At 65.9% G+C, this 55,358-nt stretch carries 53 protein-coding genes, 1 tRNA gene, 1 pseudogene and 1 riboswitch (1 of these 56 running past the window's edge); of the genes and pseudogenes, 22 read left to right on the top strand and 33 right to left on the bottom strand.

Annotated features, from left to right (window positions below; translation table 11 throughout):
* From DFP89_RS15375 to DFP89_RS15365, 3 genes are all read left to right on the top strand, one after another.
* Nucleotides 1–826, top strand: partial view of a diguanylate cyclase gene (locus DFP89_RS15375; RefSeq protein ID WP_114350275.1) — the 3' portion only. Its footprint begins 569 nt before the window's first position; only the last 826 of its 1,395 coding nucleotides appear in the window; the start codon falls outside the window, past its left edge; its stop codon occupies nt 824–826.
* 125 nt (nt 827–951) lie between these two features.
* Nucleotides 952–1,374, top strand: a complete 423-nt coding sequence (locus DFP89_RS15370) for a DUF983 domain-containing protein (protein WP_114350274.1) — start codon at nt 952–954, stop codon at nt 1,372–1,374.
* Nucleotides 1,371–2,081 carry an NUDIX hydrolase gene (locus DFP89_RS15365; RefSeq protein ID WP_114350273.1) on the top strand — a complete coding sequence of 237 codons (711 nt, stop codon included), beginning with the start codon at nt 1,371–1,373 and terminating at the stop codon, nt 2,079–2,081. The genes DFP89_RS15370 and DFP89_RS15365 overlap by 4 nt, the downstream gene beginning before the upstream one ends.
* Nucleotides 2,082–2,093: 12 nt before the next feature.
* Here the strand turns inward: DFP89_RS15365 and DFP89_RS15360 are convergent, their stop codons facing one another.
* The 8 genes from DFP89_RS15360 to DFP89_RS15325 all read right to left on the bottom strand — a co-directional run bounded on the left by DFP89_RS15360 (nt 2,094) and on the right by DFP89_RS15325 (nt 11,543).
* Nucleotides 2,094–2,864: an enoyl-CoA hydratase-related protein gene (locus tag DFP89_RS15360; protein ID WP_114350272.1), complete on the bottom strand. Its 771-nt coding sequence runs from the start codon at nt 2,862–2,864 to the stop codon at nt 2,094–2,096.
* 81 nt (nt 2,865–2,945) lie between these two features.
* Entirely contained in the window at nt 2,946–3,398 is a 453-nt protein-coding gene (locus DFP89_RS15355) for a cytochrome c-type biogenesis protein (RefSeq protein WP_114350271.1), read from the bottom strand.
* Nucleotides 3,399–3,401: 3 nt separating this feature from the next.
* Nucleotides 3,402–5,363, bottom strand: a complete 1,962-nt coding sequence (locus tag DFP89_RS15350; protein ID WP_114350270.1) for a heme lyase CcmF/NrfE family subunit — start codon at nt 5,361–5,363, stop codon at nt 3,402–3,404.
* Between the two features lie 102 nt (nt 5,364–5,465).
* A complete protein-coding gene (locus tag DFP89_RS15345) occupies nt 5,466–6,023 on the bottom strand; it encodes a holin family protein (RefSeq protein ID WP_114350283.1) in 558 nt (185 codons plus the stop codon).
* Nucleotides 6,023–6,634 carry a holin-associated N-acetylmuramidase gene (locus DFP89_RS15340; RefSeq protein WP_114350269.1) on the bottom strand — a complete coding sequence of 204 codons (612 nt, stop codon included), beginning with the start codon at nt 6,632–6,634 and terminating at the stop codon, nt 6,023–6,025. The genes DFP89_RS15345 and DFP89_RS15340 overlap by 1 nt, the downstream gene beginning before the upstream one ends.
* Before the next feature lie 153 nt (nt 6,635–6,787).
* A complete protein-coding gene (gene ccmE / locus DFP89_RS15335) occupies nt 6,788–7,231 on the bottom strand; it encodes a cytochrome c maturation protein CcmE (RefSeq protein WP_114350268.1) in 444 nt (147 codons plus the stop codon).
* 12 nt (nt 7,232–7,243) lie between these two features.
* Complete coding sequence (locus DFP89_RS15330) at nt 7,244–8,062, bottom strand: glutamate racemase (protein WP_114350267.1); 819 nt, start codon at nt 8,060–8,062, stop codon at nt 7,244–7,246.
* A gap of 79 nt (nt 8,063–8,141) precedes the next feature.
* Complete coding sequence (locus tag DFP89_RS15325) at nt 8,142–11,543, bottom strand: indolepyruvate ferredoxin oxidoreductase family protein (protein WP_114350266.1); 3,402 nt, start codon at nt 11,541–11,543, stop codon at nt 8,142–8,144.
* A gap of 158 nt (nt 11,544–11,701) precedes the next feature.
* Here DFP89_RS15325 and DFP89_RS15320 point away from each other — a divergent pair, with 158 nt between their 5' ends.
* Both DFP89_RS15320 and purL read left to right on the top strand, forming a co-directional pair.
* Complete coding sequence (locus tag DFP89_RS15320) at nt 11,702–12,619, top strand: LysR family transcriptional regulator (protein ID WP_114350265.1); 918 nt, start codon at nt 11,702–11,704, stop codon at nt 12,617–12,619.
* A 306-nt stretch (nt 12,620–12,925) separates the two neighbouring features.
* Complete coding sequence (gene purL, locus DFP89_RS15315; RefSeq protein ID WP_114350264.1) at nt 12,926–15,091, top strand: phosphoribosylformylglycinamidine synthase subunit PurL; 2,166 nt, start codon at nt 12,926–12,928, stop codon at nt 15,089–15,091.
* A gap of 116 nt (nt 15,092–15,207) precedes the next feature.
* Here the strand turns inward: purL and DFP89_RS15310 are convergent.
* Nucleotides 15,208–15,291, bottom strand: a tRNA-Leu gene (locus DFP89_RS15310).
* Nucleotides 15,292–15,441: 150 nt separating this feature from the next.
* Nucleotides 15,442–16,389: a lipoyl synthase gene (gene lipA / locus DFP89_RS15305; protein ID WP_114350263.1), complete on the bottom strand. Its 948-nt coding sequence runs from the start codon at nt 16,387–16,389 to the stop codon at nt 15,442–15,444.
* 145 nt (nt 16,390–16,534) lie between these two features.
* Here lipA and DFP89_RS15300 point away from each other — a divergent pair, with 145 nt between their 5' ends.
* The gene (locus DFP89_RS15300; RefSeq protein WP_114350262.1) at nt 16,535–17,083 is read left to right on the top strand and encodes a peroxiredoxin; all 549 of its coding nucleotides are present in this window, start codon (nt 16,535–16,537) and stop codon (nt 17,081–17,083) included.
* A 77-nt stretch (nt 17,084–17,160) separates the two neighbouring features.
* Here the strand turns inward: DFP89_RS15300 and DFP89_RS15295 are convergent, their stop codons facing one another.
* Complete coding sequence (locus DFP89_RS15295; protein WP_114350261.1) at nt 17,161–18,354, bottom strand: DUF6456 domain-containing protein; 1,194 nt, start codon at nt 18,352–18,354, stop codon at nt 17,161–17,163.
* A gap of 214 nt (nt 18,355–18,568) precedes the next feature.
* Here DFP89_RS15295 and DFP89_RS15290 point away from each other — a divergent pair, with 214 nt between their 5' ends.
* Nucleotides 18,569–18,910, top strand: a complete 342-nt coding sequence (locus DFP89_RS15290) for a DUF6477 family protein (protein WP_114350260.1) — start codon at nt 18,569–18,571, stop codon at nt 18,908–18,910.
* An 18-nt stretch (nt 18,911–18,928) separates the two neighbouring features.
* On the opposite strand, the gene DFP89_RS15285 is transcribed toward DFP89_RS15290, so the two are convergent.
* The gene (locus DFP89_RS15285; RefSeq protein ID WP_114350259.1) at nt 18,929–20,512 is read right to left on the bottom strand and encodes a helicase HerA-like domain-containing protein; all 1,584 of its coding nucleotides are present in this window, start codon (nt 20,510–20,512) and stop codon (nt 18,929–18,931) included.
* A gap of 547 nt (nt 20,513–21,059) precedes the next feature.
* Here DFP89_RS15285 and DFP89_RS15280 point away from each other — a divergent pair.
* The gene (locus DFP89_RS15280; RefSeq protein ID WP_245948794.1) at nt 21,060–21,779 is read left to right on the top strand and encodes an invasion associated locus B family protein; all 720 of its coding nucleotides are present in this window, start codon (nt 21,060–21,062) and stop codon (nt 21,777–21,779) included.
* Between the two features lie 76 nt (nt 21,780–21,855).
* Here the strand turns inward: DFP89_RS15280 and DFP89_RS15275 are convergent, their stop codons facing one another.
* Nucleotides 21,856–23,394 carry a DegQ family serine endoprotease gene (locus DFP89_RS15275; protein WP_114350257.1) on the bottom strand — a complete coding sequence of 513 codons (1,539 nt, stop codon included), beginning with the start codon at nt 23,392–23,394 and terminating at the stop codon, nt 21,856–21,858.
* Between the two features lie 236 nt (nt 23,395–23,630).
* Between DFP89_RS15275 and DFP89_RS15270 the strand changes: the two genes are divergently transcribed.
* Nucleotides 23,631–24,929, top strand: coding sequence for a thioesterase family protein (locus DFP89_RS15270; RefSeq protein WP_114350256.1), 1,299 nt, complete (start codon nt 23,631–23,633; stop codon nt 24,927–24,929).
* Between the two features lie 6 nt (nt 24,930–24,935).
* A complete protein-coding gene (locus DFP89_RS15265) occupies nt 24,936–25,433 on the top strand; it encodes an NUDIX domain-containing protein (protein WP_114350255.1) in 498 nt (165 codons plus the stop codon).
* Here DFP89_RS15265 and DFP89_RS15260 read toward each other — a convergent pair.
* Nucleotides 25,406–26,074, bottom strand: a complete 669-nt coding sequence (locus tag DFP89_RS15260; protein WP_114350254.1) for a TenA family protein — start codon at nt 26,072–26,074, stop codon at nt 25,406–25,408. The two genes, DFP89_RS15265 and DFP89_RS15260, sit on opposite strands and share 28 nt — an antisense overlap.
* Before the next feature lie 67 nt (nt 26,075–26,141).
* Nucleotides 26,142–26,257: riboswitch (TPP riboswitch) on the bottom strand.
* A gap of 139 nt (nt 26,258–26,396) precedes the next feature.
* On the opposite strand from DFP89_RS15260, the pseudogene DFP89_RS15255 reads away from it, so the two are divergent.
* Nucleotides 26,397–27,585 (top strand): annotated as a pseudogene (locus DFP89_RS15255) (AI-2E family transporter); the annotation flags it as partial.
* A gap of 65 nt (nt 27,586–27,650) precedes the next feature.
* On the opposite strand, the gene hflC reads toward DFP89_RS15255, so the two are convergent.
* The 4 genes from hflC to rpiA all read right to left on the bottom strand — a co-directional run bounded on the left by hflC (nt 27,651) and on the right by rpiA (nt 32,143).
* Nucleotides 27,651–28,736: a protease modulator HflC gene (hflC, locus tag DFP89_RS15250; protein WP_114350252.1), complete on the bottom strand. Its 1,086-nt coding sequence runs from the start codon at nt 28,734–28,736 to the stop codon at nt 27,651–27,653.
* Nucleotides 28,736–29,956: an FtsH protease activity modulator HflK gene (gene hflK / locus DFP89_RS15245; RefSeq protein ID WP_114350251.1), complete on the bottom strand. Its 1,221-nt coding sequence runs from the start codon at nt 29,954–29,956 to the stop codon at nt 28,736–28,738. The genes hflC and hflK overlap by 1 nt, the downstream gene beginning before the upstream one ends.
* 61 nt (nt 29,957–30,017) lie before the next feature.
* The gene (gene gorA, locus DFP89_RS15240) at nt 30,018–31,421 is read right to left on the bottom strand and encodes a glutathione-disulfide reductase (protein WP_114350250.1); all 1,404 of its coding nucleotides are present in this window, start codon (nt 31,419–31,421) and stop codon (nt 30,018–30,020) included.
* Nucleotides 31,418–32,143 carry a ribose-5-phosphate isomerase RpiA gene (gene rpiA / locus DFP89_RS15235; protein WP_114350249.1) on the bottom strand — a complete coding sequence of 242 codons (726 nt, stop codon included), beginning with the start codon at nt 32,141–32,143 and terminating at the stop codon, nt 31,418–31,420. Before rpiA ends, gorA begins: the two co-directional genes overlap by 4 nt.
* A gap of 192 nt (nt 32,144–32,335) precedes the next feature.
* On the opposite strand from rpiA, the gene DFP89_RS15230 reads away from it, so the two are divergent.
* The 3 genes from DFP89_RS15230 to DFP89_RS15220 are packed head-to-tail and all read left to right on the top strand — an operon-like array spanning nt 32,336 to nt 34,450.
* Nucleotides 32,336–33,478, top strand: coding sequence for a bifunctional 2-C-methyl-D-erythritol 4-phosphate cytidylyltransferase/2-C-methyl-D-erythritol 2,4-cyclodiphosphate synthase (locus tag DFP89_RS15230; RefSeq protein WP_114350248.1), 1,143 nt, complete (start codon nt 32,336–32,338; stop codon nt 33,476–33,478).
* 10 nt (nt 33,479–33,488) lie between these two features.
* Nucleotides 33,489–33,986: a phosphatidylglycerophosphatase A family protein gene (locus DFP89_RS15225; protein ID WP_114350247.1), complete on the top strand. Its 498-nt coding sequence runs from the start codon at nt 33,489–33,491 to the stop codon at nt 33,984–33,986.
* Nucleotides 33,983–34,450, top strand: a complete 468-nt coding sequence (locus tag DFP89_RS15220; protein WP_114350246.1) for a CinA family protein — start codon at nt 33,983–33,985, stop codon at nt 34,448–34,450. Before DFP89_RS15225 ends, DFP89_RS15220 begins: the two co-directional genes overlap by 4 nt.
* Here the strand turns inward: DFP89_RS15220 and DFP89_RS15215 are convergent.
* The 9 genes from DFP89_RS15215 to DFP89_RS15175 all read right to left on the bottom strand — a co-directional run bounded on the left by DFP89_RS15215 (nt 34,447) and on the right by DFP89_RS15175 (nt 42,275).
* On the bottom strand, nt 34,447–35,490 hold the full coding sequence (locus DFP89_RS15215) for a threonine aldolase family protein (RefSeq protein WP_114350245.1): 1,044 nt from the start codon (nt 35,488–35,490) through the stop codon (nt 34,447–34,449). The two genes, DFP89_RS15220 and DFP89_RS15215, sit on opposite strands and share 4 nt — an antisense overlap.
* On the bottom strand, nt 35,487–35,927 hold the full coding sequence (locus DFP89_RS15210) for a YcgN family cysteine cluster protein (RefSeq protein ID WP_114350244.1): 441 nt from the start codon (nt 35,925–35,927) through the stop codon (nt 35,487–35,489). Before DFP89_RS15210 ends, DFP89_RS15215 begins: the two co-directional genes overlap by 4 nt.
* Nucleotides 35,927–36,859 (bottom strand): bifunctional riboflavin kinase/FAD synthetase, encoded by a 933-nt coding sequence (locus DFP89_RS15205; protein WP_114350282.1) that lies wholly within the window; start codon nt 36,857–36,859, stop codon nt 35,927–35,929. The genes DFP89_RS15210 and DFP89_RS15205 overlap by 1 nt, the downstream gene beginning before the upstream one ends.
* Before the next feature lie 146 nt (nt 36,860–37,005).
* On the bottom strand, nt 37,006–37,875 hold the full coding sequence (locus DFP89_RS15200; protein WP_114350243.1) for a TIGR01459 family HAD-type hydrolase: 870 nt from the start codon (nt 37,873–37,875) through the stop codon (nt 37,006–37,008).
* Between the two features lie 13 nt (nt 37,876–37,888).
* Entirely contained in the window at nt 37,889–38,809 is a 921-nt protein-coding gene (locus tag DFP89_RS15195; RefSeq protein ID WP_114350242.1) for a manganese-dependent inorganic pyrophosphatase, read from the bottom strand.
* Between the two features lie 65 nt (nt 38,810–38,874).
* Nucleotides 38,875–39,516, bottom strand: coding sequence for a DUF1345 domain-containing protein (locus DFP89_RS15190; RefSeq protein WP_114350241.1), 642 nt, complete (start codon nt 39,514–39,516; stop codon nt 38,875–38,877).
* A 33-nt stretch (nt 39,517–39,549) separates the two neighbouring features.
* The gene (locus DFP89_RS15185; RefSeq protein WP_114350240.1) at nt 39,550–39,885 is read right to left on the bottom strand and encodes a nuclear transport factor 2 family protein; all 336 of its coding nucleotides are present in this window, start codon (nt 39,883–39,885) and stop codon (nt 39,550–39,552) included.
* Nucleotides 39,875–40,918 (bottom strand): TraB/GumN family protein, encoded by a 1,044-nt coding sequence (locus tag DFP89_RS15180; protein WP_114350281.1) that lies wholly within the window; start codon nt 40,916–40,918, stop codon nt 39,875–39,877. The genes DFP89_RS15185 and DFP89_RS15180 overlap by 11 nt, the downstream gene beginning before the upstream one ends.
* Before the next feature lie 58 nt (nt 40,919–40,976).
* On the bottom strand, nt 40,977–42,275 hold the full coding sequence (locus DFP89_RS15175; RefSeq protein ID WP_114350239.1) for a glycosyltransferase family 4 protein: 1,299 nt from the start codon (nt 42,273–42,275) through the stop codon (nt 40,977–40,979).
* Between the two features lie 197 nt (nt 42,276–42,472).
* Here DFP89_RS15175 and DFP89_RS15170 point away from each other — a divergent pair, with 197 nt between their 5' ends.
* The 3 genes from DFP89_RS15170 to DFP89_RS15160 all read left to right on the top strand — a co-directional run bounded on the left by DFP89_RS15170 (nt 42,473) and on the right by DFP89_RS15160 (nt 45,297).
* The gene (locus tag DFP89_RS15170) at nt 42,473–42,760 is read left to right on the top strand and encodes a co-chaperone GroES (RefSeq protein ID WP_114350238.1); all 288 of its coding nucleotides are present in this window, start codon (nt 42,473–42,475) and stop codon (nt 42,758–42,760) included.
* A 38-nt stretch (nt 42,761–42,798) separates the two neighbouring features.
* On the top strand, nt 42,799–44,445 hold the full coding sequence (groL, locus tag DFP89_RS15165) for a chaperonin GroEL (protein ID WP_114350237.1): 1,647 nt from the start codon (nt 42,799–42,801) through the stop codon (nt 44,443–44,445).
* A gap of 150 nt (nt 44,446–44,595) precedes the next feature.
* Nucleotides 44,596–45,297, top strand: a complete 702-nt coding sequence (locus DFP89_RS15160) for a class I SAM-dependent methyltransferase (RefSeq protein WP_114350236.1) — start codon at nt 44,596–44,598, stop codon at nt 45,295–45,297.
* A 42-nt stretch (nt 45,298–45,339) separates the two neighbouring features.
* Here DFP89_RS15160 and DFP89_RS15155 read toward each other — a convergent pair whose 3' ends face one another.
* Together DFP89_RS15155 and DFP89_RS15150 are read right to left on the bottom strand one after the other, a co-directional pair.
* Nucleotides 45,340–47,154: an ABC-F family ATP-binding cassette domain-containing protein gene (locus DFP89_RS15155; protein WP_114350235.1), complete on the bottom strand. Its 1,815-nt coding sequence runs from the start codon at nt 47,152–47,154 to the stop codon at nt 45,340–45,342.
* Nucleotides 47,155–47,196: 42 nt separating this feature from the next.
* Nucleotides 47,197–48,186, bottom strand: a complete 990-nt coding sequence (locus tag DFP89_RS15150; protein ID WP_114350234.1) for a serine hydrolase domain-containing protein — start codon at nt 48,184–48,186, stop codon at nt 47,197–47,199.
* 202 nt (nt 48,187–48,388) lie between these two features.
* Here DFP89_RS15150 and DFP89_RS15145 point away from each other — a divergent pair, with 202 nt between their 5' ends.
* The 3 genes from DFP89_RS15145 to recR are packed head-to-tail and all read left to right on the top strand — an operon-like array spanning nt 48,389 to nt 51,134.
* On the top strand, nt 48,389–50,161 hold the full coding sequence (locus DFP89_RS15145) for a DNA polymerase III subunit gamma/tau (protein ID WP_114350233.1): 1,773 nt from the start codon (nt 48,389–48,391) through the stop codon (nt 50,159–50,161).
* Nucleotides 50,162–50,164: 3 nt separating this feature from the next.
* Nucleotides 50,165–50,509: a YbaB/EbfC family nucleoid-associated protein gene (locus DFP89_RS15140; RefSeq protein WP_114350232.1), complete on the top strand. Its 345-nt coding sequence runs from the start codon at nt 50,165–50,167 to the stop codon at nt 50,507–50,509.
* Between the two features lies 1 nt (nt 50,510).
* Nucleotides 50,511–51,134, top strand: a complete 624-nt coding sequence (gene recR / locus DFP89_RS15135; protein WP_114350231.1) for a recombination mediator RecR — start codon at nt 50,511–50,513, stop codon at nt 51,132–51,134.
* Nucleotides 51,135–51,245: 111 nt separating this feature from the next.
* Here recR and DFP89_RS15130 read toward each other — a convergent pair whose 3' ends face one another.
* Nucleotides 51,246–51,692 (bottom strand): Hsp20 family protein, encoded by a 447-nt coding sequence (locus DFP89_RS15130; protein ID WP_114350230.1) that lies wholly within the window; start codon nt 51,690–51,692, stop codon nt 51,246–51,248.
* Between the two features lie 271 nt (nt 51,693–51,963).
* Entirely contained in the window at nt 51,964–52,200 is a 237-nt protein-coding gene (locus tag DFP89_RS15125; RefSeq protein WP_114350229.1) for an HP1242/YdcH family protein, read from the bottom strand.
* Between the two features lie 92 nt (nt 52,201–52,292).
* Between DFP89_RS15125 and DFP89_RS15120 the strand changes: the two genes are divergently transcribed.
* The gene (locus DFP89_RS15120; RefSeq protein ID WP_114350228.1) at nt 52,293–53,042 is read left to right on the top strand and encodes a DUF599 domain-containing protein; all 750 of its coding nucleotides are present in this window, start codon (nt 52,293–52,295) and stop codon (nt 53,040–53,042) included.
* Here DFP89_RS15120 and DFP89_RS15115 read toward each other — a convergent pair.
* Nucleotides 52,950–54,146, bottom strand: coding sequence for an MFS transporter (locus DFP89_RS15115; RefSeq protein WP_114350227.1), 1,197 nt, complete (start codon nt 54,144–54,146; stop codon nt 52,950–52,952). The genes DFP89_RS15120 and DFP89_RS15115 overlap by 93 nt on opposite strands.
* A gap of 665 nt (nt 54,147–54,811) precedes the next feature.
* Between DFP89_RS15115 and DFP89_RS15105 the strand changes: the two genes are divergently transcribed.
* Complete coding sequence (locus tag DFP89_RS15105) at nt 54,812–55,213, top strand: transposase (RefSeq protein WP_114350225.1); 402 nt, start codon at nt 54,812–54,814, stop codon at nt 55,211–55,213.
* A gap of 3 nt (nt 55,214–55,216) precedes the next feature.
* Here DFP89_RS15105 and DFP89_RS15100 read toward each other — a convergent pair.
* A partial coding sequence (locus DFP89_RS15100) for an integrase core domain-containing protein (RefSeq protein ID WP_147273323.1) occupies nt 55,217–55,358 on the bottom strand: 142 nt, incomplete at its 5' end.

Below are 55,358 nucleotides of genomic sequence, written 5' to 3'. Positions count from 1 at the left end.
CGATCTTTACCTGATCGCCGCCGATATCCAGCAATCGGGCGACGGGCTGCGGCTTTTGTCCGAGCTGCGTTCACGCCCCTTCTCGCGCGAGTCGGCCTTTGTCATCGCGCTGCGCCCCGAACGCGCCGACATGATCCCGGTGGCGCTGGATCTGGGTGCGGGCGATGTGCTGCCCTGGAATCTGGCCGCGCCCGCCGCCGCGCCCGAAGCCGCAATCCGGCTGGACGCGCAGCTTGCCCGCAAGCACGAGGCCGACCGCCGCCGGCATGAAACCCAGCGCAATATCCGGCTGGCGATGACCGACCCGCTGACCGGGCTGCACAATCGCCGCTTTGCCCTGCCCCGTCTGGGCGAGCTGACCGCCGAGGCGGCCGAGCTGAACCGCGATCTGGCGGTGATGGTGCTGGATCTGGACCGCTTCAAGCAGGTGAACGACCTGCATGGCCATGCCGCGGGCGATGCCGTCCTGAACGAGATCGCCGCCCGCATGGCCGCGAGCCTGCCCGAGGACGCGCTGCTGGCGCGCATCGGCGGCGAGGAGTTCCTGGCCATCCTGCCCGATTGTCCCGCCCACAGCGCCCTGCGCCTGGCCGAGGACATGCGCCGCGCAGTCGCCATGACCCCGGTGCGGCTGCCGCCGGGCTGCGGCCGGGACGAGTTGAGCGTCACCATCTCGGCCGGACTCGCGGTGATGGCGGGCGGTGCGCCCGGCCTGCGCAGGCCCAATCCCGACGCGCTGCTGGCCAGCGCCGATCACGCGCTGCTGGCGGCGAAATCCTCGGGGCGCAACCGCATCGTCATGGCTCCGCAAAGCGTCGCCGCCTAAGCGTCATCCCTGCACGGGCTGCGTTGCTTTGTCGCAGGCACGCGGGCAGAATGGCTGCGGGTGCGATGCTTTTCATCGCCCCCCGTCTCTCCTAGATGAAAGGCGAACAGAAAAGGAATGCGCGAATGTCCCAGCATCAGGGTGAAACCCTGCCGTCGGAACGGCAGGTCAAGCAGGCTATGTGGCGCGGCGCGCTTGGACGCTGCCCGGCTTGCGGCAAGGGCAAGCTGTTTACCGGCTATCTGACCGTGAACGACCATTGCGCCAATTGCGGCGAGGAACTGCACCATCACCGCGCCGATGACGGCCCGGCCTATATGACCATCCTGCTGGTTTCGCATCTGGGGGCGCCGCTGCTCTTGGCCATCTACATGATGTACCGCCCCTCGGCCATGTCGATGCTTCTGGGCTTCAGCCTGGGCGCGGTGGTGCTGTCGCTGCTTTTGCTGCCGCGCATCAAGGGTGCCTTCATCGGCTTTCAATGGGCGCGCCGCATGCATGGCTTTGGCGATGCGGCCCCGACCCGGACCGGGATCCGCGCCTCGTGAACCAGCCCGCAGCCCCCGCCCCGCATGCCCCGCCGATCCGCGATGCCGCGACCGTGATCGTGCTCGACCGGACGGCGCCGGCGGGTGCCTCGGTCCTGATGGGGCAGCGGGGGGCGGCTGCGGCCTTCATGGCCTCGAAATACGTCTTTCCTGGCGGCGCCGTCGATCCCGAGGACGCCGCCATCCGCCTGTCGCAGCCCCCGGACGCGCTGACCATGACGCGGCTTGCGGCCGAGCCGCGCGCCGGATCGAAGGCCACGCCCGATGCGCTGGCCGCCGCCGCGCTGCGCGAGTTGGCCGAGGAAACGGGGCTGCTGACCGGCTCGCCCGGCCCCGCGCCGCAGGGCTGGGACCATTATGCCGAAGCCGGGCTCGCGCCCGATGCCTCGGCGCTGATCTACATGTTCCGCGCCATCACGCCCCCGGGGCGGACGCGGCGCTTTGATGCACGCTTCCTGCTTCTGGATGCCGAGATGCTGCATGGCGACCGGCATGATTTCTCGAATGCCTGTGACGAGCTTTCGCATCTGCATTGGGTGCCGCTGACCGAGGCCCGGGCGCTGGACCTGCCCTTCATCACCGAGGTGGTGCTGGCGGAACTTGCCGCGCTGATCCGCGCGGCGGGGGACGGGCCGCTGGTGCAGCCCGCCTCGGTGCCGTTTTTCGACAATCGCGACGCCAATCCGCGCTTTGCGCGCATCGACTGACGCGGCGCGGGCCTAGCGGCCCTGAAACTGCGGCGCGCGCTTTTGCAAAAAGGCCGCGACCCCTTCGGCGAAATCGCGGGTCGCGCCCATGCGGCCTTGCAGGCGCGCCTCGACCTGCAATTGCGCGGCCATGTCATTGCCATCTGACGCCCGCAGCGCCTCGCGGATCGCCATGAAGGCGGCGGTCGGCCCCTCGGCCAGCCATTTTGCGCGTGCGCCCACGACGGCCTCGAACTCGGCATCGGGGACGGCTTCCCAGATCAGGCCCCATTCGGCGGCCTTGGCGGCGGGGACGCGGTCGGCGAAGAGCATCATCCCCATGGCGCGGGCCATGCCCACGGCGCGCGGGATGATATGGGTGCCGCCCGCATCCGGGATCAGGCCGATGCGGCTGAAGGCCTGCACGAAACTTGCGCTTTCCGCGGCGATGACCACATCGGCGGCCAGCGCCAGATTGGCCCCCGCCCCCGCCGCGACGCCGTTGACGGCGGCGATGACCGGCACCGGCGCATCATGGATCGCGGCCAGCATCGGCTCATATTCCTCGCGAAGCGTGCGTTCGACATTCAGCCCGGCCCCGGCATCGGTCAGGTCCTGCCCCGAACAGAAGGCCCGCCCGCTCCCGGTCAGCACCACGCAGCGCGTGGTCTGCGGCAGGTCGGTCATCGCCGCCGCGATCTCGGCCCGCATGGCGCTGTTCAGTGCATTCATCACCTCGGGCCGGTTCAGCGCGATGCGCGAAATCCCGTCCTGATGCGACACGTCGATCGTCTGGAAACCCATCCATCCCCCCATTGCTTTGGGTCATCCTGCCCAAGCGCGGGGGGCGGCGAAAGCCCGACCTCGCGTCATTCCGGACTGATTTCAGTCGCGCATGATCCGCTCAAGCCGGGCCTTTTCCTCATCGCTCAGCGCGGCGGGGCGATCCTCGGCCAGATCGCGCGAGCGGATGAAGCGCCAGCCCGCGAACAGCGCCAAAAGCGCCGCCAGCGGCCCGGCCAGATAGAGCAGCCAGTTCGCCCCGCGCGCCGGCGGCTCGAACAGGACATACTCGCCGAAACGCTCGGTCACCGCCTCAACCACCTCGGCATCGCTGTCGCCGGCGACCAGACGCTCGCGCAGGTAAAGCCGCAGGTCGCGGCTGATCGGGGCGTTCGATTCGTCGATGGTCTCGCCCTGACAGACCGGACAGCGCAGGATCTTGGAGATCTCGCGCGCCCGCGTCTCAAGCGCGGGGTCGTCCAGCACCTCATCGGGCTGGACGGCCAGGGCCGGCAGGGCAAGGAACAGCGACAGGATCAGGATCAGGGCGCGCATCGCTTACTCCGCCGGTTGCGGCGCGGCCGCGGTCCGGCGCGCGCCAGCCGCCACGCGATAGCGCCGGTCGGACAGGCTGACGAAACCGCCAAGCGCCATCAGCGCGCAGCCCAGCCAGATCCAGTTGGCGAAAGGCTTGATATAGCTGCGCACCGCCCAGCCGCCATTCTGCTGCTCGTCCCCGATCACCAGATAGATGTCGCGGAAGATGCCATTCTGGATCGCGGCCTCGGTCGTGGGCATGGCCTGCACCGGATAGACCCGCTTTTCGGGGTAAAGCTGGGCGACCTGCTTGCCATTGCGGGCAACCGTCATGGTGGCAAAGATCGAATCGTAGTTCGGGCCGGGCCGTTCCTCGATCCCTTCCAGGGTGATCTGATAGCTGCCGACGGTGAAGCTTTCGCCCAGACGGGCGACGCGGATATCCTCGACCTGCCAGGCCATCAAGAGGCTGATCCCGATAAAGGTCACGCCCAGCCCGCCATGGGCAATCGCCTTGCCCCAATCGGCGCGCGGCAGGCGCAGCAGTCGCGACAGGCCGGATTTCCCGGTGCGCAGCCACAGATCGGTCGCCGCGCCGGCGATCAGCCAGCTGCCCAGCCCGGCGCCAATCACCGCCAGCCCCGACCGCCCGGTCGAGACCGCAAAGACCAGCACCATGACCGCACCGGCAAAGGCCAGCGCGCCCCGCAGCGGCCTCAACGCGCGCATCAGCTTGCCGCGTTTCCAGGGCAGGATCGCGCCCAAGGGCAGGACGATCGCCAGCGCCACCATGAAGGGTGTGAATGCCTTTTCAAAGAACGGCGTGCCGACCGACAGCTTGCGGTCCCAGGCCAGTTCCGCAATCAGCGGCCAGACCGTGCCGATGAAGACGACAAAGGCCGCGACCGCCAAGAGGATATTGTTCAGAACCAACGCGCCTTCGCGCGAGACCGGGGCAAAGACGCCCTTGGCCTGCATCGAGCCGGCACGGAAGGTGAAAAGCAGCAGCGCGCCACCGACAAAAAACGCCAGAATGGCCAGAATGAAGACGCCCCGCTCGGGGTCATTGGCAAAGCTGTGGACCGAGGTGATGATCCCCGAACGCACGATGAAGGTGCCGATCAGCGAGAAACCAAAGGCCATGATCGCCAGCAGGATGGTCCAGCTTTTCAGCACCTCGCGCTTTTCGACGACGATGGCGGAATGCAGCAGGGCGGCGGCGACCAGCCAGGGCATGAAGCTGGCGTTTTCCACCGGGTCCCAGAACCAGAAGCCGCCCCAGCCCAGTTCGTAATAGGCCCACCACGACCCCAGCGCGATGCCGATGGTCAGGAATACCCAGGCCGCCAGCGTCCAGGGCCTGACCCAGCGCGCCCACGCCGCATCCACGCGCCCCTCAATCAGGGCGGCGACGGCAAAGCTGAAGGCCATCGAAAGACCGACATAGCCCAGATACAGGAACGGCGGATGAAAGGCCAAACCGGGGTCCTGCAACAGCGGGTTCAGGTCGCGCCCGTCAAAGGGCGGATTGTCCAGCCGCAGAAACGGGTTCGAGGTGAACAGGATGAAGCCCAGAAACGCCGCCCCGACCGAGGCCTGCACCCCCAGCACCCGCGCCCGCAGGCTGGGCGGCAGGTTCGCGTCAAAGACCGCCGCCGCCGCCCCGAACAGCGCAAGGATCAGCACCCAGAGCAGCATCGAGCCCTCATGGTTGCCCCAGACGCCCGAGATCTTATAGATCAAGGGCTTGGCGGTATGAGAATTCTCATAGACCAGCCGGACCGAGAAATCCGAGCTGACAAAAGCCATGGTCAGCGCCACGAAGGAAATCGCGATCAGTCCGAATTGCGCAAGCGCGGCCGGACGGGCGGAATCGATCCAGCCGCTCCAGCCTTTCTGGGCCCCGATCATGGGCACGACCATCTGAAAAATCGCCACCGCAAAGGCGAGGATCAGGGCAAAATGGCCGATTTCGGCGTTCATGGGCTTCCTCCCAGGGTGGCTGCCCGCAGAATAACGCCGGCGCGGGGTGCGAACCAGCCCCCCGCGCCCGCCATATTGTCACAGCATCGCTATCCGGCCGCCCTAGCCCGCCGCTTGTGCCGCCGCCCAGTCGCGCAAGGCGGCATTGTCGGCAAAACTGTCGCCCTCGGGCGCGGCTTGCGTCAAAGGTGCGGCGACGGCCACCTCGCCCGCCATTCCAGCCGCTGCCTCGACAGCCGTCTGGGCCTTCCTCGGCGCCGCCGGAATGATGGGACGGCTGCGAAAATAATGCGCCTCGCGCGCGCCGAAATAAAAGCTGATGATCGCGCCCAAAAGCCACCAGAGCGGCTCGGGGACAAGGTTCAGGTTCTCCATCCGCAGGCCAAAGCCCTCGGGCTCGACCATGGCATAGACGAAAAGGCCCACCGTCCCCAGCGTCAGCACCGGACGCGGCAGCCGGTTCAGCCCGTTCACCAGCGCGTCGAACCAGCCGCGCGGGCTGGCCGCGAATTCCGCCGAAAGCTGGGCCATGGCGCGGGCATAGGCCTCTTCGTCCAGCTCCATCCGGCGGGTGGTGTTTTCGCGAAACACCTCGGCCACGCCGGTCGCGGCATTGGCGACGCTGGTGACCGCGGCCCCGGCGCCCAGAAAACGATCCATCACCCCCATTTCGCCACCCTCGCCTGATGTTCCGCCAAAGTCAGATGATACTTGGCCGAGATGAACTCCTCGGCCCGGGTGATCCAGCCGCCCTTGGCCCCCGACTGGCTGCGGGCGAATTTGCGGCTGGCGGGCCGGCCATCGGCCAGCGCATAGTAATAGTTGCGCCGCGCAATCCCGTAGGCATCGCCGAAATAGCCCGGCGCCGCCGCATCCGCCTGACGGGCGGCCAGGATCGTGCGCGCGCCCAGCACGCCATCCGCAACCGCCGGAAAGCCCATGCGCGTGACCAGTTTTTGCAAGATCTTCACCGCATTGCTGCCGGCATTGACATACATGTCGAAAACCGACGCCTGAACCGAGGCCGGCAGTTCCGCCAGACGCGGCTTGCGGAAATAATGTTCGACAAAAATGCGCTCGGCATCGGCGCGGGTCAGCCCCCTGACATCGCGGATATCGACCCGCCCGTCACCGGTCTTGTCGATGCCCAGCCGCTGCAGAGTGGCCAGCGTGACGCCGAAATTCGTAGCCCCGCCCGGATCGTCGGGGTCGTTGACGTAGCCCCCCTCACGCGCGACGATCTCGGTCGCGATCTGCTCTACCGTCTTCATCCCAGCCCCCACTGTGAATGGGATAAAGGCTGGACCGATCCGGTTAACCTTTCGTTAACCCATCGCGCGTTGCGCGCGTTGACCCATCGTGCGTTGCACGGCAGGCCCTTTCTTCTTCATCCAAATATCCATGTCGCGGCGGCGAAGTCCGGCTCAGGAGTTCGGATCCTCATAGACCCCTTGTTCCTTCAACGAGTCGATGACCTCGCGCGGCATGTAATTCTCGTCATGCTTGGCCAGGATCTCGGTCGCGACAAAGGTGTCGCCCTCCATGGCGCCGGTGCCGATCATGCCCTGCCCCTCGGCAAAAAGATCCGGCAGCACGCCGGTAAAGCGCACCGGGACCGAGGCGCCGCCATCGGTCACCTTGAAGCTGACGGTCTCGCTGGCGCCGCGCTGCAAGGTGCCGGTCTCGACCAGCCCGCCAAGGCGGAACACCTCGCCAAGGGCCGGGGGATTTTCGGTCATCTGGCTGGGCGAGCGATACAGGTTGATCCCGTCACGGAACCCATAGCCGATCAGCCCCACGGCCAGCACCAGCGCCACGGCAGCGGCAATGATGATCTGGATGCGGCGCTTTTTCTTCAGCGATTTCATTCGGTTTGTCCTTCAGCTCCCCGCGCTTTCAAAGCGGATCGGTTGGCGCAGGAATTGCGTGGCCTTGCCCGAGACGCGGGCGGGATCGCCCGTGGTCAGGAACCGCGTGCCGGTGCCCGTGCCCAGCATCTCGGGGTGGCGTTTAAGGTAATCGTCAAGGCTTTCGGCAACCAGCATCGGCTGGGAATAGACCCTGACCTTTGGCCCCAGCGCCTTCTGGAAGGCGTCCTGAACCAGCGGGTAATGGGTGCAGCCCAGAATGGCGGCCTCGGGATGGGGCATGCGGCGCAAAAGCGCCTCGACATGGCTGGCGACCAGCGCCTCGGCCAGGATCTCGTCGCCCTGCTCGATCGCGTCGACGACGCCGCCGCAGGGCTGCGCCTCGACATCGACGCCGATGGCGCGAAAGGCCAGTTCGCGCTGAAAGGCGCGGCTGGCCACGGTGGCAGGGGTCGCAAACAGCGCCACATGCTTGACCGCAACCTCGCGCGGAGGGGAATTGTCGCCCCAGCGGCGTTCGGTCAGCGCCTCGATCATCGGGACAAAGACGCCCAGCACGCGCTTGTCGGCCGGCAGCCAGGTTTCCTGCATGCGTTTCAGCGCAGCAGCCGAGGCAGTGTTGCAGGCCAGAATGACCAGATCGCAGCCTTCAGCCCAAAGCCGCTCGACACCCGCGCAGGTCAGGTTGAAGATGTCCTCGGCGTCGCGCACGCCATAGGGCGTGTGCTTGTTGTCGCCCAGATAGACCAGCGGCAGATCGGGCTGTCGGCGGGCCACGGCGTCAAGGACCGTCAGACCGCCCAGACCCGAATCGAATACGCCCACTGCCATGACTAGCCTCCTGCTCGCGACGCGCCTTGTTTAGGGCGCGGCGCAGGCAAACACCATGACTTATGTCACGCGCTTTCCCTTACTCAGCCGCCTGCGCCATCGGCGAGCCGCCCTGCCGGATCGCCTCCAGCAGTGCAACGCGGCGGGTGGCTGCATCATGCGCCGAGGCCTCCTTGACCGTGCCATAGCCGCGCACCGACAAGGGCAGTTCGGCCAACTCGCGGATCAGCCCCAGCGTGGCGGGGGTCGTCAACGGCAGGACCTCGCGCAGGTCGGTCTCGTACTCTGCGATGGCGGCGCGTTCGGCGCGGCGCTCGGCCAGCCAGCCAAAGGGATCCAGCGCCGTGCCACGCAGCCCCTTCATCCTGGCCAGCAGACGAAAGACCGGCATCACCCAGGCGCCGAATTCGCGCTTCAGCGGCCGCCCGTCCGGATCGCGCCCGGGCAGGATCGGCGGCGCCAGGTGGAACGAGATCTTGCCGCCATCCTCGAACTCTTCGGCGACCTGCGCGGCGGTGCTCAGATGCAGCCGCGCGACCTCGTATTCGTCCTTATAGGCCAGAAGCTTGTAATAGCCCTTGGCGACGCTGTCCTGCAGATCGGCAGGCGCCATCGCCACCAGCTTGCGGAAACGGTCCGCCAGCGCCTGATCCTGATATTCGACCAGACGCGCAGCGCGGTATTCGACCGGATCGACCTGCGCTTCCTCGGTTTCGGTCCCCCGGATCACCTCGGTCGCGGCATCTGCATGCAGCATCGCCCAGCGGCCGATCTGGAAAGCGCGCTGGTTTTCCGCGAACTTGGCGCCATTGATCTCGATCGCTTGCAGAATCGCGTCCTCGGTCAGCGGCAACAGACCCTGCTGCCAGGCTGCGCCCAGGACCAGCATGTTGGAATAGATCGAGTCCCCCAGCAGCCGCAGCGCCAGCGTCGAGGCATCGAAAAACGCGACCTTGTCATTACCCAGCCGGGCCTCAAGCGACAGCCGCAACCGGTCCGAGGGCACCTGGAAATCGCGCAGCCGGGTGAAGTCGCCGGTCACGATCTCATGATCATTGACCACGGCGCCGGTCCGGCCCTTGGTCATCAGCCCGATGGTCTTGGCGCCGCCGCTGACCACCAGATCGCCGCCGATGATGCAATCCGCCTCTCCCACGGCGACGCGAATGGCGCTGATTTCCTCGGGCGCATCAGCCAGACGCAGGTGGATATGGACAGCGCCACCCTTTTGCGCGAGGCCCGCCATTTCCATCATGCCAGCGCCCTTGCCGTCGATATGGGCGGCCTGCGCCAGCACCGCACCGATGGTCACGACGCCGGTGCCGCCGACACCGGTGATGACGACGTTATGTGTGCCCTGAATGACGGGCAGCGTGGGCGCGGGCATCGCCGGCAGGTCCAGGGCCGCCGCCTTGGGCCTGCGCAGTTTCGCCCCCCGGACTGAGACAAAACTGGGGCAGAAGCCTTTGACGCAGCTGTAATCCTTGTTGCAACTGGACTGGTCGATGGCGCGCTTGCGGCCCAGTTCGGTATCCTTGGGCACGATCGAGACGCAGTTCGACTGCACCCCGCAATCGCCGCAGCCTTCGCAGACCTCGGGGTTGATCCAGACGCGGCGATCCGGGTCGGGGAACTTGCCGCGCTTGCGGCGGCGGCGCTTTTCGGCGGCGCAGGTCTGGATATAGACGATGGCGCTGACGCCAGAGACGTCCCCCAGTTCCTTTTGCACCGCCAGCATCGAGGCACGCTCCTCGAAGCGCAGATCCGAGGGGAACTGGCTGCGGTCGATTTCCTCTTTCTCGTCATAGACGGCGATCACCGGCTTGACGCCCATGGCCTGCAATTCGCGCACGATCTGCGGCGCGGTCAGGCCCCCTTCGTTCGGCTGGCCGCCGGTCATGGCGACGGCATCGTTGAACAGGATCTTGTAGGTGATATTGGTGCCCGCAGCCATGGCGGCGCGGATCGCCAAAGACCCAGAATGATTATAGGTTCCATCCCCAAGATTTTGGAAAACATGATTTCTTTTGCTGAACGGGGCCTCGCCGACCCAATTCACGCCCTCGCCGCCCATATGGGTGAAGCCCTCGGTGTCGCGGCCCATCCACTGCACCATGTAATGGCAGCCGATCCCGGCATAGGCGCGCGAGCCCTCGGGCAGACGGGTCGAGCTGTTATGCGGACAACCCGAGCAGAACCAAGGGGTTCTGACGGCAATCTCGGGCGCGTTGTCGTTGCGGCGCACCTCGATCAGGCGGTCAAGACCGGCCTTGATGCCCTCGGTGCCGCGGCCCTCCTCGATCAGGATGCCGCCCAGCTTTTGCGCGATGACCACCGGGTCCAGCGCATAGCGGGTCGGGAACAGTTCCTCGCCGGTGCGGTCATGCTTCCAACCCAGCACCCGGCGGCCGTGGCGGTTGTCAAAGATCGCCTCCTTGACCTGCACCTCGATCAGTTTGCGCTTTTCCTCGACGACGACGATAACCTCAAGGTTTTCAGACCATTCCTGAAAGGATTTCATGTCCATGGGCCAGGTCTGCCCGACCTTGTAGGTCGAGATCCCCAGCCGGTCGGCCTCGGCCTCGTCAATGCCCAAAAGCGCCATGGCATGGACCAGATCCAGCCAGTTCTTGCCGGCGGCGACAAAGCCGATGCGGGCGCCGGGCTTGCCCCAGACCACGCGGTCGATCTTGTTGGCGCGGGCGAATGCCTCGGCGGCGAAACGCTTATAGTCGATCATCCGCGCCTCTTGCGCGACGGGGGTGTCGCGCAGGCGGATGTTCAGCCCGCCCTCGGGCATGGCGAAATTCGGCAGGACGAAATTCAGCCGCGACGGGTCGCCATCGACGACGCTGGTCGCCTCGACCGTGTCCTTCATGGTCTTCAGCCCGGTCCAGACACCCGCGAAACGCGACAGCGCGAAACCGTAAAGGCCGAAATCCAGAATTTCCTGCACGCCCGCCGGCGACAGCACCGGAATATAGGCATCGACCATCGCCCAGTCGGACTGGTGCAGCACGGTCGAGCTTTCGCCGGTATGGTCGTCACCCATGGCCATGACCACGCCGCCATGGCGCGAGGAGCCGGCCATATTGGCATGGCGCATCACGTCGCCGGTGCGATCCACCCCCGGCCCCTTGCCATACCACAGCCCATAGACGCCGTCATATTTCCCCTCGCCGCGCAGCTCGGCCTGCTGGGTACCCCAGATCGAGGTCGCTGCCAGATCCTCGTTCAGGCCCGGCTGGAACAGGACATTGGCTACCGTCAGTTCCTTTTTCGACTTCATCATCTGCAGATCGACCCCGCCCAGAGGCGAGCCACGATAGCCGGTGACAAAGCCGGCCGTGTTCAGACCCGCCGCCTTGTCGCGCGCAGCCTGCATCAGCATCAGCCGCACCAGCGCCTGCGTGCCGTTCAAGAGCACATGGCGTTTCGACAGGTCAAAACGATCGGCGAGAGAAAATTCCTGGACGCTCATCTGGCTCTCCCTAGCTTGATGGCTGTTTCCCCCTCATTATAGGTCAGTGATCCTGACCGATAAAGGATTTTCTGCGTATTTTTCCTGATTTGTTTGCTGGGGCAGCTATGATAAGGGTTGCGCAAATTGCATAGCTGATACCGCAAGAAAGCAATATTATGGACTGGGACAAGCTAAGAATATTTCATGCCGTTGCCGATGCGGGCAGCCTGACCCATGCCGGCGACGTGTTGCACCTGTCGCAATCGGCGGTCAGCCGCCAGATCCGCGCGCTGGAGGATTCGCTTGGCACCACCCTGTTTCACCGCCATGCCCGCGGGCTGATTCTGACCGAACAGGGCGAGCTGCTGTTCGAGGCCACCTCGCAGATGGTGCGCAAGCTGGACACCACCTCGGCCCGCATCCGCGACAGCGAGGAAAACGTCTTTGGCGAGTTGAAGGTCACCACCACCACCGGCTTCGGAAGCATGTGGCTGGTGCCGCGCCTGGCCAAGCTATACGAGCGCTATCCCGATCTGAAAATCGACCTGATGCTGGAGGAACGCATCCTTGACCTGCCCATGCGCGAGGCAGACGTCGCCATCCGCATGAAGGAACCCAGCCAGCAGGACCTGATCCGCCGCCGGCTGCTGAACATCCGCATGCGGCTTTATGCCACGCCGGAATATCTTGAGCGGGCAGGAACGCCGGCCGTCTTTGACGACATGGCCACGCATCGGCTGATCTGCCAGAACCCGCAGACCCCACAGGTCAGCTCGGGCGCGGTGCTGTCGCAGGCACTTTTGGCGCTGAACATGACCTCGACGCTGATGGTGAACAACTATTTCGGCGTGCTGCAAGGCGTGCTGAACCATGTCGGCATCGGTGTGCTGCCGGACTATCTGACCGCAGATTTCCCCAATCTTGTCCGGGTCTTGCCAGATATCGAATCGGGCGAGGTGCCGGTCTTTCTGGCCTTCCCCGAGGAATTGCGGACCTCGCGGCGCGTCACCGCCTTCCGCGACTTCGTGCTTGAGGAAATCCAGTCCATCCGCAAGCATCAGGCCGAGGACGAGCCGGCCGCGCAATCCGCCTGATGCCGCCTTGCGCGGCAGATGCGCGGCACATCTGCCACAGATATTCGCAGAACGCATATCGGCCATGTCTGCGAATGCGCAGTTCATCCTTGAACCGCTGGGGAACTCTCCCTATCTGGGACGGCGAAGGGGATGATTTGAGGAAACTCTCATAACCTTCAACCTCCCTGTTGGACTTGAGCCGGGCTTCATGCCCGGCTTTTTTTTGCCCTGCGCCAAGGCATTTTTGCCTCTGGCCGCGCCCGCCTCTTTCCTAACCAGCCGCCGCCGCTTAAAAGGCCGGAAATACCGGGGAAAGGGGCCAGCATGACCGAACCGCAGATCACCGAGGAGCTGATCGCCTCGCATGGGCTCAAGCCCGACGAATATCAGCGCATCCTTGAGATCATTGGCCGCGAGCCGAGCTTTACCGAGCTGGGCATCTTCTCGGCCATGTGGAACGAGCATTGTTCGTACAAATCCTCGAAGAAATGGCTGCGTACCCTTCCCACGACCGGCCCGCAGGTGATCTGCGGCCCCGGCGAGAACGCGGGCGTCGTCGATATCGGCGACGGTCAGGCCGTGGTCTTCAAGATGGAAAGCCACAACCACCCCAGCTATATCGAGCCGCATCAAGGCGCCGCGACCGGCGTGGGCGGCATCCTGCGCGATGTCTTCACCATGGGAGCGCGCCCCATCGCCGCCATGGACGCGCTGTCCTTCGGTCGCCCCGAACACCCCAAGACCGCACATCTGGTCAAGGGCGTGGTCGAAGGCATCGGTGCTTATGGCAACGCCTTTGGTGTCCCGAATGTCGGCGGCGAGGTGCGCTTTCACCAATCCTATGACGGCAACTGCCTTGTGAACGCCTTTGCCGCTGGGCTGGCGGATGCGGACAAGATCTTCTACTCGGCCGCCTCGGGTGTCGGCATGCCGGTGGTCTATCTGGGCGCCAAGACCGGCCGCGACGGCGTCGGCGGTGCGACCATGGCATCGGCCGAATTCGACGACACGATCGAAGAAAAGCGCCCCACCGTGCAGGTTGGCGACCCCTTTACCGAAAAATGCCTGCTGGAAGCCTGTCTTGAGCTGATGCAGACCGACAGCGTGATTTCCATTCAGGACATGGGCGCGGCGGGACTGACCTGCTCGGCGGTCGAGATGGGCGACAAGGGCGGCCTGGGCATCCGGCTGACCCTGGATCATGTGCCGCAGCGCGAAGCCAACATGACCGCTTATGAGATGATGCTGTCGGAATCCCAGGAACGGATGCTGATGGTCCTCAAGCCCGAGAAAGAGGCCGAGGCCCGCGCGATCTTTGAAAAATGGGATCTGGACTTCGCCATTGTCGGCGAAACCATCGCCGAGGACCGTTTCCTGATTATCCATGGCAATGAGGTCAAGGCCGATCTGCCGCTGTCGAAACTGTCCTCAAGCGCGCCCGAATATGACCGGCCCTGGGTAGAAACGCCTGCGGCGGCAGCCATGCCCGCCCTACCCGCCATCACCCCCATCGCAGCACTGAAGACGCTGATCGGCAGCCCGTCTTATGCGCATAAGGGCTGGGTCTGGGAACAGTATGACACGCAGGTCGGCGCCGACACGATCCGCCGCCCCGGTCTGGGGGCTGGCGTCGTGCGCGTACATGGCACGACCAAGGCGCTGGCCTTTACCAGCGATGTGACGCCCCGCTATGTTAAGGCAAACCCCCATGAGGGCGGCAAGCAGGCCGTGGCCGAGGCCTATCGCAACCTGACCGCCTGCGGCGCACGGCCCTTGGCCACCACAGACAACCTGAACTTCGGCAACCCCGAAAAGCCGGAAATCATGGGACAGCTTGTCGGTGCGATCAAAGGTATCGGCGAAGCCTGCGCGGCGCTGGACTTTCCCATCGTCTCGGGGAACGTCTCGCTTTACAATGAAACCGACGGCAAGGGCATCCTGCCAACGCCGACCATCGGCGGTGTCGGCTTGATCGACCATCTGGACGATCTGATCGCCGGTCGGCCGAATGACGGCAACATCGCGCTGGTCATCGGCGTAACGCAAGGCCATCTGGGTCAGTCTGCACTGGCCGCCGAAGCCTTTGGCATCGAGGCGGGCGACGCCCCCCATGTCGATCTGGCCGCCGAGCGCCGCAACGGCGAATTTCTGCGCGCCAATCGCAAGCTGCTGAATGCGGCAACCGACCTGTCGGATGGCGGTCTGGCGCTGGCTGCCTTTGAAATGGCCGAGAGCGCCGGTCTGGGCCTGACGCTGGACAGCGGCGATATCGGCCAGCTTTTTGGCGAGGATCAGGCCCGCTATCTGGTCGCCTGTTCGGACATGCAGGCCAAGGCGCTGATGGATGCAGCCAAGGCCGCTGGCGTGCCGGTGGTGGCAGCCGGACGCTTCGGCGGCAAGGCCGTGTCCCTGGGTGGCGACAGCGCCGATCTGGCCGCCCTGTCGGACCTTTATCGCGGCGCCTTCAAGGCCGCGCTGGACCTGCACTGATCCAGAGAAACGCAGCGAGCCCCGCCCGGACTCTCTGCCATCAGACCCTTGCGCCAGAGTTGCGCAACGCCAAAGGCGCCCCGAATGAGGCGCATCCGATCTTGCAGATTTTGCGGTGGTACCCGAGGTCGGACTCGAACCGACATGCCTTGCGGCGGCGGATTTTGAATCCGCTGCGTCTACCATTCCGCCACTCGGGCCTGAGCATCCGCGTAAAATGTCGCGCGAGGATTTGCAAGGCCTCACATCAATAAGGGCCCGCAGCAATATTGCGTCCCGCGATGACGGGGGGCTTTGCGCCCCCCGGCCCCCCCGCAGGATATTTGCATGAGGAGAAGGGCGGGCGGGGCTTATGCCCGGCCCAGCTTCTCCATCCGCGCGTCGCGCAGCCGGGCGAAATCATCGCCCGCGTGATACGAGGAGCGCGTCAGCGGCGTCGCCGACACCATCAGGAAGCCCTTGCCATAGGCCGATTTCTCATAGCCCTTGAACTCTTCGGGGGTGACGAAGCGGTCGACACGGTGGTGCTTGGGGGTCGGCTGCAGATACTGGCCGATGGTCATGAAATCGATATCGGCGGCGCGCATGTCGTCCATGACCTGCAAGACGCCCTGCCGGTCCTCGCCCAGGCCCACCATGATGCCCGATTTGGTGAACATCGAGGGGTCAAGTTCCTTGACCTTCTGCAACAAGCGCAGCGAATGGAAATAGCGCGCGCCGGGCCGCACGGTCGGGTAAAGCCCGGGCACGGTTTCCAGATTGTGGTTGAAGACGTCGGGGCGCGCCTCGACCACGGCCTCCAGCGCGCCGGGACCCGATTTCAGGAAGTCGGGGGTCAGCACCTCGATGGTGGATCCCGGCGAGCGGTGGCGGATAGCGCGGATGGTCTGGGCAAAATGCTCGGCCCCGCCATCGTCCAGATCGTCGCGGTCGACGCTGGTGATGACGACATGTTTCAGCCCCAGCTTGGCCACGGCATGGGCGACGCGGCCCGGCTCGAACACGTCCAGCGCATCGGGGCGGCCGGTCGCGACATTGCAGAAGGTGCAGCCGCGCGTGCAGATCTCGCCCATGATCATCATGGTGGCGTGGCCCTGACTCCAACATTCGCCGACATTAGGGCAGCCCGCCTCTTCGCAGACGGTGGAAAGCCGGTTTTCCCGCATGATGTCGCGGGTCTGCTTGTAGCCCTCCGAGGTCGGCGCCTTGACGCGAATCCAGGCCGGCTTCTTGGGCTGGGGCTGGTCGGGACGATGGGCCTTTTCGGGGTGGCGCAGAACCGGGGGCTGATCCGCCATATCGGTATCCTTTGCTGGTTTGAGCCAAACTTAAGGTCTTTTCCGGGCTTGATCAACGGCCCGCGATGGGTGCATCTGTCGCAGCCGATGCCGCAGCGCAGCATCGGCCATCAGGGAGGAGCGCAGATTGAAAAGGACAAAGACGATGAAACAAGGCGATCAGCTTCCCCAGGTGACCTTCCAGACCCGCATTCGCGACGAATCCGTGGGCGGCCCGAACCCCTATCGCTGGCAGGCGGTCACCACCGAGGATTACTTCAAGGGCAAGCGCGTGGTGCTGTTCTCGCTGCCGGGCGCCTTCACGCCGACCTGCTCGACCTATCAGCTGCCGGGGTTCGAGAATGCCGCGGGCGAGATGGCCGATCTGGGGATCGACGCGATCTATTGCATGTCGGTGAATGACAGCTTCGTCATGAACCAATGGGCCAAGGCGCAGAACCTGAACCATGTCCGCGTCATCCCCGATGGCTCGGGCGCGTTCACCCGGAAGGTCGGCATGCTGGTGCGCAAGGACAATCTGGGCTTTGGCGCCCGCAGCTGGCGCTATGCCGCCATCGTCAACAATGGCGTGGTCGAGACCTGGCTGGAAGAGCCGGGCCGCATGGACGACTGCCCCGAGGATCCCTATGGCGCCAGCTCGCCGGAATCGGTTCTGGACTGGCTGCGCGCCAATCCGGTCAAGGCGGCGGCCTGAGCCGCAGCTGACAGACATGCGAAAGGGCGCCACCCGGGCGCCCCTTTTCATTCGGCCCGTCCCAGGCGGGGCGGGTCTCAACCGATCAGTGGCGATCCGGTACCATAGGTTTCGCGGTAATGGCGTTCCAGCCGCATCAGCGCCAGCCGCAGCACGATCTTGCCCGAGCGCGCCGACCAGCCCAAGCGGCGCTCGGTCATCTCGATCCCCTCCAGAAAGCAGCAGACGCGCAGGCACATGTCGCCCATGCCCGGCCCCAGCTCGCGCAGCGCCGCCGCGACGCGGTTGCGCGCCCCTTCCGAGCCGCCGCCATGGCTGTTGGCATTGCGCGACACGTCGATCCCGGCGGTCAGGAAGCGGTCCCAGTTCTGGGTGACGCGCGCGCCCATCTGCGCCAGTTCGAAATCCTCGCGCAGCCGCTCGCCCGCCGCGACCAGTTCCGGGGCAAGGAAGGGCCGCCCGTCCGATTCCCGGCGCCGAGCCAGCATCAGAAGCGGGCTTTCGGCGATATTGACCCGGGTGCGGCGGCGGCGGCCGTCCTCGGGATCGGTGATCTCGCGCTCTTCCCAATGGCGATGGCGGTCGGCATGGGCGAATTCCGCGGCCGCCTCGGCGCAGCCCTCGACCTCGGGGACCGGATCGGCAAGGACGAAATCCTCGCCGCGCGGGATCGCATTGCCGCGCCGGGCCGACAGCAGCGCCCGCAGCGCCTCGCGCCCCTGTGCCGAGATCGCATAGCGGCTGACGCGCCCCTGCCCGATCTGCTGCACCCAGGCCCGCATCGCCATATGCTCGGCCAGTTCGCGGTCAAGAATGGCGGTGCGGATGTCGTCGCGCACGATGATCGCTTTCTCCATCCCATCGGCCACGACCATCTGCGCGCCCGGCTCGGCCAGGCGACGCAGAACCCGGCCGATCTGGCGCATGCCGATCCGGCCCGGCCCGGCCTGCGGCTTGTCCGCCGCCTCTGCCTCGGAGGCGCGCTCGACGGCGCGATCGACCAGCGGATCGTCGCGGCGCGCCTCAAAGCGGCGGATACGGCGCAGGATGGTCGAGGCGTGACAGCCCGCCTCGCGCGCCAGCGACCGGATCGATTCGCCCCGCTCGACATGGCGCAGGTATAGTTTCAGATCGCCGTCGTCCTCTGGCGCACAAACGGGCGTCCCGATATCGATTGCGGGCCGATTGCAAGCCGGGACGCCGATGCCGGATGGCAGTCCGGCAATCGAGGCGTCCAAGGCGAAATCTCCCGTCAAAGCTGTCATGATCATTCCTTCGCTTCCTGAAGGCGAACCGGCAGAAGCTCGCCCATGGGTTGTTTTTCATCCTGCGGCCGGTTGCAGGATCAAATCCGAGATGCGGCAATATTTGCTAAGAATTACTAAATATTTCTTGCCATTCCGCACGCAGCTAAGGGCGATCGCGCAACACACGTCATGGTTGAACATACTTCGAGCAACACAGATCAGACCCGGAGGAACGACCATGACCATGATGAGCAGCGTGATTGCCTTTGAACCCCGCGCCGGCCAGCCCCGGCTCAGCCGTCCGCGTCTGCTGGTGCAGGCCGCGCGGGCCGGCCAGTCCGGCTGGCGCCGCGAGCGCGACCTGCGCCGCGTGCTGAAATGCGAAAGCCTGCCCCGCCCCGAGGCGGCGCTGGCGCGGCTGCATGCGGAAGAGGCGCGCCACGACCAGGCTCGGCGCGAGAACCGCGCCGAGTATGACCTGCATCGTCACATCATGTTGCTGATCGCCATCCTGGCTGAGACAGCCGAGATCGCGCCACGCGCGGTCTTGCCGCTGGGCGGCGGAAGGATTGCCCGCTGAGCGCGCGCATGCGCGCCCCTACTTGCCCCTGAAAAGCGAACCCAGGACCCCGCGCACCAGCGCCTGCCCGCTTTTCGTGCCCAGCTGGCGCGCGAAGCTCTTGCCAAAGGCCTCGACAATCGAATCGGTCGAGGAACTGCGCGCGGAACTGCTGCGCGGCTTTGGCGCATCGGGGATCTGGATGCCGGGATCATAGCGCCGGGCGCGGCTGTATTCGCGGTCCATCGACCACAGATCCTCGTCGCCGCCCTTGGCCCCGGCCTTGGCGCTTTCCTGCGCCGCCGTCTCGGCGCGCTTGGCCAGGATCTCGGCGGCGGATTCGCGGTCCAGCGTCTTGCCATATTTCAGCGCCATGGCCGAGGCGGCATTCATCGCCGCGCGCTCGGCATCCGCAATCGGCCCCAGCTGCGCCGAGGGTGGTCGCACCAGCGTGCGCTGCACGATTCCCGGCACGCCCTTGGCTTCCAAGAGCGAGGTCACCGCCTCGCCGGTGCCGACCGCCTGAATGGCCTCGGCGGTGTCAAAGGCGGGGTTCGGGCGATAGTTCTGCGCCGCCATGCGCAACGCCTTCTGGTCCTTGGCGGTAAAGGCGCGCAACGCGTGCTGGACGCGGTTGCCCAGCTGGCCCAGCACCGCATCGGGCAGATCAGCGGGGTTCTGGCTGATGAACCACAGGCTGACGCCTTTCGAGCGGATCAGCCGCGCGACCTGCTCGATCTTGTCGATCAGTGCCGGCGGCGCATCGTCAAACAGCAGATGCGCCTCGTCAAAGAAAAAGGCGATGCGCGGCTTGTCAGGGTCGCCCACCTCGGGCAGCTGCTCGAACAGTTCCGACATCAGCCACAGCAGGAAGGTCGCGTAAAGCCGCGGCGCGTTCATCAGCTTTTCGGCAGACAGGATGTTCACCATCCCCTTGCCCGAGGCATCCAGCCGCATGATATCTGACAACTCCAGCGCGGGTTCCCCGAACAGCCGGTCGCCACCCTCGTTTTCCAGAACCATCAGCGCGCGCTGGATCGCCCCCACCGAGGCCGTCGAGACATTGCCGTATTTCAGGCTCAGATCCTTGGCATTCTCGCCGATCCAGACCAGCATGGATTGCAGGTCCTTCATATCCAGAAGCGCCAGCCCCTGCTCATCGGCGACGCGGAAGGCGATGTTCAGCACCCCTTCCTGGACATCGCTCAGCCCCATCAGCCGCGACAGCAGCAGCGGCCCCATCTCGGAGGGGGTGGTGCGGACCGGGTGGCCCCGCTCGCCCCAGATATCCCAGAAGGTGACGGGGAAACCCTCGTATTGCAGTTCGACCCCGATCTGCAACGCGCGCTTCTGAAAGGGCTCGTGCAACTTGCCATTCGGATCGCCCGGCTTGGCGATCCCGGCCAGGTCGCCCTTAACATCGGCCATGAAGACCGGCACTCCGGCGCGCGAAAATGATTCGGCCAAGGTCTGCAAAGTCACCGTCTTGCCGGTCCCGGTGGCGCCCGCGATCAGTCCGTGACGGTTGGCATATTTCAAAAGCAGCGACTGCGGGCTGGCATAGCCCTCGCCTCCGCCGCCCACAAAGACCGTCCCGGCATTCAGATCGACGATTTCAGTCATAGTTTCCCCTCGGATCGGCAAAAAAACGCGCGGCTAGAACAAAAGGACAATACAACCGTAACGCATTTGTGCCAGTCTTAACCTGTCGGGCCTTGCCCCCCTTGGCCGGTCCGACTTCCTCCCTGTTGGACTGCCGCGCCTTCGGGCGCGGCTTTTTTCGTATTCCGGCATTATCTTGCCATTTGGAAATGACAATCCAGACATATGGCAACATATCGATTAGTATAGTTGACGCATTGCAGCGCGCGGCCTAGCTTGCGTCGCAATGATGACCGGCCAGTCCGGCAGGGAAGGAAAGCTGGGGATCCGGGGCGGCTGTCTTACGCCTCGGGTCCCTCGCTTTTCCACCGCCCGCATCCTTGCATTTCCCTTTTGCGCCGGCCCGGAACAACCGCTGCGGGTCAGGGCCTGCCTGCCGACATGGCAGACCGGCGGCGTCGGCAGAGGAACGCAAAGGTGACACGCAAGCGCAGCGATCTGCCCTGACATTGCCGGATCGGCATGCTAGGAGCGGTTGCGAAACATGGACCAAAGGAAGAAGAGAACCATGGCCAAACGGACGTCCACGGCATTCATCGCCGCCCTCTTCACCCTGGTGGGCAGCGCAGGAATTGCATCTGCGCAGACCGCCACCGAGACCCCGGCCCAGCCGGCGGCAGAGGCGCCCGCCGCAACCGCCCCCGCAGCCCCGGCCGCCACGGCTCCGGCTGCCCCCGCCGCGCCGCAGGTCGGCCAGCCCTATGCCAAGGAAACCCATGGCGCCTGGACGCTGCGCTGCATGAAGACCGAAACCGGCGCCGATCCCTGCGAGCTGTATCAGCTGCTCAAGGACAAGGACAATTCGCCCGTGGCCGAGGCCTCGGTGATCCCGATGACCGGCAACAATGTCGAAGCCGTCATCACCTTCGTCGCGCCCCTGGAAACCGACCTGTCGGCCGGTCTGGGCCTGCAGGTCGATGCCGCCAAAGAGGCGCGCTACCCCTTCATGCTGTGCGCCCGCGTCGGCTGCATCTCGCGCATCGGCCTGGCCTCGGCCGAGCTGGACCCGCTCAAGCGCGGCAGCGCCGCGACGGTCACGGTGCTGCCCTTCGGCTCGAAAAAGGAAGACATGGTCAAGCTGCCGCTGTCGCTGTCGGGCTTTACCGCCGGCATGACCGCGCTGGTAGAGGCCAACAAGGCCGCCGCCGCCGCCAATCCCGAGGCGCATACCGCCGCGCCGCAAACGGCTGCGCCCGCCGCCGCGGCTCCGGCCGCGCCCCAGCAGTAAGCCAGAAAAAAGGGGCGCCCCAAGGCGCCCCGTTCGATCGGGCCGGGATTTCCCGGCCCTTTTTCATGCGCGGGCCTTATTCGACCGGCAGTGCGACAAAGCGCGGCTCGCCGGCGCGGCGCACCATCACCAGCAGCGATTTGCGCCCGGCATCGCGGGCCTCCTTGATGCGCGCCTGCAGATCGCCCAGCGAGGCGACCGGCTGCTGGCCCGCCTCGGTGATGACATCGCCTGCCGACAGGCCCTTTTCGGCTGCAGCGCCGCTCGGGTCGACCGATTGCACCACCAGCCCGGTCATGTCGCGCGACACGCCCAGCTCGGCCGCGATCTCGGGCGTCAGGGGCGCCACGGTCATGCCCATCAGGTCGCTGGCGCTTTCCGTGGCACTGTCCACCGAACCGCTGCCGCTGCCCTCGGCCAGCTCGCGCCGGCCCAGCGTCACCTTCAGTTCGACCGGCTCGCCGTCGCGCTGCACGGTCACGTCCACGGCCTCGCCCACCGGGGCATCGGCGACGCGGCGCACCAGCTCGCGCGGGTCCTCGACCTCGCCGCCGGCAAAGCTGGTGATGACGTCACCCGCCTTCATGCCGGCATCGGCGGCAGGCCCGGCGGGAACGTCGGTGACCATCGCGCCCTTGGCCTCGGCCAGGCCCAGGGAATCGGCGATATCCGAGGTCACCGGCTGGATCTTGACGCCCAGCCAGCCGCGGCGGGTCTCGCCGAATTCCTCAAGCTGTTCGACCACCTTGCTGACCACGTTCGAGGCCATCGAGAAGCCGATCCCGATCGAGCCGCCATTGGGCGACAGGATCGCGGTGTTCACGCCGATCACCTCGCCATCCATGTTGAACAGCGGCCCGCCCGAGTTGCCGCGGTTGATCGCCGCATCGGTCTGGATGAAATCGTCATAGGTCCCCGACAGCGCCCGGTTGCGCGCCGAGATGATCCCGGTCGAGGCCGAGAAGCCCTGCCCCAGCGGGTTCCCCAGCGCCAGAACCCAGTCGCCGACCCGGCCATCGTCGCTGTCGCCGAACTTGACGAAGGGCAGTGCCTCGGGGCTTTCGACCTTGAGCACGGCGATATCGGTCTTTTCGTCCTTGCCGATCACCTTTGCCGGCAGCGTCTTGCCCGAAAAGAATTCGATCTCGATCTCGTCGGCGCCGTCGATGACGTGATTATTGGTGACGATCAGCCCGTCGGCCGAGATGACGAAGCCCGATCCCAGTGCGTTCGAGCGCTGCTCGCCCTGCGGGCCGCCAAAGGGATTGCCGCCGTCCGGCATGCCCGGAAAGCCGAATTCGCGGAACAGGTCGCTGAACGGGCTGCCTTCGGGGAATTGCGGACCGCGCGCCAGCGGCGAGGACACGGTTGCCGTAGTGGTGATATTGACGACCGCCGGGCTGACCATCTCGACCAGGTCGGCAAAGCTTTCCGGCATGACCTGCTGCTTGCGGGCCGTGCTTTCGGGCGCGGTCAGCGGCTGGTTGTCATTGGCCGCCGCCTGCGCCGCCTCGGCGCCGGGCGTCGCGGCCTCTTGCGCCAGCGCCGGCGACAGGGACAGCAACAAGGCAAGGCCCGACGCGGTCAGGAGGTGGCGGGGGGAATTTTTATACATCTGGAAATCTCCTTACATGCCGGGACGCCGCTCCGGGCCCCGACAATGTGATCATGTTCAAGGGGAATTTCGACCCCGTTGCAAATAAACCACGCTCGCACCGAATGAACTGATCGTGACTTGCCGCGAATGTCCAGACCGGAACCGCCCCATCCGACAGCGCGCATGACAAGCGGGACCCCGCCGAAGTAGGGTTGCCCTGCATATCAGCGGCGCGCAGCAGCACGGAGGCGGGCATGAAGATCGCGGCAATCGGCGGAAACGCCACCGGCAGCGGCTGGATCGCGCGTTTCGTCCTTTCGGGCCATGATGTCGTGCTGCATGATCCCGCCCCTGCGGACCCTTCGCTGCCCGGCGCAATTCTGGCGCAGGCCGGCCACGCCTGGCAGCGGCTGTTTCAGGCGCCCCTGCCCGAACCGGGCCGGATCATCCCGGCCGGCAGTCTGGCTGGGGCCGTGGCCGGCGCCGCGCATATCCAGGTCAGCCTGCCGCTGGATGCCGCATTGCTCTCCCGGATCGAGGCCGACGCGCCGGACAGCGCGATCATCGCCGCATCCGCCCCCGCCGCCCCGCTGGCCGAGCTGCGCCGAACCGCCCGCCACCCCGAGCGTGTGTTGCTTTTGCACGGCACCGACCCGGTCTATCTGTTGCCAGCGGCCGAAATCATCGGCGGCGGCGCGGCGGCGGACCGGCTCTCGGCGCTGCTGGCGGCGACCGGTATGGAGACGGTGCAGATCGCCCGCGAGATCGATATCGGCGGCCGCCTGACGCAGGCGCTGTGGCGCGAAGCCCTGGCGCTGGTCCATGACGGCGTCGCGACAACCGCGCAGATCGACCGGATCCTGCGCGGCGGGCCTGGCCTGGCCTGGACGCTGACCGGCATTTTCGCGACCCTGCGCGAGGTGGCTCCCGATACGGTCCGCGGCATGCCGGCACGGATGCGCGACGAGATCCTCGTCGGTCTCTTGCAGGCCCTGAAGGCAAGCGATCACGGCGCCGGACGCGCCGTCCTCGCGCAAGAGAACGCCCTTTATGCCCGCCGCCCGCCGCCCCAACCCGGCTATCCGCTGCGGCTGCATCAGGCGCGAGTGCCGGGCGGCTGGCTGGACTATAACGGCCACATGACCGAATTCCGCTATCTGCAAATGATGGGCGACGCCACCGACGCCGTTCTGACCCATATCGGCATGGGGTCGGATTATCGCGCTCAGCACCGCTCGGCCTATTCGGTCGAGACCCATATCCGCCACCTGTCCGAGGTGAAGCTGGGTGAGCTGCTGACCGCCGAAACCCGGCTTCTGGGCCATGACGCCAAGCGCATCCGCCTGCATCACCGCATCCTGCGCGAGGATGGAACAGAGGTCGCGACCGGCGAGCATATGCTTGTGCATGTCGATACCGCTGCCGGCCGCGCCGCCGAAATGCCGCCCGCGCTGATCGCGGCGCTGGACCGTATCGCCGCGCAAGAGACCATGCCGCATCCCGACCATGCCGGGCGCGGCATCCGCGCCGTGCAGCCCCCGGCGACGGGCTGAGGGGCCATGCGGATCACCGAAAGACAGGCCGCGCGCGCCATCCTGCTGACACCCGCGAACGAGGTGCTGCTGATGCGCGTCGAGGTCCAGAATGGCAGCTTCTGGATCTGTCCCGGCGGCGGGCTGCAGGCGGATGAGACCGCGCCCCGGGCGCTGGAACGCGAACTGACCGAGGAACTGGCGCTTGAGGGCGCGCAGATCGGCCCGCTGCTGTGGAAGCGCTGCCACGAGATGACGCTTTACGGCCGGCGCTGGCGCCAGTCCGAGGATTATTTCGTCGTGCCCGTCAGCCGTTTCACCCCCCGCATGCAGGACGCGGCCGAGGCCCGCATCCTGCGCGAATTCCGCTGGTGGCGCCTCGACGAGCTTCGCCACAGCACCGAGGCCATCGTGCCGCAATCCCTGCTGCGCATCATCCTGGATTTCCGCGAAAGCGGGCCGCCCCGCGAACCGCTTGAGGTCGAGATGGTGACCGATCAGCCCGGAACCGGCTCGGGCGCATAGGCCGCGTCGAAAAAGTCGCGTTCCAGCACCACGGCGCGCGCAAAGAAATCCCGGGCCTGCGCCTCGGCCGAGGGCCCGACCCGGTCCAGTTCGGAACGCAGGAAGGCCACGAAATCGCGAAAGAACGGGTTGTCGTGAAGCGTGATCCATTCGGCGTGAACGAAGTTTTCCGGCAAGGGCCGCGGCGCCCGCTCGGCCCAGTCCAGATACAACCCCTCGGCCACGGTCAGCACCGCCAGCGCGGCGGGATAGGCGCGCGTCGCCGCCGCCTCGCGCATCAGCGCCTTGAACCCCGCCGTGGGGGCAGTGTCGGCGATCCTGGCTCGCGCCCCGGCCGAGACGCCAAGCGCGGCGAAAGCGCGCTCGAAATAGTCATTCTCGTCGCCCGAGATCATGCCGGCAAAGCGGCCCAGACGCAGCCGCGCCTCAAAGCGGTCGGCCGAGGCGATGGCCGCGCCAAGCAGCATCAGAAAGGCGTCCAGAAACCGATGATCCTGCACCAGATAGGCCGCCATCTCCCTGTCGGACACGGTGCCGGCGCAAAGCTCGGCGACAAAGCGGTGGCCGGTGGCCGCCTGCCAGTCTTGGGCGCATTCGTGGCGCAGGGTTTCGCTGAAGGTTGTGGCAAGGCTTTCGGTCATCACGGCTCCTGGTGACAAGGGGCAAGACCGGGGCGTCCATGGTCTCGCGGTGAGACCGGCAAAAAGACAGGCAGTTCCACCCCATCCCTTCGCCGGCATGATCCGGATCAGGTTCAAAGGGTCACCGCGCTGCATCTGCCAGCGGTTTCTCAGCCCCTTGTCGGGACTCCCCTTGGTGGGCGGCAGGCTAACGGCGCGAAACCGGCTTGTCACGCGCCGATCTGTGACAACCCGAACGGCTTTCGCGCTTGCAGCCGGGGCCGATCTGTTATCTCGTGAGTCAAGGCCCGCGACAGGGCCAAAGACAGGGCCGGACACAAGAATGAACACGCGCGACATGCCCCAAGCCACGGGTGCGGCACCGCGGGCGGAGACGCCTGCCGGTCAGGGCGGAGCGCGACAGACCGGATTGCGCGTCCATCGCCAGCCTCTGGTGACCAATATCTCGGCGGCGCGCTGGCTGCTGCTGGCCATCGTCGCGGCCTCGATCTATTTCTTTCACGGCTTTCTGGTGCCGGTTTTGGCGGCCTCGGTCATCGCGCTGGCCAGCTGGCCCCTGCGCGACCGCGCCGCCTTCCAACTCGGGCTGGGACGGACCGGGGCTGCGGCGGCATTGGTGCTGGTGCTGATCTGCTTTCTGGTCATCCCGATCACCATGGCGCTGATCTATGCCTTTCGCGAACTCAGCGCCTGGTTCAACTGGGCGATCCTGGTCAACAATGCCGGCGCGCCGACGCCGGACTGGCTGGCCGGCCTGCCCCATGTCGGGCATTGGTTCGACAAGAACTGGAATACCTATATCGGCCGCCCCGGCGGCATCAGCGAGATCGTGCAGCTGGTCAGCGGCTCGAACATCGTCGCCATCTATCGCGGCGCGCTGACCGCCAGTTCGCTGGCCTTTCACATGGCGCTGAACATGCTGTTCATGCTGATCACGCTGTTCGTCTTTTACCGCGACGGCGACCGGATCGCCGCGCAGATCGACCTTGTCGGCCGCCACATCCTGCCCGACCGCTGGAGCCGGCTGTCGCGGGTCGTCCCCGCCACCATCAGCTCGACCGTGACCGGCATGACCCTGATCGCCATTGGCGAGGGCGTCATTCTGGGCACCGCCTACTGGATCGCGGGCGTGCCCTCGCCGGTCACCTTCGGCGTCATCACCGGTTTCATGGCGCTGATCCCCGGCGGCGCGCCTTTGTGCTTCACGCTGGTTTCGGCCTATCTGGTGGCCAGTGGCACGCCGCTCGCTGGCGCGCTTTTGTTCATGTGGGGCACCTGCGAGCTCTTCATCGTCGACAAGACCATCCGCCCGGTTCTGGTCGGCGGGCCGGTCAAGCTGCCGTTCCTGCCGACCTTTTTCGGGCTGATCGGCGGGGTCAAGACCATGGGCATCGTCGGGCTGTTCGTCGGGCCGGTGCTGATGGCGCTGCTGGTCTCGATCTGGCGCGAATGGCAGCGCGAGGTCAGCGATGACGAGACCGGCACACCCGGCTGATCCGTTACCCTATCCCGCAAAGGAAAAGGGCCGGGCGATGTCGCGCCCGGCCCATTCGTCCTGTCGGATCTGGATGCCCACTCAGTTCGCGGGCACCGCCACCGGCTCTTCCTGCGGCGGGCTTGCCAGAGATTCCGGCATCGGCGTCAGCGTGACCCCGGCAGCCGCGCCCAAAGGTTCGCCCTCGCGGTTGGTTTCGGTCGGGGCCACGGCTTCGTCCGTCGCGGCCTCGGCCTCGGCGGGGGCTTCCGAGACAGCCGCAGCCGGACGCGGCACCGGCACGGGATTGGCCTTGTCGGCGCCGTCATTGCGCAGATAGTCGAAGAATTCGCCCTCGGGCTGGATCACCAGCGAGCTGTTCTCGCCCTTCAGCGCGCGCTCATAGGAGACCATCGAGCGGGTGAAGGCAAAGAACTCGGGATCGCGGCCAAAAGCATCGGCATAGATGGCGTTGCGGCGGCCGTCGGCCTCACCGCGCACGATCTCGGCCTTCTTGCGCGCTTCCGAGGTCAGTTCGACCACGGTCCGGTCGGCGGCGGCGCGGACACGCTGAGCGGCCTCGCCACCACGGGCGACCTCGTCAGCGGCCTCGCGTTCGCGCTCGGCCCGCATCCGGGCATAGGTGGCGTTCAGGTTCTGCTCGGGCAGATCGGTGCGGGTCAGGCGCACGTCAATGACGCGCACGCCCAGATCCTCGGCCTCGGTCCGGGCCAGATCGCGGATGCGGTTCATCAGGGGCGTGCGGTCATCCGACAGCACCGTGGTCGAGGGGACCGAACCCAGCACCTGACGGATGGCGCTGTTGATGATCGAATCCAGCCGTTCCTGCACGCGCGGCAGGCCCAAGCCTTGCGTCGCCTGATAGACGCGCTGCGCATCGACCACCTGCCAGCGGGCAAAGGCGTCGACGACCAGCCGGCGGTCATCCAGCGGCGTGACCTCCATCGGGCTGGTGGGCAGGCCCAGGATGCGGGCGTCGTATTTCACCACCGAATCCAGCAGGGGCACCTTGATCCCCAGACCGGGATTTTCGCGCACCGTCACCACTTCGCGAAAGCGCAGGACCAGCGCGCGTTCGCGCACATCGACGATATAGACCGAGCTTGCGACCAGCACGCCGATCACGACCAGAGCCGGCAGTGCCAGCGTCGAAAGAAAGCGTTTCATCAATTCGTCCCCCCGGTGGCCGTGCCGCGGGCCGTGGTGCCGCCGGTTCCTGTATTCTTCAGCTGGTCAAGCGGCAGATAGGGCACGACGCCCTGCCCGCCTTCGCCATCAAGGATGACCTTGTTCACGTTGCCCAGGACTTTTTCCATGGTTTCCAGATACATCCGGCGGCGTGTGACCTCGGGTGCCTTGACATATTCGTCATAGACCGAGTTGAAGCGTGCGGCCTCGCCCTCGGCGGTGTTGACGGCTTCGGCGCGGTAGGCCTCGGCGCGTTCGATCAGGGCCGCGGCCTCACCGCGGGCGCTCGCAAGCACCCGGTTGGCATAGGCGTCGGCCTCTTTTTCAAGGCGGTCGCGCTCCTGCTGGGCGGCCTGCACCTCGCGGAAGCTGTCGATCACCTCGCGCGGCGGGTCGGCGCGGTCAAGGTTGACGCGGACCACGTTGATCCCGGCCTCATAGAGATCCAGCGTCTGCTGGACGTTTTCCTGCAGCTCGGCGCGGATGGTTTCGCGGTCGCGGTTCAGGATCGGCGCCATTTCCGAGCGCGCCACGATGTCGCGCATGGCGGATTCGGCGACGGCCCGAATCGTGCCCGGCGGGTCGGCAAGGTTGAACAGGAACTGTTCGGGGTCCGAGACATTCCAGACCACCTGATAGCCCATGTCGACGATGTTCTGGTCGCGGGTCAGCATCAGCCCGCTATCCATCGGACCGGCCTGCCCCAGACCGACCTCGGTCACGCGCTCGCCCGTGGCCAGCACGATTTCCTTGGTCACCACCGGCCAGGGCGCAAAGTTCAGACCCGGCGTCCCGATGGCATAGGGGCGCCCGAACATCAGTTCGACCGAACGCTCGCCCTCGTCCACGGTATAGAAGGACATGAAGGACCACACGACCGCCGCGCCGATGGCCACAAGGCCCCAGGCGCCGCGCCCCATGTGGAACTGCGGCCGGATCGGCCCGCGCGGGCCGCCCGGACGGTTGCCGCCCCCACCCGAGGGCTTGCCGCCCATCAGGACGCGCAGCCGGTCCTGACCCTTGCGGACCAGTTCCTCGATCTCGGGCATCTGGTCGCCACGACGCGGCCCCTGCGGCTGATCGTCATCGCCGCCCTTGTCGCCGCCGGCATTGCCCCAGGGGCGCTGACCGCCCCCTTGCGGCGGCTGCTTGCCGCCTTTGCCGTCATCTCCGCCGCCCCAAGGGCCTTGTCCCGCCATTAATCTCTTGCCTCGTACTTGTGTCGTTCTTTGTCTGAAACTGGTGGCATCGGCCAGAAAATCAAGCCGATGCGCGTGTTTTGTCAGAAAGAGTGCCGCCAATCCGCCGGTTTGGCTTGCGCATGGTCACAAGCTCTTCGGCCAAGGTCGGGTGGACGGCGATGGCCGCGTCGAACTGCGCCTTGGTCGCGCCCATGCCCATGGGGATGGCGACAAGCTGGATCATCTCGCCGGCCTCGGGGCCAAAGATGTGGCAGCCCAGCACCTTGTCGGTTTCCGCATCCACGATCAGTTTCATCACCGCCCGCGCCTCGGAGCCGCCAAACAGCGACCGCATCGGCCGGAAGCTGGCGACATAGACGTCCGAGGGTGTGGCGCGGGTCTCGGCCTGTTCCTCGGTCAGGCCGATGGTCGCCAGCTCATGCGGGCGCAGATAGACGGCGGCGCCGAACAGGCTGTGATCGACCTTGCGGGGCTTGGCGCCAAAGACCGTATCGGCAAAGCTGTGGCCTTCGCGGATCGCGACCGGGGTCAGGTTCACGCGGTCGGTCACGTCGCCCACCGCATAGATCGAGGGGACCGAGCTCTGCGACCATTCATCGACGATAATCTCGCCCTTGCGGCCCAGCTTGACGCCGGCCTCTTCCAGCCCCAGCCCGGCCGTATAGGGCGCGCGGCCGGTCGCGAACATCACCGCCTCATAGACCGCGCTGCTGCCATCGTCGAAACTGGCGCGGATGCCGGCCTCGTCGCGGTCCAGCCGGGTCGGGCTGACGCCAAGGCGCAGATCGACGCCGACGATGCGCAACTGCTCGGTGGCGTGGCGGCGCATCTCGCCGTCGAAACCGCGCAGGACCGCATCGCCGCGATAGGCCAGCGTGGTCCTGACCCCCAGCCCGTTCAGGATGGTGGCGAATTCGCAGGCGATGAAGCTGCCGCCGACCACCAGCACGCTGGCGGGCAGTTTTTCCATGGTGAACAGATCGTCCGAGATCATCCCCAGTTCCTCGCCGGGAATGCCGGGGCGCTGCGGGCGGCCGCCGGCGGCGATCAGGATATGCTTGGCGCTGAGCCGGGTGCCGTCGGCCAGTTCTACCGTATGGGCATCGCGGATGCGGGCGCGCTGGTGGTGGATCTGCACCCCCGCCCCCATCAGCCCGCCGCTATAGGCGCCCTCCAGCCGGTCCAGCTCGCGCGCAAGCTTGCCGTGGAACGCCGGCCAGTCAAAGCTGCCGGCGCTGGCCTCGGCCCAGCCATAGCCGCGCGATTCCGCCGCCATGGCGCCCGCCTGCGAGGCAAAGATCATCAGCTTCTTGGGCACGCAGCCGCGAATGACGCAGGTGCCGCCCATGCGGTCCTCTTCTGCCAGACCGACGCGGGCGCCGTATTCGCTGGCCGCGATCCGCGCCGCGCGCACGCCGCCCGAGCCGCCGCCGATGACGAAAAGATCGTAGTCGAAGGTCATTCCATATCCTCGCGCCGCAATTCCACGACCGAGCCGTCGGGGCGGCCGATGATCGCAAGCTGGCAGATATTCAGGAAAAGCCCGTGTTCAACCACCCCGGCGATGGAAGACAGCTCATCCGCCAGCTCATAGGCGTCGGGAATGGCCTCAAGCGCCAGATCAAGGATGAAATTCCCCTCATCGGTCAGCAGCGGTTTTCCGTCGCGCATGCGCTGCAGGACCGGGCGCTGGGTCAGGTCCAGCCGGTCCAGCGCCCGCGTGACCAGGGTCCGCGTCGCCTGCCAGCCAAAGGGGATCACCTCGACCGGCAGGTGGAACTGGCCGAGCTGCTCCACGACCTTGCCCTGATCGGCAATGACCACCATCCGGTCCGAGGCGGTGGCGACGATCTTTTCACGCAGATGCGCCGCGCCGCCGCCCTTGATCAGGTTCAGGTCGGGGTCCAACTCGTCCGCGCCGTCGATGGTCAGGTCGAGCCAGCCGATATCGTCCAGTTCCTCGACCTTCAGCCCCAGCGAGGTCGCCAGTTCCGTCGTCGCCTTGGACGTTGCGGCACAGCGCAGCGCAAAGCCCTCGTCCTGGACACGCTGCGCGAGGCGGCGCACAAAGATCGCGGCGGTCGAGCCGGTCCCCAGCCCCAGCCGCATGCCCGGTTCGACAAGCAGCGTGGCGGCGCGCGCGGCGGCATCCTTGGAAAGATCGGTGATGGCGGGATCGGTCATGTCGGCATCCTTGGCGGGCAGGCAATATGGCCCTTGGCGGGCAATCGCCCCCCTTATACGCAGAAGCACCGCAATGGGCCATGGCTTGAGGGGGATTTTCGCCGCCAAGATGGGCCATACCCCCCGCAAACGGGCCTCGCCATCGCGTCCGGCAATTGCGTCCAGCGGGGGCCTCGCCTAAAGCTGGCGGCCATGACGATACCCGCAACATATGCCGCCATCATCACGGCCGCCGGGCGCGGCACGCGCGCGGGCGACGGCCCGCCCAAGCAATGGCGCGTGCTGACGGGGGAAAGCGTGCTGGCGCGCTCGATCGCAGCCTTTGCCGCCTTTCCCCGCATCGTCGTGACACTGGCCCCCGAGGACATGGCGCAGGGCCGCGCGGAACTGCCCGCCTCGGTCATGCTGGTCGCCGGCGGTGCCAGCCGCAGCGACAGCGTGCGTGCGGCGCTGGAAAGCCTTGAGGGCAGCGGTGTCACCCATGTGCTGATCCATGACGGCGCCCGGCCGCTGATCTCGGCCGAGGTCATCGCGGGCGTGGTCGCGGCGCTGGAGGGTGGCGCCCCGGCTGCGGCCCCCGCCCTGCCCATAACCGATGCGCTCTGGCGCGCCGAGGATGGCCGCGTCACCGGCAGCGCCAGCCGCGAGGGGCTGATGCGCGCCCAGACCCCGCAGGGTTTCGCGCTGGACGCCATCCTTGCCGCCCATCGCGCCCATCCCGAGGGCGCCGCCGATGACGTGGAACTGGCGATCCGCGCCAGCCTGCCCGTCACCGTGACCCCGGGCGACGAGGACAATCTGAAACTGACCTACGCGCCCGATTTCGCGCGCGCCGAACGTATTCTGGGGGGCATGATGGATATCCGCCTTGGCAATGGTTACGACGTCCACGCCTTTACGGCCGGCGATCATGTCTGGCTGTGCGGGGTGAAAATTCCCCATGACAAGGCGCTTCTGGGCCATTCTGACGCCGATGTCGGCATGCACGCGCTGACCGACGCGATCTATGGCGCGCTGGCGCAGGGCGATATCGGCCGGCATTTCCCGCCCTCGGACCCGCAATGGAAGGGGGCGGAAAGCCATATCTTCCTGCGCCATGCCGCCGGTCTTGCCCGGCAGATGGGCTTTCGCATCTCGAACGCGGATGTGACGTTGATCTGCGAGCGCCCCAAGGTCGGCCCGCATGCCGGCGCGATGGCGCGGCAGTTGTCAGAGATCATCGGCATCGAGCAGGACCGCGTCAGCGTCAAGGCCACCACATCGGAACGGCTGGGCTTTACCGGGCGCGAGGAAGGCATCGCCTCGATCGCCACCGTGACGCTGATCAAGGCATAGGGGCACGCATATGGTCACGATGATCACCACGTTTTTCGGCATCGGCAGGCTGCGCCCGGCGCCCGGCACCTGGGGTTCGGCCGCCGCCGTTCTCTTGGCGGTGCTGATGGCCGAGGCCGGCGCGGGCTGGTTCCTGCCCGTCGCGACCGTGCTGGCGACGGTGCTGGGCTTCTGGGCGGTGCCGCTGGCCATCGCCGGCAGCGCCGACAAGGATCCGTCGGAAATCGTCATCGACGAGGTCGCCGGGCAATGGCTGGCGATGTGCTTTACCGTCATCCCGCTGTGGCGGCACGGGGTTTCGATCCTTGATGCCTGGCCGGCCTTTGTCGTGCCCTTCCTGCTGTTTCGGCTCTTCGACATCTGGAAGCCCTGGCTGGTCGGACGCGCCGACCGGCGCGGCGACGCGGTCGGCGTCATGCTGGACGACCTGTGGGCGGGGCTGTTTGCGGGCGTGGTCTCGATGATCCTGGCCGGGCTTTACCATGCCGTGCTGGAGCCGATGCTGTGACCGACCCGGCCGAGGTCTTGGCCCTTGCCCGCACGCGGGGCGTGATGATCGCCACGGCGGAAAGCTGCACGGGCGGGCTGATCATCGGGCGGCTGACCGATGTGCCGGGATCCTCGGACGCGGTGGATCGCGGCTTTGTCACCTATTCCAACGCCGCCAAGATCCAGATGCTGGGCATCCGCCCCGAAACGCTGGACGCCCATGGCGCCGTCAGCGAGGAAATCGCCGCCGAGATGGCATCGGGGGCACTGGCGAACTCACAAGCCGGGATCGCCGTGGCGGTGACCGGGATCGCCGGCCCCGGCGGGTCCGAGCACAAGCCCGAGGGCCGGGTCTGTTTCGGCATTGCCGACAGCCGGGGCGTCAGGACGGAAACCGTCGAATTCGGCCCTCTTGGCCGCGCGCAGGTCCGCGCCGCCACCGTCGAACATGCGCTGTCGCTGCTGAAAGCCGCGCTGGCCTAGGCCAAGGCTGCCAGCGCACCGGTCACATCCTCAAGCCGGGTGTCCCAGCCGCAGACCAGCCGGATCGACAAGGGCTCGTCCCCGGCCTCGTCCTGCGTATGCGGCCAAAGATGAAAACTCATCCCTGTCGCGCGGGCGCGGCTGTAAACTTCGCGCGGGACCGTGGCAAAGACGGCATTCGTCTCGACCCGCTGATTGATGCGCACGCCGGGCAGCCGCGACAATCCCAGCGCCAGTTCATGCGCCATGGCATTGGCGTGACGCGCCATCTGCAGCCACAGATCGCCCTCGAGCCAGGCCAGAACCTGCGCCGCCAGAAAGCGGTGCTTGGAAACCAGCGCGCCGCCGCGCTTCCTGCGGAACTCGAATTCATCGGACAGGGCCGGATCAAAGATCAGCACCGCCTCGACGCCCATGCAGCCATTCTTGGTGCCGCCCAGCGACAGGATGTCGATCCCCGCCCGCCATGTCAGATCCGAGGGCGCCACATCCAGCGAAGCCAGCGCATTGGCGAAACGCGCCCCGTCCATATGGCAGGCCATCCCCTGCGCATGAGCGATGGCAGTCAGCGCCGCGATCTCCTCGACGTCATAGACCGTGCCCCATTCGGTGGCATTGGTCAGCGACAGCGCCACATTCTGCCCGGCATGAACGGAATCGCGGCCATTCAGAATCAGCGCCTCGGTCAGGGCCTCGGGCGTGATCTTGCCGCCGGTGCCCGGCACCGTGATCAGCTTGGCGCCGCCGGTAAAGAACTCGGGTGCGCCGGTTTCGCTGGTCTGGATATGGGCGTCCTGATGGCAGAAGACCTTGCCCCAGCCCGGTGCCAGCAGCGACAGCGACAGCGCATTGGCGGCGGTGCCGGTGGGCACGAAATGGACGGCCGCATCGGGCGCGTCAAAGACCTCGCGCAGCAGGTCCTGCGCCGCGCGGGTGATGCGGTCACCGCCATAGGCCGGCACATGCCCGTCATTCGCCGCCGCCAGCGCCGCCATGATCCGGGGATGCACGCCACCCGCATTGTCCGAGGCGAAATTCATGCCAGATCCTCGATGATGTAATCGTCCCAGTCATCCTCGGTCACGGAAAGCTCGCTGACGGTCCAGCCCCGCACCGAAGCACCGGCACGATGAACCGATTCGCGATCCCCCGAGATCAGGTAATGCCAGTCGTAGAGCGGCTTGCCCTCGGCGCGCAACCTATAGGCGCATGTGACGGGCAACCACCATGCGATCTCTTTCAGCTTGCGCGGCGTCAGGACCACGCAATCGGGGACGAAATCATGGCGATTGGCATAGCTGGAACATTGGCAGGTCTCGCCATCCAGCAGCCGGCAGGCGACGCGGGTAAAGGCGACCTCGCCGGTATCCTCGTATTCGATCTTGTTCAGGCAGCATTTGCCGCAGCCGTCGCAGAGCGCCTCCCATTCATCGGGGGCAAGCTTGGGCAGCGGCAGTTCCCAGAAGCGCGGGCGCATCAACGGGTCGCCAGAATATCGCGCGCCCGTGCGCTGTCGCGGTCCATCTGTTCGATCAGAGCGTCGAGGCTGTCGAACTTCGCCTCGGGGCGCAGATATTCGACCAGCGCCACCGACAGGTGCTCGCCGTAAAGGTCGCCGTTGAAATCAAAGATATGCACTTCCAGATTCGGGCGCTTGCCGTCGAACATCGGCCGCACGCCAAGGCTGGCCACGCCCTTGTAGCTGCCGCGTTCCGGGCCGGTCAGCACATCGACCAGCACCGCATAGATGCCAAGCGCCGGCAGATGCAGCCCGTCCACCGCCATGTTCGCGGTCGGATAGCCCAGATCGCGGCCGCGCTTGTCGCCATGCAGCACGGCGCCGTCGATGCGGTGCCAATGACCCAGCATGCGTTCGGCGTCACGGGCGCGGCCCTCGGCCAGCGCGACGCGCACCGCGGTCGAGCTGTATTCGACCGTGCCATCCCCGATCAGCGGCGCGATGGTCACGCCAAAGCCCAGCTCGCGCCCCAGCGCCGCAAGCGTTGCCGCATTGCCGCTGCGCTTGCAGCCGAAACAGAAATCCGCCCCCACCGCGACATGGCGCACGCCAAGGCCGCGCACCAGCACCTCGCGGGCGAAATCCTCGGGCGCGAGGCCGGCGAGAACCGCGTCAAAGGGCAGCTCGTAAAGATGATCCACGCCCAGCCGCGCCAGCCGGTTCGCGCGCGATTCGGCATTCATCAGCCGAAATGGCGGATGGTCCGCCGGGGCAAAGAATTCGCGCGGATGCGGCTCGAAGGTGATGACGCCCAAAGGTGCGTCCAGCGCCGCGCGCGCGGCGTCGATCACCGAGCGGTGCCCCAGATGCACGCCGTCGAAATTGCCCATGGCGACTGTCGCCCCGCGGGCCTCAGGCGGCAGACCTTTCCAGTCGTGATGGATGCGCAATCTGGCCCCCGCTGGGCCGATCAGGGCCCGGTCGTTCAAGTTCCAGCCGGGACGCGAATGCGCCGCGCGGCCCAAGTCATGCCGGTATTACCGAGCCAGCCACGGGTTGCAAGAGTGGCGCGGCAATCGGTCACCCTGCCCGCGCCCTAGCGCAGCCGGCCGATGCTGTAGCGCGGATTTTCCGAGCGCAGCGCCAGCCATTCGTTCAGCATGGCCGCGTCGGGATGTTCGACATCGGGGCCGAACTGATCATGCGCCAGCCCGCCCGAGACGAAGAGCGCATCGATCCCTTCGCCCGCAGCGCCGGGAACGTCGGTGGCGATGCCGTCGCCCACGGCCAGATAGCGCGTGTCCTCGGGCAGGCCCAGCTTGCGCCGCGCCATGTCATAGATCGGCGGATGCGGCTTGCCGAAGTAAAGCGACTTGCCGCCGATATCCTCGTAAAGTTCGGCCAGCGCGCCGGCGCAGTAAAGCCGCTTGTCCCCCAGATCGACGACCACGTCGGGGTTGGCGCATAAAAGCGGCAGGCCCGCTTCGCGTGCCAGCATCAGCCGGGCGCGGTAATCCTCGGGGACCTCGGTCAGGTCGTTGAAAAGGCCGCAGCAGACGATGCCTTCGGCCTGATCCAGCTCGACGCGCTGGATGGCGGGGGCGTCCTGCCATTCGGCGGGGATATCGGTGAAGAAGCCCTCGTCCTTGGGCTGGGAAATGGCCCAGACCTTGCGCCCGACCGCGCCCGCGAACATCGCGTCCTGCGCCGCATCGCCCGAGCTGACGATCAGGTCATAGGCGTCGCGCGGCACGCCCATGCGGTCCAACTGCTGCTGGACATAGGGCGCCGGGCGCGGCGCGTTGGTCATCAACACCACGCGCCCGCCCTGTTTGCGAAATTCCTGCAGGGCGGCGACGGCCTCGGGATAGGGGGCGACGCCGTTATGCAGGCAGCCCCAGAGGTCGCAGAACAGCACGTCGTAATCGGCCGCGATCTCGGCCAGCGAATTGATGATCTGCGTCATGGAGCGTTCCCTATCAGATGGCCAGAGCCGGGATGATCTGCTTTTTGCGCGACATGATGCCGGGCAGCAGGACGCTGTCGCCGGAAACCTTGGCGTTGAAGCTTTTCTCGGCGACCTGTTTCACGAAGTCGTTCGGGACCAGCAGCGTCGCCTGTTCGTTCAGGATGTCAACGATGAACAACAGCACCTCGTCGGCGCCATCGGCCGAGGCAACGCCCGGCATGGCGGCCATCAGCGCGGCCTTGCGGTCCAAGAGCACCTGCGGCGCGGTGGTTTCCAGAACCGAGACCCGCAACTGCTTGCCGCCCAGCTCGTATTCCTTGCTGTCCATGCGCAAGAGCGCCTCTTCCGAGAAGGCCGAGACATCGGACTTGGCCGCGAACATCTCGGCGGCATAGTCGGGGATCGACAGGCCCAGATCGCGGGCCAGCTTTTCGGCCACGGCGCGGTCATGGGGGGTGGTGGTCGGGCTGCGGAATTCCAGCGTGTCCGACAGGATGCAGGTCAGCATCGCAGCCTTGATGGCGCGCGGCGCGCGGGCGAGATCCTCGTCGCCGATCAGGTCATGCATGATCGTCGCCGTGCAGGCCAGCGGGCGCATGGTGATGTTGATCGGCAGGCGGGTCTTGATGCCGCCGGCCAGCAGGTGGTGGTCGATGATCTCGATCACGTCGGCCTCGTTGATCGAGGCGGGCAGCTCGGCCGGGTTGTTGGTGTCGACGATCACGCATTGATCGCCCGCCGCGACATCAGCGATGATCTCGGGCTTGGGCAGGTCCCATTTCGCCAGCATCCAGGCGGCTTCGGTATTGGGCTCGCCCAGCAGGACGGCGCGGGCCGGCTCTTTGCGCACCTCGGAAAGATACCAGGCCCAGATGATGGGCGAGCCGGTCGAGTCGGTGTCGGGGGCCTTGTGGCCGAAAACCTGGATCATGGGATTCCCTGTGGAACTGTCGGAAAATTCGCCGGCCTTATAAATCTGCGGGCGGGGAATGTCTATCAACCGAGCGAGGCGGCGGCGTTCACCGCCAGGGCCAGAACCACGGTGTTGTAATAGAAGGCCAGAACCGAATGCAGCAGCGTGATCCGGCGCAGCCGGGTGCTCAGCGCCGAGACATCGGCGGTCTGCGAGGCCAGCCCGATGGTAAAGCTGTAATACAGGAAATCCCACAGCTCGGCATCCTGCCCCTCGGCCAGTCCCGGAAAGCCAAGTCCGCGCATGGGTTGCCCGTCATCGCCCGGCGCATACCAGAGGCTCGCGTAATGAAACGCCATCATGGAATGGATCATCAGCCAGCCCAGCGGCACCGAGATCAACGCCATGATCGGGCGCAGCGCCGCGCCCGAATGCGGGTCCTGAATGGTCAACAGGATGGTGACAAGGCTGGTCAGCACGGCGCCGACAGCCAAAGGCACGATGACCTTCATTCCTTCGTCATTTTCATCGGCCATGGCCCGCAGAGCCTGACCACCGGTGCCGCGAACCATAAGGGCCGAAAGGATCAGGAAGCACAGGTTGAAGCTGACCGAAAACACCAGAATGCGATCGATGGTCTCCATCCGAAAGGCGGCCAGACCCAGCACCAGCCCAAGGGCAAAACTGATGAGAAAGCGGCCATGCCGCAGTAGATCATGCAACATTTACAATGGGAATCCGTGATTTCAGGGTCGTCGTTACAGGGTGGTGCGCTGATGCTGAAGGATGCGCCAGTCGCCATGGCGGCGGATCCATGTCGTGGTGCAAAGCGCGCGATAGGCATCGGCGGCGGGGCGGCGGGCCACGGCGCGATAGGCCAGCACCACCACCTCGTCGGTTTCGATGGTGCTGCGATCGGAAACGGTCAGTTCCTGCCAGCGCGGGGCCGATTGCAGGGCCGCGACGACGCCCGCCCGGTCCAGCACGCCCGCCGGTCCCAGCACCATCAGGCAGGCCCCATCCAGCTTGCGCGCCGCCTCGGCCAAGCCCGAAAGCCAGAATTCGCGTTCCTCGCGCCACAGCTCATCCGCCATTGCCTATCCCCTCCACCCGGATCGGCCGGATCGTCCAGCCATCGCGTTCCAGAAGCCGAAGGACGCCGTTCTCGCCCGGCAGGTGCAGGGCGCCAAAGCCTGCGACGACGCCCTTGCCCTGCCCCGCAGCCTCGGCTGCCGCGCCATCAAGCGGCGCGATCCAGCCAGCATTGCGCTGGTCCATCAGCTTTTCCTGCGCCAGTTGCATCTGCCGGTCCACCTCGGCCCGGCTGAGACCGGAGCTGTCATAGGCATCAAAGCGGCCGAATTCCCAGATCATCCAGCTTTCGCCGTCGAAATAGGCGTCCGTCAGCGTCACCGTATAGTCGTCGGCATGTTCGGCGGCGGGCATGGCGGCGCGGATCATGTCCTCTTCCTCGCGCGCGCTCATGCCGTCAAACAGCGTAAACAGCGTGTCCCAGGGCTCAAGCGCGCGGATCGGGACATTCGCCGCCTCGGCCCGTTCGACGAGCAGGTGGTCAAGCCCGCCCGCATCGCCGCGTTTCTCGACCATACGCATCATGCAGGGCGAGATGCCCAGCATCACCGCGACATACCAGGGCCGCAGCCGGCTGGCGACGACCGCGGGCAGGTTGCGCTGTTCCAGTGCCGCCGACAGCGCCTGCCATTCCTGATCGGTCAGCCGTTCGGGCAAAGTCGGGCCGGTCGGGTTCACGATCAGCGTCGGATCGGTCTTCATCGCATCGGCCAGCCGGGCTTCCTCATCGGGGCCGGCCTCGACCATCAGCAGCCCGGCCTGATCGATCAACGCGCCGAAATGGGCCATGGTGATGTCGTGGCGGGGATCGGCGAAATGATAGGTGCCGATCAGGGTGATGCGCATGTCGCCCTTGTCCGCCTGCCAGAACAGCCCGTCGTGATAGGGGATGGCATCGGTCGCGGCGCGCAGCTCGGCCAGACGCTCGGGGGCCATGGTGTCGAACAGGTTCTGGCCCACGCAATCCTGCGCGGTGGCAGGCAGGGCCAGCAGGGCAGAGGCAAAAAGAGCGGTCAGGATCGGTTTGAGACGCATCGGGTTTTCCGGCTGGGGCGTTTCGCGCAGCATGGCATGGCCGCGCGGTCCGCCGCAACTAGCGCGGCAGCGGCAATTCCTGCGGCAAAGGCGCGCCGGCAACGACCGCCTGCCAGATGCGCTCCACCTGCCCGGCCTTGGCGGACCAGGTGAAATCGCGCATAACCCGCGCCTGCCCGGCCTGCGCCATCGCCGGCAGCACGCCCGGATCGGCGGCAATCGCCTGCAACTGCGCGCGCAGGCCCGCGACCAGATCGGCCCGGCTGCCCATGGGGATGCGAAAGCCCGTCGCATCGTCGACCAGCTCGCCCGGCCCGGCGTAATCGGCGATGACCGGCACCACGCCAAGCGCCATCGCCTCAAGCACCACGCCGCCGCCGAATTCCCGCACCGAGGGGAACACCAATAGCTGCGCCTGCGCGGCGATGGATTGCACATCGGCATGGGCCATCCAGCCATGCAGCGTCACGGCATGGCCGATGCCCTCGCGCGCGACGATCTCGCGCAAGAGATCCGCCTGCGGGCCGTCGCCGATGATATCCAGCACAAGCCGGCCGTCGCGCAGCAAGGGCAGCGCCGCCTCGATCGCCATGTCGGCGCCCTTATAGGGCACCAGCCGCCCGATGAAGCAGCCACGCAAAGGCAGCGTGCCGGGCTGGGGCGCGGTCAGGCTGAAGCGCGCCGGGTCGATGGCGTTTTCCGGCAGCCAGACGGTCTTATCCTGATATTTCGCCGGGATCTCGCCCCGCGTATAGAACGATCCGCAGATGATCGCCGAGGCATCGCGCAGCATCGCCCCCCGGCCCGGCAGCGCCTTGTAGATGCCGCGCACATAGGACAGCCATTCCTTTTCGCGCCGCCGCTCGCTGTCGAAGCCCTTGGGCCATGGCACGCCGCCATTCAACGGCCCCAGTACGAAGGGCACGCCCGCGCGGCGGCAATGGGGGGCGATGCGGCTGTTCGCGGTCGGCGTCAGCGGCGTCACGCGATGGACCAGATCGTATTTGCCCCCGCGGATATCGGCGCCAAAAGCGCGCCAGACCAGCCGCTCGAAATAGCCGTAACCCAGCGTGCTGATGGCGGTCTTTATGGTCCAGCCGACACCCTTGCCCATGCTGAGCTTTTCAGCCAGCCGCCACAAGGGCGCGGCCAGCGCCTCGCTGTCGATGGCGGTGAAGTCCTGCCCCTCGATCAGGCCGGCACGCAGCAAGGCCTCGCGGTTGCGGATCTGGGTGACGATATGGACATCGGCCACCTCGCGCAGGGCATTGGCCAGCGACCAGCCGACCAGCGGCACCGAGACCCATTCGGGATTGGCCGCCTCGGCGATGACAAGAACCCTGAGCCGCCTCGACAAAACCCGACCTCATCCATGAACCGCATCCGGGGTAGCCGCCCGGCAAAACGCCCGTCAAGCGGAATTCGCGCCAAATTTCGCCAGCCCCAACCGTTGACAGGCCCGGATGCGGCGCCTAGATGGGCTGCATTGGCACTCACCAAGCATGAGTGACAACAACAGCAACACTGCTACCTGAAACACCGGAGTGTTCTACAATGGCTTTCAAACCGCTGCACGACCGCGTTCTGGTCCGTCGCGTCCAGTCGGACGAAAAGACCAAGGGCGGCCTGATCATCCCCGATAGCGCCAAGGAAAAACCCGCCGAGGGCGAAGTCGTCTCGACCGGCGAAGGCGCACGCAAGGACTCGGGCGAGCTGATCGCTCCCTCGGTCAAGGCCGGCGACCGCGTCCTGTTCGGCAAATGGTCGGGCACCGAAGTCACGATCGATGGCGAAGAGCTGCTGATCATGAAGGAAAGCGACATCCTGGGCGTCATCGCCTGATCGTCACCTTCAGATAACCAATTCAAGGAGAAGAACAAATGGCTGCGAAAGAAGTCAAGTTCGGCACCGACGCCCGCGACCGCATGCTGAGAGGCGTGAACGTGCTTGCGGATGCCGTCAAGGTCACGCTGGGTCCGAAAGGCCGCAACGTGGTGATCGACAAGTCCTTCGGCGCCCCGCGCATCACCAAGGACGGCGTTTCGGTCGCCAAGGAAATCGAACTGGCCGACAAGTTCGAGAACATGGGCGCCCAGATGGTCCGCGAAGTCGCTTCGCGCACCAATGACGAGGCGGGCGACGGCACCACCACCGCCACCGTGCTGGCCCAGGCCATCATCAAGGAAGGCCTGAAATCGGTCGCCGCCGGTCTGAACCCGATGGATCTCAAGCGCGGCATCGATCTGGCGACCTCGAAAGTCGTCGAGGCGATCAAGGCTGCCTCGCGTCCGGTCAATGACAGCGCCGAAGTCGCGCAGGTCGGCACCATTTCGGCCAATGGCGAAGCCGCCATCGGCACGATGATCGCCGAAGCCATGCAGAAGGTCGGCAACGAGGGTGTCATCACCGTCGAAGAGAACAAGGGCATGGAAACCGACGTCGAAGTCGTCGAAGGCATGCAGTTCGACCGCGGCTACCTGTCGCCCTATTTCGTCACCAATGCCGACAAGATGATTGCCGAGTTGGAAGACGCCTACATCCTGCTGCACGAGAAAAAACTCTCGTCGCTGCAGCCGATGGTCCCGCTGCTGGAGGCCGTGATCCAGTCGCAGCGTCCGCTGCTGATCATCGCCGAGGACGTCGAGGGCGAAGCCCTGGCCACGCTGGTCGTCAACAAGCTGCGTGGCGGGTTGAAGATCGCTGCCGTGAAAGCTCCGGGCTTCGGCGATCGCCGCAAGGCCATGCTGCAGGACATCGCGATCCTGACCGGCGGCCAGGTGATCTCGGAAGACCTGGGCATGAAGCTGGAAAACGTCACCGTCGACATGCTCGGCCGGGCGAAGAAAGTTTCGATCAACAAGGACAACACCACCATCGTCGACGGCAATGGTGAGAAAGCCGAGATCGAAGCCCGCGTCGGCCAGATCCGCCAGCAGATCGAGGAAACCACCTCGGACTACGACCGCGAGAAACTGCAAGAGCGCGTGGCCAAACTGGCTGGCGGCGTTGCCGTGATCCGCGTCGGCGGCATGACCGAAGTCGAAGTGAAAGAGCGCAAGGACCGCGTCGATGACGCGCTGAACGCGACCCGTGCGGCTGTCCAGGAAGGCGTCGTCGTCGGTGGCGGCGTGGCTCTGGTTCAGGGCGGCAAGGCGCTGGAAGGTCTGACCGGTGCGAACTCGGATCAGGATGCCGGCATCGCCATCATCCGCCGCGCGCTGGAATCGCCGATGCGCCAGATCGCTGAAAACGCTGGCGTCGACGGCGCTGTCGTGGCCGGCAAGGTCCGTGAATCGAACGACAAAGCCTTTGGTTTCAACGCCCAGACCGAAGAATATGGCGACATGTTCAAGTTCGGCGTCATCGACCCGGCCAAAGTCGTGCGCACCGCGCTGGAAGACGCGGCCTCGGTTGCTGGTCTCCTGATCACCACCGAAGCCATGGTTGCCGAAAAGCCCGAGCCGAAAGGTGCCGGCGGCGGCATGCCCGACATGGGCGGCATGGGCGGCATGGGCGGGATGATGTAATCATCCGCCTTTGGCGACAGACGATGAAGGCCGTCCCGTTCGGGGCGGCCTTTTTCTTGCAATCGATGCCTGCGATCGGACGTTTACCGCTTCCAAACCCGGGAAGTTTATTCATTAATGCGCCAAACTGACTGTATACCGGATATTCCCATGAACTTTTTCAGCGATCTCGACGAACTGGACAAACTTGGCGTCAAGGCAAACACCAACAAATCCAGCCTCTGGCGCACCCCCGATGGCCGCGAGATCAAAAGCGAGGGCATGCTGCGCCGCTATGACTTCTTCCTGTCGCGGCTGCGCGCTCAGGGGGTGACGCATATGCTGGAACTGGGCGCGGGACCCGATGACAATATCGGCGCCTCGGTGCGGATGTGGAAACGCTACTTTCCCGCAAACACCGAAATCCATGTCGCCGACATCAAGCCCTCGGCCATGGCGCTCAAGAATGAAGGGTTTTTCCCCCATGTCGGGGACCTGGGGTACCTGCCTTTCCTGAAGCAGCTGGCCGGGCGGAAATGGGATTTCGTCATCGACGACGCCTCGCATCTGTGGATCCATCAGATCCTGGCGTTCCGCACGCTGTTCCCCGCCTTGCGCAGCGGCGGCGTTTTCATCTGCGAGGATCTTTGCACCTCGTTTGGCGACATGCGCGGCCCCTATTCCATGGGCTTGGACATGCGCGACCCGGTGCATTATTTCCAGGCGCTGTCGCGCTGCACCTGCGGCAAACCGGACGCGACCTCGGAAATGACGCCCGAGATCTACCAGCTGACCGATGCCGACCGGGAGTTGTCGGCGCAGATCCACATGCTGTCCTGGATCCGCAATTCGGTGATCGTAGTCAAACGCTGACAGCGCGGTGGAACGGGCCGGGCGGCGCGGCAGATGCCGCGCTCAGCCCTCGGCTTTTTCCGCCAGTTCCAGCCATTCCTCTTCGGCGGCCGCCAGTGCCGCCTGCCGCTCGCTCAGGCCTTCGCTGGCCTTGGCGAATTTCGCGGGCGCGGTCTGGAACAGGTCCGGCTGGGCCAGAAACTCGGTCAGCTTGCCGATCTCGGCCTCAAGCCGCTCCATGACGGCCGGCAATGCCTCAAGGCGCTTCTTCTCGGTAAAGCTCAGACCGTTGCGCTCGGCCGCGGGCTTTGCCTCGGGCTGGGGCTGGGGGGCTGCTGCAGGCTTTGCAGCTTCGACCACCGGCGCGTCCTCGGGCCGCTGGGCGCGGTAATCCGACCAGCCACCGGGATAGATCACCGCGCGGCCGTCGCCCTCCATCGCCACGGTGGTCGTGGCCACCCGGTCGATGAAATCGCGGTCATGGCTGACCAGCAGCACGGTGCCGTCATAATCGCCCAGAATCTCCTGCAGCAGGTCCAGCGTTTCCACGTCCAGATCGTTGGTAGGTTCGTCCAGCACCAAAAGGTTTGACGGATGCGCCATGATCCGCGCCAGCAAAAGCCGCGCCTTTTCACCACCCGACAGGCTGCCTACAGGGGCGCGGGCCTGCGCATCATCGAACAGGAAATCCTTGAGATAGGCCACGACATGACGCGGGTTTCCACGCACCATGACCTGATCCGACCGCCCCGAGACCCGCATCGACGGATCCCCGGTCATCGCGTCCCACAGGCTGACCGTCTCGTCAATCGCGCTGCGGGCCTGATCAAAGACGGCGATATCCAGATTGGTGCCGTGCTTGACCTCGCCCGTGTCGGGCGCAAGCTCGCCGGTCAACATCTTGATCAGCGTGGTCTTGCCGGCGCCATTGGGTCCGACAAAGGCCACGCGGTCGCCGCGCAGCACCCGCAGGTCAAAGGGTTTCAGGATCACCCGGTCACCAAAGGCTTTCGATATGCCCTTGGCGTCGATCACCCGCTTGCCCGATTGCTGCCCCGCATCCAGCTCCATCGCGGCGGTGCCATGACGGCGGATCTGGCTGGCGCGTTCCTCGCGCAGCGCGGCCAGCGCGCGAACCCGGCCCTGATTGCGCTTTCTGCGCGCGCTGATGCCCTCGACCGCCCAGCGGGCCTCGGCCTTGATCTTGCGGTCCAGCTTGTGGCGGGCCTCGTCCTCGGCCGCCCAGACGGTTTCGCGCCATTCTTCGAAATGCTCAAAGCCGCGATCCTGCCGGCTGACCTCGCCCCGGTCGATCCACAGGGTGGCGCGGGTCAGCGCACGCAGGAAAGCGCGGTCATGGCTGATCAGCACGAAACCGGCCTTGGTCGTGGAAAGCTGTTCCTCAAGCCAGCCGATGGCTTCGATGTCCAGATGGTTCGTCGGCTCGTCCAGCAGCATCAGCTCGGGCGCTTCGGCAAGAAGGCGCGCCAGCGCGGCGCGGCGGCGTTCCCCGCCCGAGGCCGTGGCCACAGGCCGGTCGGGGTCGAATTTCAGCCCCTCGGCCGCCATTTCGACGCGGTAGCCCTCGGCATCGCCCAGAGTGGCGCGGGCGAAATCGCCCAAAGTGACAAAGCCCGACAGGTCCGGGTCCTGCTCCATATAGCCGACATGGGTGCCGGCGGGGGTGATGACCTGCCCGGCATCGGGCTCGACCAGCCCGGCCATGACCTTCATCAGCGTGGACTTGCCCGAGCCGTTGCGGCCGACCAGCGCCAGCCGGTCGCCCTGCTGGACGGTCAGATTGAGCCCGTCGAAAACGGGATTGCCGCCAAAGGTCAGCGAGATATCGGTCAGTTGTAAAAGCGGTGCGCGTGCCATGGGCCGCAGATATGCCGGCCCGCGCCCGCGGTCAACGGGGGCTCACAACGCCCGCACCAAGGCGCCCGCAAAGGCGTTCAGCCGCTCGCGATAGCCGGTGCGCCCCGAGGGCTGGCCGGGATCCGAGGTCATGGCGATGGCGACCGAGGGCTTACCCTGAATGGCCGGAAAAACATAGATCATCTGCCCGCCATAGCCCCAGCCATAGCGGACCGGCCGCCCGCCCGCCTCGCTGACGAACCAGCCATAGCCATAAGCCTCGCCGCTGAAGATCGAGCGGGTGCGCACCTGCCAGCTTTCCGCGATCCAATCCGCCGGGATCACCCCCTGCCCGCCCGCCGCATAGGCCGCGCCAAAGGCCAGCAGGGACCGCGTGCTCATCGCCATTTCGTTGCCGCCCAGATAGATGCCCTGCGGATCGCGCTGCCACGAGGTGATGGCAAAGCCCGGAATGCCCCCCAGCCAGTCCTGCGCCAGGTCCAGCGTGGACCGACCCGAGACCCGCGTCAGCATGGCCGAAACCAGATGTGTCGAGGCGGTGGAATATCGCATCCCCTGTCCCGGATCCTGCTCGAAGGGCACGTCCAGCGCCGCCCTGACCCAGTTCCGGCTGCCGACCCAGCGCCCGTAATTCGGCCCCGATTGCCGCTGCAATCCAGCCTGCATGGACAAAAGATGACCCAACGTCAGGTCATCCATGCGCGGATCGGGATCGCGCGGCAGATCGGGGCGCAGGATCGCCGCAACCTTCTGATCCGCCCCGGAAAACAGCCCCCGCGCAATCGCGATCCCCGCCAAAGCCGAGATCACCGATTTCGAGGCCGATTTGATATTCGCCGCCCGATCCGGGTCAAAGCCGCGATAGCCCCGCGCCGCGACCTCACGCCCGCCCTGCCAGATGGCGACGGCGCGCAGCTGCGCCATGGACCCGGCCTGATCCAGCAACAGGCCCGCATCCGCCCGCACGCCGCGCGAAAACCCCGCCAGAAACGGCGCAGCAAGGGCGGAAAGGACAAGGGCACGGCGCTGCATCCCGAAAACATGCCCCAGCCTTGGACGCCATGAAATATCCCGCCCGCTCACAAGGCTTCACGACTTCGTTGTCCCGCCCTGCCAGCCGGGAAGAACGCCGGCGCTTTCTTCTTCATCCAAATATCCATCCCGCCGCTCGCGCGAAAGGTTGCCGCCCCGCGCCACCCTGTCTAAGGTGACGCGGCAATCAGACAGGCCCGGCATGAGCGACAGCGACAAGACCTATCAGGTTCTGGCACGGAAATACCGCCCCGAGACCTTTGCCGATCTTGTCGGCCAGGATGCGATGGTGCGGACGCTGAAAAACGCCTTTGCCGCAGACCGCATCGCGCAGGCCTTCGTGATGACCGGCATCCGCGGCACCGGCAAGACCACGACCGCGCGCATCATCGCCAAGGGCCTGAACTGCATCGGCCCCGACGGTCAGGGCGGCCCGACGACCGAGCCCTGCGGCACCTGCGAACATTGCGTGGCCATCAGCGAGGGCCGCCATGTCGATGTGATGGAGATGGACGCCGCATCCCGCACCGGCGTGGGTGACATCCGCGAAATCATCGAAAGCGTCCATTACCGGGCCGCCTCGGCGCGCTACAAGATCTATATCATCGACGAAGTGCACATGCTGTCCACAAGCGCCTTCAACGCGCTTCTGAAAACGCTCGAGGAACCGCCTCCGCATGTGAAATTCATCTTTGCCACCACCGAGATCCGCAAGGTTCCGGTGACGGTGCTGTCGCGCTGCCAGCGTTTTGACCTGCGCCGGATCGAACCCGAAGTGATGATTGCGCTTCTGCGCAGGATCGCCACCGCCGAAGAGGCCCAGATCACCGATGACGCACTGGCACTGATCACCCGCGCCGCCGAAGGTTCGGCCCGCGATGCGACCTCGCTTCTGGATCAGGCGATCAGCCACGGGGCGGGCGAAACCACGGCCCCGCAGGTCCGCGCCATGCTGGGGCTGGCCGACCGGGGCCGGGTGCTGGACCTCTTCGACATGATCCTGCGCGGCGCCGCGGCCGAGGCTCTGGCCGAGCTGCAGGCGCAATATGCCGATGGCGCCGACCCGATGGCCGTCCTGCGCGATCTGGCCGAGATCACGCATTGGGTCTCGATCGTGAAGATTACCCCCGAGGCGATCGAGGACCCGACCATCGGCCCGGACGAACGCACGCGCGGACAGGACATCGCCACGCGCATCCCCATGCGGGCCCTGACGCGGCTGTGGCAGATGCTGCTCAAGGCGCTGGAGGAAGTCGGGCAGGCCCCGAACGCGATGATGGCCGCCGAAATGGCGATCATCCGCCTGACCCATGTCGCCGACCTTCCCGACCCAGAAACGCTGATCCGCAAGGTCCAGACCTCGGTCGCGGCCGGCGAATTCGCCCGCGGCAACGCCGTCCCCGCGCAGCGCCCGGCCGATGCCCCGCGCGCTGCGGCCCCGCCCCGGGTCCCGGCCGCCATCCGCGCCGATGGCGCGGCTGCGGCCATCGCCGTCTCGCCCGATGCGCTGGCCGGGTTTCCCAACCTCGAGTCGGTACTCGCGCTACTTAAACGCCGCGATATGCGCATGCTGATTGAAGTTGAAAACAACCTCCGATTAGTGCGCTACACACCAGGCTACATTGAGTTCAATCAGTCCGATACCGCACCATCAGGATTTGTAAAACGCCTTGCAGAGAGCTTGTACAATCTGACTGGCGGTAAAGTGCGGGCAGTCCTTAGTTCGGAGCCGGGTGAGGACACAATCGCTGAAAAGGCCCAAGCGGTCGAAGCACAGAAAATCTCCCGCGTCATGGAAAACCCGGCGGTACAGGCGATTTTCGCCGCCTTCCCCGAGGCAAAGATCACCCGGGTCCGCCCCATTCCCGCGCCGGCGGTTGAAATCGCCACGGGCGAGGATAAATCCCCGCATGAGCTGACCGAAGGCCCCGTGGCCGAGGTCGAGGAATGGGACCCGTTCGAGGACGAGGAGTAAGCGATGTTCAAGGGGCTTGGCGATATGGGCGATCTGTCGAAGATGATGGAGGCCGCCCAGCAGATGCAGACCAAGATGACCGAGATGCAAGAGGGGCTTGCCCGTCTGACCGTCGTGGGCGAGGCTGGCGCCGGGCTGGTCAAGGCCACCGCCACCGCCAAGGGCGAACTGACGGCGCTGGAGATCGCCCCCTCGATCTTCGTCGCCTCGGAAAAGGAAGTGGTCGAGGACCTGATCCTTGCCGCGATCAAGGACGCGCAGCGCCGCGCCAGCGACAAGGCGGCACAGGAAATGGCCCGGCTGACCCGCGAGATGGGCCTGCCCGCCGACATGAAGCTGCCCTTCTAAGATGAGCTCCGGCGGCACCTCTGGCGGCCCCACTCGCAGCGATGAGATCGAGACGCTGATCGCCACCATGGCGCGCCTGCCGGGGCTTGGCCCCCGCTCGGCGCGCCGGGTCGTGCTGCACCTGATCCGCAAGCGCGCCGGCCAGATGGCCCAGCTTGCGAGCCTGATGGCCAATGTCGCCGAAAATGCCCGCGAATGCCTCGTCTGCGGCAATATCACCGGCGCCGACATCTGCCCGATCTGCGAGGATCCCGCCCGCGCCAGCGGCGAGATCTGCGTCGTGACCGATGTGGCCGACCTCTGGGCGCTGGAACGCGGCCGCGCCTTCCGGGGCCGCTATCACGTCCTTGGCGGCAGCCTTTCGGCGCTGGATGAAATCGGCCCCGAAGACCTGCGCATACCCGATCTCATTGCCCGTATCGGCGACGAGCGGGTGACCGAGGTCATCCTCGCCCTCTCCGCCACGGTCGAGGGCCAGACCACCGCCCATTACATCGCCGAGGCGCTGGCCCCCACCGGCATTACCGTCACCGGCCTTGCGCAAGGCGTCCCCATCGGCGGCGAGCTCGACTATCTCGATGACGGCACCATCACCGCCGCCCTGCGCGCCCGCCGCAAGCTATAAAAAAGGGCGCAGGAAACCCCCACGCCCTTTCTTTCATGTCAAAATATCCCGGGGGAACGCCCCGCAGGGGCGTGGGGGCAGCGCCCCCAGACCCATACCGGTCACGCCTGATCAGGCGTCAAGCTTCTCGACCAGTTTTCCGTTCTTCGCGATCTCGATCCGGCGCGGCTTCAGCGCTTCGGGGATCTCGCGGACCAGATCGATATTCAGCATGCCGTCCTGATGGCTCGCGCCATCGACGCGGACATGATCGGCCAGCGTGAAGCGGCGCTCAAAGGCGCGCGTCGCGATGCCGCGATGCAGGAAGGTCCGGCCCTCATCCTCGGCGGCCTTGCGTCCCGAGACGATGACGGCGCCATCGCGCACCTCGACATTCAGGTCCTCGGCGCCAAAGCCGGCAACGGCGATGGCGATGCGGTAAGCATTCTCGCCGGTCTTCTCGATGTTATAGGGGGGGTAGCTCGCGATATCGGCCGAGAGAGCACGGTCCATGACATCAGCCATGCGGTCGAAACCGACCGAGGCACGATAAAGCGGGGTCAGGTCAAAGTTGCGCATTTTCGCATCCTTCATTCAAGCGATACAAAGGCTTGCCCCCCTGAACGGGCGGGCAGGTCCGTCGGCGCCATCGGGCCATCCGACACCCGCTTAGCTGGGAATACCCGCCCGGCTTTTCAAGCCCCCGCTCTCGTGCCCCGAATGGCAAAGGGCGCGAGGTTACCCTCACGCCCCATTCTTTCATGTCAAAAATATCCCGGGGCGCCATCAGGTCCGCCATCGGTCCAAGGACCGGATGGCGCGGGCAGAGCCCCGCAATCCACCGAAACGATCAGACCGTCGCCATCATATGGGCGATCTCGTCCTTCAGGCTGGAGCGCTTGCGGCGCAGCGCGGCCTCGGCCTCCTCCGACATCGGCGTATGGCGGCTTTCCGCACCGAACACCTGATCGTTGACCTGATCATATTCCTCCAGCAGCCGCGCGAAATGCGCGTTCGAGACTTTCAGCGCATGGATGCGCTCGCCGTCATTGGGGAATTCCTCGTGAATGGCATGGGGTGCGGCCATGATGCTCTCCTGACTTATGACAGTACTCAGTTAATCACCCTGTTTGCGGCTGACAACTGCCCCCGCGCAGCGCTAGAACGGGCGACATGGACATGAACGCACCCCTTCCCGGCCCCTTCACCCTGGCCGATCTGCTGACCGTCGGCTGGCTTTTCGTGGCCTGGCTGGGAATTGGCTGGATCACCGAGCATCCGCCAAGGAGCCACCCCTCGGTCTCGGCGGTGATGAAATCCTATCGCCGCGAATGGATGCGACATTTCGTCACCCGCGATCCGCGCATCTTCGACGCCAATATCCTGACCTCGCTGCGCGAGGGCACGGCCTTCTTCGCCTCGGCCTGCATGATCGCCATCGGTGGCGGGCTGGCGCTGATCGGCAATACCGATCAGTTGGCCGGCGTCGCACGCCAGTTCGACCTCGAACACGTGCCGGCGCTGAAATGGGAAATCAAGATCGTGCTGGTGCTGTTCTTCGTCGCCAATGCGCTGTTGCGCTTCATCTGGTCGCACCGGCTGTTTGGCTATTGCGCGATCCTGATGGCCTCGGTCCCGAATGATCCCAATGACCCGCGCGCCTTGCCCTCGGCCATGCAGGCGGCGGAAATCAACATCACCGCCGCGCGCAGCTACAATTCCGGGCTGCGCTGCGTCTATTTCGCGCTGGCGGCGGTGGGCTGGCTGGCCGGTCCGCTGGCGCTGTTCGTGACCACGGGCTATGTGATCTTCATCACCATCCGGCGCGAATTCGCCTCACATTCCCGCCGGGCAATTATGCAGCATATCCCCGCTGACCCGAGCCTGATACCAAGCGACGGCCAGCGCAAGGATGCCGGCAACCGATAGCCCGACCGCCACCAGCCCCGAGGAACGCCAGCCCCAGCCCGCGGCCAGCGCCATCCCGGCCAACCACGGCCCCAGCGCATTGGCGGCGTTGAAGGCGGCGTGGTTCATCGCGGCGGCCATGGATTGCGCCTTGCCCGCGACATCCATCAGCCGGGTCTGCAAGGGCACGACCATGCCCGAGCCCAGCCCCAGCAGCAGCGATGAGCCCACCATCATCACCCAGTCGCCCACGGCATAGGACGCAAAGGCCTGGGTCAGCGCCATGAACAGCATCAGCCGGAAGCTCGAGCCCCAGATGCCATAGCGGATGGTCAGCTTCGCCGACATGATCCCGCCCAGCGTGCCGCCGATGCCAAAGGCCGACAGCATCACCGGCACCGCCCAGCCGGGCGCCTGCGTGGTCGCCAGCATCGCCGCCGAGAGATAGGAATAGACCGCAAACAGCCCGCCGAAACCGATGGCGCCCACCAGCAGGATCAGGATGACGGCGGGGTTTCCCAGCGCCTTCAGCTCGTCCAGCGGCCGGGCGGATTTGTCCACGCCGACACGCGGCGCCAGCTTCAGGATCAGCCAGCCCGCGATCAGCGCCAGCACACCCGGCAGCGCGAAGCCCCAGCGCCAGCCCAGGCCCTGCCCCAATATCCCCGCCAGCGGCACCCCGGCGATATTGGCGATGGTCAGGCCCAGCAGGATCTGCGTCACCCCCTTGGCGCGGCTCTCGCGCGGCAGGGCATCGGCGGCGAACAGCATCGCCACGCCAAGGAAACCGCCATGCGGCAGCCCGGCCAGAAAGCGCATGCCGGTCAGCGTGGCATAGCCCGGCAGCACGGCGGCCAGCAGGTTCACCACCCCGTAAAGCGCGATCAGCGCCGCCAGATAGCGCCGGCGCGGCAATTTCGCGCCAAGGATCGAGGTGATCGGCGCACCCACCACCACCCCCAGCGCATAGGCGCTGATGACATGGCCGGCCTGCGGCTCGGTGATCCCCAGATCCGAGGCATACCAGGGCAAAAGCCCCATGGCCGCGAATTCCGAGGTGCCGATGGCAAAGGCCCCCAGGCCCAGGGCAAGAATCGCAAGTTTCAGATTGGGCTGCGGTGACATGGCGGCACCTTTCGGGACGGTCTGGCGTGGCGGGAAGTTCATGTTGGCGATAACAGAACCTGCCGCCCGCCGTCATCCGCCGCTATCGGCAGACCGGCCATGCACTGCGCGCAAATGTCGCAGCGGCCCGAGGCCTAGCCAAGCTGGCAATCAGGCTGGCCGGGAGGCGCCCCTGCAGCGCAGGGACGGCAGCGCCGTCGCCCCCGTTGTGACGCCAACCATAATTCGGACATTTTCGGGCTAAATTGCACATTATGGCATCCATAAAATGCACATTGGGACTACGATAGTTAGAACAGGCCGAAGCAGGGCTGCGGATCATCCGCGGCTCGGCTCCTGATCAGGCTGAATGATCGCTCGAACTTACGCACCACGGCCCTCCGGTCAGGGAGGCCAGTTTCGGGCCGGGCTGACTGGATTGACGCGCGACCTTGTCGCCCAGTTCTTGCTTGGATCAGGACATAAAGAAGCCTCGCCGTTTTGGCGAGGCTGAGGCCGGTCGGCATGATCTTCGCCATCAGAACATTCGGAATCTAAATCAAGTTCAGAGACAGCATCTGAGTGGACGAAGGGAAGAACCTCCGCTAGAGCGTCGTTCCGTTACGCTGAATCGGGATTCCCCTGATGGACAGGGTATGATTCACTCTGTCGAGGAGGATCACGCCATGCCCGCACCGCTCTCGCAGGACCTTCGCCACCGGTTTCGGCGCTATATCGAGGACGGCCTCAGCGCCCGGGAAGCCGCGCGCAGATTGCTGATTTCGCCGGCCACAGGCGTCCGTCTCGCGCGTCGGGTCCGGCAGGGCGAGGCATTGGTGGCGCAGAAATGTGGCCGGCCTCTGGGCTGGGGCAAGCTCGGGCCGCACAAGGCGCTGCTGGTCGAGTTGGTGGAGCAGGATCCCGACATCACCATGGCCGAGCTGAAAGGGGCGCTGGCCGGGGTCGAGGGTGTCCATGTGCATGAAAGCTCGCTGTCGCGGGCGCTGCGCCGCATGGGCTATCGGTTCAAAAAAAATCACCGGTGGCGGATGAGTGCTGATCAGCCCCACTTCGGTGGTCCAGTTTGATTGTTAGTGCATGACCAGCCTCTGGTCCATCGGGATGCGGCTTTCTGGGGCTGGTGGGCGGTATCCTAATGCGCTGTGCGGGCGTTTGGTGTTGTAGTGCTTCCTCCATTCTTCGATGATGATCTGCGCCTCGCGGAGGCTGTAG

Source organism: Paracoccus lutimaris, from assembly GCF_003337565.1.
GTDB lineage: Bacteria > Pseudomonadota > Alphaproteobacteria > Rhodobacterales > Rhodobacteraceae > Paracoccus > Paracoccus lutimaris.
Note: the sequence above shows the minus strand (reverse complement) of the source record. Positions and strands in the feature narration are given on the sequence as shown.

Bases quoted from the DNA above. Each gene is read 5' to 3' on its own strand.
- DFP89_RS15370 (WP_114350274.1), top strand. From the start codon at position 952: ATGTCCCAGCATCAGGGTGAAACCCTGCCGTCGGAACGGCAGGTCAAG.
- DFP89_RS15360 (WP_114350272.1), bottom strand. From the start codon at position 2,864: ATGGGTTTCCAGACGATCGACGTGTCGCATCAGGACGGGATTTCGCGC.
- DFP89_RS15355 (WP_114350271.1), bottom strand. From the start codon at position 3,398: ATGCGCGCCCTGATCCTGATCCTGTCGCTGTTCCTTGCCCTGCCGGCC.
- DFP89_RS15350 (WP_114350270.1), bottom strand. From the start codon at position 5,363: ATGAACGCCGAAATCGGCCATTTTGCCCTGATCCTCGCCTTTGCGGTG.
- DFP89_RS15345 (WP_114350283.1), bottom strand. From the start codon at position 6,023: ATGGATCGTTTTCTGGGCGCCGGGGCCGCGGTCACCAGCGTCGCCAAT.
- DFP89_RS15340 (WP_114350269.1), bottom strand. From the start codon at position 6,634: ATGAAGACGGTAGAGCAGATCGCGACCGAGATCGTCGCGCGTGAGGGG.
- ccmE (WP_114350268.1), bottom strand. From the start codon at position 7,231: ATGAAATCGCTGAAGAAAAAGCGCCGCATCCAGATCATCATTGCCGCT.
- DFP89_RS15330 (WP_114350267.1), bottom strand. From the start codon at position 8,062: ATGGCAGTGGGCGTATTCGATTCGGGTCTGGGCGGTCTGACGGTCCTT.
- DFP89_RS15325 (WP_114350266.1), bottom strand. From the start codon at position 11,543: ATGAGCGTCCAGGAATTTTCTCTCGCCGATCGTTTTGACCTGTCGAAA.
- DFP89_RS15320 (WP_114350265.1), top strand. From the start codon at position 11,702: ATGGACTGGGACAAGCTAAGAATATTTCATGCCGTTGCCGATGCGGGC.
- purL (WP_114350264.1), top strand. From the start codon at position 12,926: ATGACCGAACCGCAGATCACCGAGGAGCTGATCGCCTCGCATGGGCTC.
- lipA (WP_114350263.1), bottom strand. From the start codon at position 16,389: ATGGCGGATCAGCCCCCGGTTCTGCGCCACCCCGAAAAGGCCCATCGT.
- DFP89_RS15300 (WP_114350262.1), top strand. From the start codon at position 16,535: ATGAAACAAGGCGATCAGCTTCCCCAGGTGACCTTCCAGACCCGCATT.
- DFP89_RS15295 (WP_114350261.1), bottom strand. From the start codon at position 18,354: ATGATCATGACAGCTTTGACGGGAGATTTCGCCTTGGACGCCTCGATT.
- DFP89_RS15290 (WP_114350260.1), top strand. From the start codon at position 18,569: ATGACCATGATGAGCAGCGTGATTGCCTTTGAACCCCGCGCCGGCCAG.
- DFP89_RS15285 (WP_114350259.1), bottom strand. From the start codon at position 20,512: ATGACTGAAATCGTCGATCTGAATGCCGGGACGGTCTTTGTGGGCGGC.
- DFP89_RS15280 (WP_245948794.1), top strand. From the start codon at position 21,060: ATGGCCAAACGGACGTCCACGGCATTCATCGCCGCCCTCTTCACCCTG.
- DFP89_RS15275 (WP_114350257.1), bottom strand. From the start codon at position 23,394: ATGTATAAAAATTCCCCCCGCCACCTCCTGACCGCGTCGGGCCTTGCC.
- DFP89_RS15270 (WP_114350256.1), top strand. From the start codon at position 23,631: ATGAAGATCGCGGCAATCGGCGGAAACGCCACCGGCAGCGGCTGGATC.
- DFP89_RS15265 (WP_114350255.1), top strand. From the start codon at position 24,936: ATGCGGATCACCGAAAGACAGGCCGCGCGCGCCATCCTGCTGACACCC.
- DFP89_RS15260 (WP_114350254.1), bottom strand. From the start codon at position 26,074: ATGACCGAAAGCCTTGCCACAACCTTCAGCGAAACCCTGCGCCACGAA.
- hflC (WP_114350252.1), bottom strand. From the start codon at position 28,736: ATGAAACGCTTTCTTTCGACGCTGGCACTGCCGGCTCTGGTCGTGATC.
- hflK (WP_114350251.1), bottom strand. From the start codon at position 29,956: ATGGCGGGACAAGGCCCTTGGGGCGGCGGAGATGACGGCAAAGGCGGC.
- gorA (WP_114350250.1), bottom strand. From the start codon at position 31,421: ATGACCTTCGACTACGATCTTTTCGTCATCGGCGGCGGCTCGGGCGGC.
- rpiA (WP_114350249.1), bottom strand. From the start codon at position 32,143: ATGACCGATCCCGCCATCACCGATCTTTCCAAGGATGCCGCCGCGCGC.
- DFP89_RS15230 (WP_114350248.1), top strand. From the start codon at position 32,336: ATGACGATACCCGCAACATATGCCGCCATCATCACGGCCGCCGGGCGC.
- DFP89_RS15225 (WP_114350247.1), top strand. From the start codon at position 33,489: ATGGTCACGATGATCACCACGTTTTTCGGCATCGGCAGGCTGCGCCCG.
- DFP89_RS15215 (WP_114350245.1), bottom strand. From the start codon at position 35,490: ATGAATTTCGCCTCGGACAATGCGGGTGGCGTGCATCCCCGGATCATG.
- DFP89_RS15210 (WP_114350244.1), bottom strand. From the start codon at position 35,927: ATGCGCCCGCGCTTCTGGGAACTGCCGCTGCCCAAGCTTGCCCCCGAT.
- DFP89_RS15200 (WP_114350243.1), bottom strand. From the start codon at position 37,875: ATGACGCAGATCATCAATTCGCTGGCCGAGATCGCGGCCGATTACGAC.
- DFP89_RS15195 (WP_114350242.1), bottom strand. From the start codon at position 38,809: ATGATCCAGGTTTTCGGCCACAAGGCCCCCGACACCGACTCGACCGGC.
- DFP89_RS15190 (WP_114350241.1), bottom strand. From the start codon at position 39,516: ATGTTGCATGATCTACTGCGGCATGGCCGCTTTCTCATCAGTTTTGCC.
- DFP89_RS15185 (WP_114350240.1), bottom strand. From the start codon at position 39,885: ATGGCGGATGAGCTGTGGCGCGAGGAACGCGAATTCTGGCTTTCGGGC.
- DFP89_RS15180 (WP_114350281.1), bottom strand. From the start codon at position 40,918: ATGCGTCTCAAACCGATCCTGACCGCTCTTTTTGCCTCTGCCCTGCTG.
- DFP89_RS15170 (WP_114350238.1), top strand. From the start codon at position 42,473: ATGGCTTTCAAACCGCTGCACGACCGCGTTCTGGTCCGTCGCGTCCAG.
- groL (WP_114350237.1), top strand. From the start codon at position 42,799: ATGGCTGCGAAAGAAGTCAAGTTCGGCACCGACGCCCGCGACCGCATG.
- DFP89_RS15160 (WP_114350236.1), top strand. From the start codon at position 44,596: ATGAACTTTTTCAGCGATCTCGACGAACTGGACAAACTTGGCGTCAAG.
- DFP89_RS15155 (WP_114350235.1), bottom strand. From the start codon at position 47,154: ATGGCACGCGCACCGCTTTTACAACTGACCGATATCTCGCTGACCTTT.
- DFP89_RS15150 (WP_114350234.1), bottom strand. From the start codon at position 48,186: ATGCAGCGCCGTGCCCTTGTCCTTTCCGCCCTTGCTGCGCCGTTTCTG.
- DFP89_RS15145 (WP_114350233.1), top strand. From the start codon at position 48,389: ATGAGCGACAGCGACAAGACCTATCAGGTTCTGGCACGGAAATACCGC.
- DFP89_RS15140 (WP_114350232.1), top strand. From the start codon at position 50,165: ATGTTCAAGGGGCTTGGCGATATGGGCGATCTGTCGAAGATGATGGAG.
- recR (WP_114350231.1), top strand. From the start codon at position 50,511: ATGAGCTCCGGCGGCACCTCTGGCGGCCCCACTCGCAGCGATGAGATC.
- DFP89_RS15130 (WP_114350230.1), bottom strand. From the start codon at position 51,692: ATGCGCAACTTTGACCTGACCCCGCTTTATCGTGCCTCGGTCGGTTTC.
- DFP89_RS15125 (WP_114350229.1), bottom strand. From the start codon at position 52,200: ATGGCCGCACCCCATGCCATTCACGAGGAATTCCCCAATGACGGCGAG.
- DFP89_RS15120 (WP_114350228.1), top strand. From the start codon at position 52,293: ATGAACGCACCCCTTCCCGGCCCCTTCACCCTGGCCGATCTGCTGACC.
- DFP89_RS15115 (WP_114350227.1), bottom strand. From the start codon at position 54,146: ATGTCACCGCAGCCCAATCTGAAACTTGCGATTCTTGCCCTGGGCCTG.
- DFP89_RS15105 (WP_114350225.1), top strand. From the start codon at position 54,812: ATGCCCGCACCGCTCTCGCAGGACCTTCGCCACCGGTTTCGGCGCTAT.